Raw genomic sequence first — 51005 nt, forward strand, 5'->3', positions numbered from 1 at the left:
GTTCCTTGAAGGCGTTGCCCACGCCGGCGTACTTGACGCCTTCGGTGGGGGTGTAGCCCTTCTGCGCCAGCGTGGAGGCCAGGGTCAGCGCGTCGATGCCGGCCTTCACCGGGGCCTCGATCGGGTGGTTGGTGCCGGTGAAGAGCTTCTGGATCGCCTCGACGGTCGGCGCCTTGTATTTGCCGTCGCCGTTGACGTTCAGAGAGGCGACGTTGTTGAGCGCGAGCGCGCCGCCGCCACCGACGAGGGAGCGGGGCAGGGTCGAGCCGATGCCGATGGCGCGGAAGGCGGTGCCGGGTCCGAGCTTGTCGGCCAGGTTGGTGAGCCAGCCCATGCCGCCGGTCTCGGCGGGGAGGCCGCCGAGCTGGCAGATGTCGGTCGCGGCGAAGTGGCTGCGGTCGAGGCGCCGGTCGCTGACGGCCGGGATGAAGGCCAGCTGGCCCGCGTCCAGGTACTTCTTCAGCGGCGTGAACGACTGGTTGAGGCCGAAGCCGCGCTCGAGGGGGATCGAGCCGTTCTCCGGCAGCGTGAAGCTGGGCCGGACCCGGTTCAGGACCGCGTCGTTCATGGGGGCGAACAGCGACAGTCCGTCGGCACCGCCGTACAGGAACACGTGGATGAGCGTGCCCGTCGGGGTGGCCGCGAACGAGGCCTGCGTGGTCAGGAACTGGCTGGTGGCGAGCGCGGTCGTGGTGGCCGCCGCGCCGACGAAGAACCGCCGGCGGGTGACGCCCTTGCCCTCGTCCTGCTCGTCCTCCTGGCGGGCGAGCTCGAGGTACTGGTCGCGGGTCGCCTTCTGCTCCTCCTGGACCGCCACGGCTTCGGCGCGCAGCGCGGCCTCGAAGGGGTTCGGGCCGAGCTTGAGCAGGTCGGGGCATTCAGGGTGAAGTGAGCGCACTGTCTTCTCCATAGGTATGCCTCGACTTACCGGAGGTGGTGGTGGGGAGTGGCGAAGATGGCCCGGACCACCGATGCGATGGCGCCGTTGAACGTGGCGTCGACCGGCGTGCTCGCCGTCATCGTGGGGCTGACGATGTGGAGGATCGCCAGGCGGCGGTCGTTGTCGAGCGTGACGTTGATCAGCTTCTTGGTCAGCGCGTCGAGGTAGGCGCCCGCGGTCGCCGGGGGGCTGGCGATGATCGCTTCGGGCTTCTGCCAGGTGAACTGGCGCCGGCCGCCGGTGATCGCGGTGTACGCGTCGTTCCACTGGTTGACCATGGTGCCGGCGGAGGTCCACGCCACGTACACGTCGGCGTAGCCGTTGGGGGTCGGCAGCTCCATCGGGGCGTGGCCGTACTCCTCCAGCTTGCGCTTGATGTCGCCGAGGCCCTGGACCATCGGGCTGAGGTTCGTGTTGTTCGACGTGAAGCCGGCCGGAGCGTCGGCGCCGATCTCCAGCGCACGGTACGTGGCGGTCAGGTACTCGCCGGGGCGGCGGACCTTCTGGCCGACGGACGCCCAGAACTCGGTGCGGCTCAGCATCGTCATGAGCACGGCCGGGATGTTGCTCTTCTTGTCGAGGTACGTCTTGGCCATCGCGTCGACCAGCGTCTTCGGCGGCACGTCGGAGACGAACCGGGTCGCGAGGTTCTGCGCCATGTACCGCGCGGTGTTCGGGTGCAGCGCCAGGTAGCGGTAGTACGCCTCCTGGACGGCCTCGCCACCCTCGGCGGTCGGGTTCGCGTGCGAGAAGCCCATGATCTTGACCGGGCCGACGTAGTGCTGCTCCGGGCGGTACACGTACTGGTTGTCCCGGACGCTGCGGCCGGTCTGCAGCATGGCCGCCTGGCGGACGTCGGCCTCGGTGTAGCCGTTGAAGGCGCCGACCGTGTAGAGCTCGAGGTTCTCGCGGGCGAGGTTCTCGTTGATCTGGTCTTTCGTCGACTCGTCCTGGTCGAGGTACTTCAGCAGCGCTGCGTGCCGGTTGCCGGCCACGAACATGTCCACGTAGTTGCCGAGGGCGTGCTTGCGGATGACGTCCCGCTCGAACGACGCCCGGGTCAGCTCGTTGCCCTCGTGGAAGGCCGCGACGTGGAAGTAGTCGCCGAAGAAGTCGACCATCATCTCGAAGAGCTGACGGTCGGAGAAGAGCTGCTTGGCGATCGCGTACCGGACGTTCTGCTCGTCCGCCTGGATGCCCTTCTTGTCCAGGTCCTCGCGCTGCGCCTTGAGCTGCTCGTAGGACATGGACCAGGTGACCAGCTCGGCGTCGGCCTTCTGCTCGCCCCGGGTCAGCGGGATCGTCTCGGGCTTGAGCTGCTTGGCGATCCAGCCGTTGATGCCGAGCTTGTTGATGTCGGCGATCGTCTTGCTGTTGGGCCCGAAGGTGAGGCGGCCGGCGAGGTGCCGGACCGGGTCCTTGGTCGGCAGCACGGTCTTGGCGGTGACCTTGGCGTTCTTGGCCGCGTCGGCGGGCGTGCCGAACGAGTTGCCCGTCGTCGGCGTGTTCTTGCGGATGCCGAGGCCGGCCTGGCCGTTCATCAGGCTCTGGTTCTGGTCGACGTACGCGGGGGCGGCGGTGTCGACGGGCACCTCGGCGCCGGTGTTGGCCGGGTCGGTGCCTTCACCGAAGAACTGGGTGACGGCGTAGGCGCCACCACCGATGAGGGCGGCCGCGCCACCGCCGATGGCGATCATCGCCGTACGGCGGCGCCAGTTCGACGGCTCCTCGTCATCGAAGTCCTCGTCCTCGATGTCGGGCAGGCCGGCACCGCGGCTGCGGGCGGCGGTGCTCGGGTCGTAGAAGTGAGGGCCGGAGCCGCCACGGTCGGCGGGAATGGCGCCCTGCCGGTCATAGCCGCGGGGGGCCTGCGCGCGCCGACCGCTGCCGGTCTGGTCCTCGTAGCCGGACTCGTAGTACGAGTCGGCGTACGGGTCGTAGTTGCCGTCGGGGCCCTGTCCCGGGCGCCGTCTCGGCACGTCTCGCTCGTTCATCTACAAATCCCGATTCCGACGATGTGGGGGCTCACGTGCGTCGATCCGGAAGTTAGTGGGTGCCAAGAGCAGGGACAAGCCGCGTATGAAGCGCTCTGACCAGGACTTAAGGAGCCTTGCCACGACCCGGCGTGAAGGTCAACCCAGCCGTGCTGGACTTAACCGCGCTGAGCTGCGGAAACGACCACTTCGAAGGGTCCGTCGCACGGCCGTGGAAGCGTGATCAGCACAGACACATTTAAGGTGGTCCTGCACCGCCGCCGCCGAGGCGAGATCAGGCGAAAAGTCCGGTAAGCCGGACCTCGTGATACGTATCTGCCTGGCACGGCGGACCGGCGGCGATGGACATCCGGCGCTCGTCGAGGTCGAGCACGACGGCGTACAGCGACTCCGAGCGGTCCTCTTCGGTCAGCGCGTCGGCGTCGTGCCGGCAGATGGCCTGCGGGTAGCCGCCGTGGTCGGCGAGCACGCCCTGGATGTCCTTCTCCGCGATCGGGAGCGAGCCGAGCAGGCGGCGCGCCCGGGCGCTGCGGAAGAGCGACGAACTGCCGATGTCACGCAGGGTGTCGTGCACTGTCGGCAGCGCCTCGAAGTGGTTGGCGTGTGTGATGACACCGTCGATCGGGTTCAGCACGCCCACGTCACTGGGAGCGACCTCCAAATCGATGATCTCGCCCGGCACGCCGACCGAATCCGGTACCCCTGCGGAAAACGACTGGCCGAGCAACAGGTTGATGCTCGCGCTGCGGGGTGTGGAGCACGCGACTCGAAGTGCGGAGCCGAGCACGCGCTGCTCGAGCACGGCCCGGAGCAGGACGTGATACGGCACACCGCCCGGCCGGCCGTCCCGGTCGCTGGTGAGCATGTTGACGCAGACGCCCAGGCCGGCATCGTTGAACCCGGCCTTGGCCAGCATTCCGGCCTCGGTCAGCGTGAGGACCGTCGATCCGCGCTCGTCCCGGGTCGCCAGCAGCAGCGTGTACGGCCGCTGCGCCGGGTGCCAGTCCCAGTTCTGCGCCAGGACGGTGTGACCCGATGCCGTCCGCGAGTCCAGGACGCCGATCGAGGTGCACTCGGTGGCGCGGTTGCCGTAGAGCAGCTCGGTCCGCGCGTTGAGCGCGTAGATCTCCTCGACCGGCACGCCGGAGCCCTCCGCGACGCCATCGAGCAGCTGCGCCACGCGCGGGGCGTGCTGCCGGGAGGCCGCGCGGAACAGGCTCCCCGCGCGCCGGACCGCCGGCCGGTCCAGTCCCGTCGCCGCGAACCGGTCCAGGTAGTTCGCGGTGTTCGCGGCAATCATGGCTCGAGCAGCGGCACCGTAAGCGACGCCACACTCACTCGGTGTACCCTCGACTTTGATCAGCGGCAACGGCAGGTCCATGCGCTGAACGCTAAGCGTGACCGCCCTTGTGGAGAACCCTCACGCGACCCTCGGCGTCACGGATCACAGCCGGTCGCCTGGCAGAGATCTTGGCCGCGGGGCCCTACGCTGAGCAACATGAACCCCTCGGTTGACGACACGTGCGTCATGATCGACGGGCCGTGGTCGCACCGCTTCGTCAGTGCCAACGGCACAAGGTTCCACGTCGTTGAAGCGGGCACCGGCCCGCTGGTGTTGTTCCTGCACGGCTTTCCCGAGTTCTGGTACGCGTGGCACAACCAGCTCACCGCGATCGCCGACGCGGGCTTCCGGGCCGTCGCGGTCGACCTGCGCGGCTACGGGGCCAGCGACAAGCCACCGCGCGGTTACGACGGGTACACGATGGCGGGCGACGTCGCCGGCCTGATCCGCGCACTCGGCGAGCGCACCGCGTACCTCGTCGGCGCCGGCTATGGCGGCATGATCGGCTGGGCGACGGCGGCCTTCCACCCCAAGCTGGTCCGCCGCCTGGTCGTGCTCGGCGCGGCCCACCCGCTGCGGCTGCGCGCCGCGCTCGCCACCGACCCCCGCGGCCAGCTCGCCGCCGCCCGGCCGGTGCTGAAGTTTCAGCTGCCGCGGTTCGAGCACGTCCTGACCAGGAACAACGCCGCGCTGATCGGCGAATACCTGGCGATGTGGGGCGGCCCGGACTGGGTCGGCACCGACGAATACCGCGACTACGAGCGCTGCTGCCGCGAGGCCATGCGCATCCCGCAGGCCGCGTTCTGCGCGCTGGAGACCTACCGGTGGGCCGCTCGTTCGGCGCTGCGGTTGCAGGGGTACCGCTTCATCAAGCAGCTCCAGACGCCGATCATGGCGCCCACGTTGCAGTTGCACGGCGCTGCGGACACGGCTGTCCTTCCCCGCACCGCACAGGGTTCGGGCCGCTACGCGCTGGCTGAGTACGAGTGGCGCCTGCTGCCCCGAGTCGGACATTTTCCGCATTTGGAGCAGCCGGAGCTCATCACGGGCGAGATCCTGCGGTGGATCAAGACGGGCTAAACCCGGTATTCCCGGAGTTCGCTGACATCGGCGCGGGGCGCCCAGCCCTGATACACGCCGTAGTCGAACTCCTCCAGGCCGAGTTCGGCGGCGACGGTCGCCTTGCCGCCGGTGTATTCGACCCGCAACCATCCGTCATGCTCGCCGAGCACGATGAACGGCTCGTCCCGCCAGAAGCACGTGGTGCGGACGTAGGCGAAGTCGACCTCGCTCAGCGGCACGACCCGCCGGAACCGGCCGGCCCGCACCTCTTCGAAGCCCTCGCTCGGGTCGGGCCGGTACAGGCGGACGTTGTCGCCGTCGGGGCTGGCCTCGTACTCCGCGCCCTGCCAGCGGGCCGCGTAGCCGTCGCGGATCACAGGTCCTTGCCCCTCCGCCACGCCGGACCGTCCGCATCGAGGCGGGCGATCAGCTCCTGCTGACCGTCGCGCCGCAGCCGCCACAGCTCCGCGTGGTGCGGCAGCCGCGCACTGTCCACCTTGAACTCGGCGATCACGTCGTTGTTGTCACTCGGCGCGAACCCGTTGCCACGGAACGGCGGCCGCTCGATGACCCACCCCTCCATCGCCCGCATCGCCGCCTCGTGCGGTCCGCCGTACGGGATCCGGTACAGGTCGCCGCGGTACGCCTTCCAGCGCAACACGTACGCCTCCTCGGCATCCGGCTTGAACGACGATCCCGCGTACCCGAGACCCAGCGCCTGATAGAGCTGCTCGGGCGTCTGCAGGTGCGCCACCTCGCCGGCCCGGTGCACGAACCCGGACACCCGGTCGTAGCCGCGCTCCAGGTAGTAGGACAACTGCTCGGGCGAGATCGGCTTCTGCATCAGCAGCGGCCCGCTGGACACCTGCGGCTCGAACGCCGGCCGCGGCTGCTGCGCCGGCTTCACGACCGCCGCCGGCGCCTCGGGCTCGTCGACGCCGAGCCCCAGCTCAGCGGCCCACGTCGCGAGCTGCACGACCTCCGTGCCGGGCAGCACCGCCCCGATTGGCGAGTCCGGGTTGACCGCGAACGCCAGCTGGTCCCCCGGCGGCCAGTTCCGGATCAGCCGCGTGAACTTGATCCAGCTGCCCTGCGTGTCGGCCAGCCGGTCCGCCAGCCGCTCCACCGACGTGAACACCACCAGGTGCGGCAGCCCGTTCATGTGCTCGGTCCGCCACGACGCCGGGTCGATCGGCCCCTCGCCGGACCATCCCGGCACGAGGATCTTGGCCAGCAGCAGCGTCGACAGGAACCGGTCGGTGCTGTTGGCCTGCACCGCCTCGAACAGGTCCTGCTCCACGGTGTTCACCGGCCGGAAGTCCCGCGCCTGCGCCGCCGCCGACTTCACCGGCACCGTCGCGGGCGGCGTGACCACCTCCGCGTCGACGATCTCCGCGTGCAGCCGAACCGGCGGCTCATCGACGACCTCGGGCTCGTAAACCGTCTCGAAGAACGACCTGACGTCCTGCGACGGCGCCGCTTGGGTCGCGTTTTCCGCCGGTGTACCGGCAGAGCCTTCCGCCCCGCCAAAGAACGACACGGGAGCACCCCGGTCGGCTGCCGACTGGCCGATCGCCTGCGTGGATTCGGTGTCGTCCCGCCCGGCCGTCGACCGCCCGCTCGGCGTCGTGCCCCATGGCTCCGCCCGGCTGCCGGCCGCGCCGTTCTCGGCGGACCATGCGCCGTTCTCGGTGGACCACGCGCCGGCTTCGTCGGTGGGCCGGGTGCTGGTCTGTCCGGTGGCGCTGGATCGGGCGACGCGCTCCTCGATGGCCCGAAGCTGCTCGGCCAGCTCGCGGGCGGCAAGCTCCTCGGCCGCCTTCGCCTGCGCGGCCCGCTCCTCGATCGCGCGCAGCTCCGCCGCCAGGTCGAGCCCGGCCGAGCCTTCCGACGGCCGCCAGGGCTCGAACGCGCCCTGCCCGCTGCCAGGTCCGGCATCCTGGTCCTGCGCCAGCCAGCTCAGCGCCGCCCGCTGCTCCGCGGCCCGATCGAACGCCGCCCGGTCCCGCTCGACCTCGGCCCGATCGGCAGCGGCCCGCTCCGCGTCGGCCTGCTGAGCCGCAAGGTCACGAGCCTGCTGGTCGGCCAGGTCGCGGGCCGCCTGCGCGGCCAGGTCGCGGTCCCGCTGCTCGGCGAGTGCCTGCGCTTCTTGCGCCGCCAGTTCCCGAGCGGCCTGCCGTGCGGCAAGCTCCTGGTCGGCGAGTTCCTGAGCGGCCTGCCGTGCGGCAAGGTCTCGAGCGGCGTCCTGCTCGGCGAGTTCGCGCGCCGCGTCCTGCGCAGCAAGCGCACGGGCCGCGTCCTGCGCAGCAAGTTCGCGTGCGGTCTCCTGCGCGGCCAGCTCACGGGCGGCCTGCTCGCGGGCTTCCTGTTCACGGGTGGCCAGCTCGCGCGCTGCCTGCTGGGCGGCGATGTCCCGGGCTGCCTGGTCGCGGCCTCCCTGGTCGCGGTCGCCTTGGTCACGGCCGCCTTGGTCACGGCCGGCGCCCTGCTCACGGCTGGCGGCCTGGTCGCGGCCGCCCTGCTCGAACGCACTCGGTCCCCACGGCGCCGGCTCAAGCGGGGGCTGCTCGCGCTCAGGCGCCCCGAACGAGCGGCTCGGCGCGTCGAACTCCGAAGGCTCGGTGTCGGCGAAGAACGGATGTTCGTCCAGGTCGGGCAGCCGCCCGAACCCGGCGGCCTTGGCCCGACCCTTGACCGGACCGAACAGCGACCCGGGCTCGTTGACCGGCGCCTCGACCGAAGCGGCCGGCGGCTCGTCAACCTCGGGCGCCTCGATGTCCAGCCGACTGAACCCGGGCCGGTCGAATACCGGCCGGTCGAACGGCAACGGCGGCTCGGCCTGCGCCCGCCACGACGGCTCCTCGCCCCGGGTCCCGCCCAGCACCTCGCCACTGAGCGCAGCCTCGCCACGTCCCACGACCTCGCCACGGGACCCGGCCACGCCCCAGGACGCGATGTCGCCACGAGCTGCGACGTCGCCACGAGCTGCGGCTTCACCAGGCGCCGCGAGATCGCCACGGGACGCGAGGTCACCGCGGGACGGGAAGTCGCCACGGGACGCGAAGTCGCCACGGGACGGGAGGTCGCCACGGGATGCGGCTTCACCAGGCGCCGCGAGGTCGCCGCGGGACGGGAAGTCACCGCGGGGCCCGGGATCGCCCGGGGCGGACAGGAAGCCGCCCTGGTCGCCGGGGCGTGGGGCGGGTTCGCCGGCGCTGGGCCGGGGGTCGTCGCCACGGAACACGGCGGGGTCGTCGCCACGGAACATGGCGGGATCGTCGGCCTTGGCCCGGCCGGTCGCCAGGAACCCACCGGGCGGCTGCAGGAACCCGCCCTCGCGGGCCGCCGTGCCACCCTCGCCAGCACCGAACGCGCCAGGATCGACCAGCCCGGGACGCATCGGCAGCACGCCGGCGTCGGCCTGCTCGCCGCGCGGCGGCAACGGATCGGAGGGCCGCGGCCGCGCAGGCAAGCTACTCGGCCGACCCGGCAGGGCACCAAGACCGCCGGCACCAGGACGGGGTGGCAGCGAACCCTGATCACCGCTACCGGGCCGCGACGGCAGGTACCCCTGATCGCCACCACCCGGCCGCGACGGCAAGGAACCCTGATCGCCTGCACCAGGTCGGGAAGGCAGCGCGCCGCCCTCGCCGGGACGGAAGGCGGTGTCGGGGCGGTCGCCCGGTTGGCGGGTCGGCAGCGGTGGAGCGGTCGACTGCGGCAGGTCGGGCGGTGGTTGCCACGCGGCCGGGATCACCGGGTCGGCGTGTTCGGTGAAGATCTCGCCGAGGCTGCGGGCGGGTTCGCGGCGCGGCCAGTATCGCCGCGGGTCGCCGTCGCGGTCGTCCTGATCCGGTCCGTCGCCGCCGCGCGACGGTAGCCCGCCGCCGAGGCCGCCGGTCGTCAAAGGCCGGCCGGGCAGACCGCCAGAGCCCGGCGCGGGCGACGTCGGCCGCATCGGCAACCCACCGGAACCCGGCGCCGGCGAGGTCGGCCGCATCGGCAACCCGCCAGAGCCCGGAGCAGGCGACGTCGGCCGCATCGGCAACCCGGACGAACCGGGCTCAGCCGCACCAGGTCGGGTCGGCAGACCGCTGGAGCCCGGAGCAGGCGACGTCGGCCGCATCGGCAACCCGGACGAACCGGGCTCAGCCGCACCAGGTCGAGTCGGCAGCCCGGACTCCCCAAGGCCAGGGCGGCTGGGCAGCCCCGACGCCCCGGGTCGGCTGGGCAGGCCCGCGGAACCCGGAGCTGGTGACGTGGGTCGCATCGGCAGGCCGGCACCGCCAGACGCGGGTCGGGTGTCCGCGCCCGGTGACCATCCCGGCGAGCGGCCCGGCACGTCGGGCTTCAGGTCCCCGAACAGCTCCCGCTCGCCCGGAACGTCCAGCGAGGAGCGGTCGGACTCGTCGAACAGCCCGGACCGGCCCGGCGCGGCCGGAGGCACGGGCGGCGCGGCGGCGGCAGGTGCGACCGGCGGGCGGGGGCGGCGGAAGTCGGCGGGCCGTTCATACCCCGCGGCGCCCGTCGTGCGCTCATAGTTGATCGGGCGGTCCGCCCGCGTCGGCAGGAACGCCCCGGGCGGCGCCACGTCGGGCGGCGGCACGTCCCGCTTGGGCGGCGGCCCGGACGGCGAGCGTCCGGCGGCGAACGCGGCCGCTGCGGCACCCGGCCGAGACCCGGGCTGGCCGAGCGGCGGCGCGGACGAGGGTGCGGGCGGTGCGGACGTCGGCGAGGGCGGCGCGGACGTCGGTGCTTGCGGAGCGGACTGCGGCGCCGCCTCGGCCTTCATCCGGTGGCGCTCGATCGGCGTCGGCGCGGGCTGGTTGGGCACGCTGCGGACCGGCACTTGCGCCGTCGCGCGGGCACGCGAACCGGCGGCCTGCTCGATCCTGGCCCGGGCGCCGAGAGTGCGGCCCGGCAGCCGAACGTCGCCGCGAGTGATCTGTGTCACGAACCACGACGGCAGGTAGCCCTCGATCGGCAGGCCGGGGTTGACCGCGAGCCACCACTCGACATTGGGCCAGATGGTGGACAGGTCGCGGAACGGCACCCGCCGGTGCGTGCCGGGGTGCCCGGCGAGGCACTCGCGGAGCGCCTCGGGCGACGTGAACGCCAGCACGTGGGTGCGGCCCTCGGTCGTCCACGTGCCCCAGCCTGAGTCGCCGCTCTGCGCGCCCTCGGGTGCGACGGGCAGCATGATGTCAGTGCGGGCCAGGATGCGGAAATACTGCTCCTGGTCGTTGGCGCGCAAGGCGTCACGCATGGCGCCTTCGGCCTCGGTGGCCGGCTCCCACTCGCTCACGGCCACCCCCTCTGTCGGGCTCGGAACCGCCGCGCTCGCGAAACTAACCTATACGGCCACGGCAATCCGAGGGGTGCGACCCAACAAGCGCTCCGGCCAGCATAGCGATCGAACCGCCTCCGAACCCAGGCCTGTCTCACGAGCGTCACCGTCCGAGGGTCGAACAATTACCATCTGCGCATGCCGCGTCCCATCAGACTGGCTGTTTTGACTATTTCATGCTGCCTTGTCGGCTTCGGTGTCGCACCCCCGACGGCCGAGGCGCAGGCTCCGCCGTCGTGCCCCGGGCCGATCCGCCCGCCCGCACCGGCACCAACCGGTGTGCCGTGGCCATCCCAGGTGTACGACCAGCGCAAGCTCTCCCCTCTCGCCGACGGCTCTGGCGTGACGGTCGCTGTCGTCGATTCTGGTGTCGACGCCAGGCACCCGCAGCTCCGGGGCGCGGTGCGGGCGGGGCCCGACCAACTCGACGGCGGAGGATCACTGGTCGACTGTGTCGGGCACGGCACCGGGGTGGCGGGGATCATCGCCGCCCGGCCGGCCGCCGGCTCGCCACTGCAGGGACTCGCGCCAGGCGCCACGATCCTGGCGCTGCGGGTCAGCGAACTGGTCGAGCTGGAGGACGGCACGACCGCCGGCCGGCGGGGCAGCCCGGCAGGGGTCGCGGCGGCGATCCGGGCGGCCGTCGAGCGGGGCGCCGGGGTGATCAACCTGTCGCTGGTGTCGTACCAGGACAGCGCCGACGTGCGCGAAGCGGTCCGGTTCGCGGTGTCACGGGACGTGGTGCTGGTCGCCGCCGCCGGCAACCGCTTCGCGGAGGGCAACCGGACACCGTTCCCCGCGGCGTACGAGGGGGTCATCGGCGTCGGCGCCATCGGCCCGGACGGGCAGCGGGTGGCGGGCTCGCAGACCGGCCCGTTCGTGGATCTCGTCGCGCCGGGCGCCCAGATCGTGACGACCGCCACACCGCAGGGGCTGATGACGGTGGAGGGCACGAGCTTCGCGGCACCGTACGTCGCGGCGACGGCTGCTTTGCTCCGCCAGTACCAACCGGGCATGACGGCACCACAGATCGCGGCGCGACTGGTGGCGACCGCCGACGGTGGCGTGGCCGGTCCGGGTTTCGGCGCCGGCGTCCTCAACCCCTACCGGGCGCTGACGGAGGAGACCGGGGCGGCACCGGAGCCGGGAGGGCAGGCGCTTGCTCCGGTCGCGCAGGACCCACGGGCCGCGGCGAGGGCCGAGGCGCAGAGTCGCACGCTGGCGCTGTCCGGGCTGGGCGTGGGACTTGCCGCGCTGATGCTGCTGATCGCGGTCGTGGGGCCGCGTGGGAGGCGCCGAGGCTGGCGCCCAGGCGTCCAGCGACAGCCCGAACCGCCGGATGCGACCTCCGGCGACCGGGCCGCACCTGCATTCGGCAGCCGCCACTGACGGCACCGTGCCGCTCCACGCCGCGCCGCCCCCCGTGCCGCCCCGTGCCGTGCCGCCCCGTGCCGTGCCGTGCCGCGCCGCGCCGCGCCGCGCCGGAGCGTCCGACCGCCGGACCGGGACCGGCTCGCGGCAGGCTGAAGGCCCGGCCCGCGGACTCGTCGCGGGCCGGGCCGTCGCGCCAGCTCAGCGTTGCGGGAACAGGTGCCTGTTGCGCTGCTCCGTCTCCAGGTAGCGCCGCATCGACTCGTCCAGCGCGACCTTGATCTCCCGTAGCGTCGCGGCCAGATCACCGCCCGCCCGCTCCCAGTTGGCCTGGCGGGCCGCATACGCCTCCCGCGCCTCGCCCTGCCATCCCGTGGTCAGTCGCCGGCCGAGCTGCGTGACCTCCTCGAGCCGGGCGTTGAGCGTGTTGAGCGCGCTCTGGATGGACTGCCCGGCGTGATCCATGGCGGCGAAGTTGACCACCAGTGTGTCGTCCATGAATGTCTCCCGTCCGGCTCAGAGCGGCAGGTGCTGGGTGCCGATGCCCCTGAAGCGGGCTCCGGCGTCGGCGTCGGTGACCTGGTAGTTGCGCCCGGCGGACCTGAGGCCCTCGGCGGTCTCCAGCAGGTTCTTGTTGAGCGTCTCCTGGTCCCGGTTCCACGCGTGCTTGACCGTGTCGAACGACCGGCCGCCCGCGCCCTGCCAACCGGTCCTTGTCGTCTCCAGCTCGCGCATCAGCGTGCTGAGCATGCTCTGCAGCTCGCCGTTGACCTGCTCGAACCGTTGCGCGGCGGAATGCAGCTCGGCCTGCTGCGCCTGTGTCGTCTGTGCCACGGTGATCTCCCCGTCTCTCGTGTCGCGGACCCGCCGACGGTATCGGCAGTCACCGATCGACAACCAGACGTAATTCCTCCCTGTGGATAACTTCCGGCATTTCGCCCGTCCTTTACGATGTACCGCGTGGCGGATGGCCGGTCGTTCATCAAGTGGGCCGGCGGGAAGACCCGCTATGCGGCGCAGCTGGTCGCCGCGGCGCCGCCGTTCACCGGCCGCTATTGGGAGCCCTTCATGGGCAGCGCCGCCGTGTTCTTCGAGTTGCGGCCGGCCAAGGCCGTGTTGTCCGACGCCAATCCCGAGCTCGTCGCCTGTTTCCGCGCCGTGGCCGCGTGGCCCGAGGCGGTGATGGAGCGGCTCGACGCGCTGCCCAACACGGCGGAGCGGTTCGCCGAGGTGCGTGCGCAGGATTCCGCCGGCCTGAGCGACGTCGAGCGGGCCGCCCGCGTCATCTACCTGAACAAGACCGCGTTCCGTGGGCTGTGGCGGGTCAACCGGCGGGGTGGGTTCAACGCACCGTACGGCGCGTATGACCGGCCGTACTATCGCCGGGAGACGCTGCTTGCGGCCTCGGCGGCGCTCGCGGGGGTGGATATCCGGCGCTGCGACTTCGAGGAGCCGCTGCGTGAGGCGGCGGCCGGCGACTGGGTGTTTCTCGACCCGCCGTACCTGCCGGAGGGCGGATTCGCGGACTTCAAGCGGTACACCGCAGGCCAGTTCCGCGACGCGGACCATGAGCGACTCGCCGCCGCGATGCGCGACGCCACGGGCCGCGGGGTCCTGATCACGATGACCAACAGCGACACGGACGCGACCCGCCGCATCTACGGCGACTTCACCGCGACCACGATGGCGACCCGCCGCGACATCAACCTGCGATCCGATGCCAGAGCCAGCTCGGACCTGGTGCTCACGAACTATTGAGCGCGTGCTGCCTGCTCGGGGTCGAGGGCCGGCCCGACCGGGAGGAGTCCGACGAACCCGCCCGGCACCGTGACCGGCTCCACGCCCTGGTAGCCGAGGGCGGACAGGACGCCGGCGACCGGTAGCGCGTGCCGCCGGCCGAGATCCGTGACCAGTGTGAGGTTGCCGGTGTCGGTACGCACCAGCGCGCCGCCGCCCGGTGCCACCACGATGCGGTCGGCCAGGACGGTGCCCGTCGCCGACACCGAGGACGTCTTGAGGTCGCGGGCCGCATCGGGCAGCGTGTTGCCGGTTGTGATGGTGGCGGCGCTGGTCGTACACATGGCGCCGGAGACATCGTCGAGAAGCTGTGGCACCGCGGTGGGCAGGTCGGCGCCGGCCGCGAACGGGCGGACCTGGCGGTCCTGGACCAGCGTGGCGAGCTCGCCGGGGGTGAGCGGCAGCAGCTCGCCGCGGCCCTGCACGGCGGCGGTCTCCGGCGCGGCGAGCAGCAGCGCGGCCTGCAGTGGTGTCACCGAGGCGAGCCCGTCGCCGGTCATCATGAACGCGTCCACCCTGTCCCCGCTCCGGACGCCGAACAGCTGTCCGGTGACCTTGCCGGCGACCTTGCGCCCGCGGTCGGTGACAGCTGGTGTGACCAGGTCGGCGCCGGACGGCACCGCGTGCAGGAACGCCTGCGCGACCGCTGTCTGTGGCCGGCCGGACCACACCAGCGCGGGTAGCACGGCGCCGGGCTGGCGGATGAGGTGCCTGCGTCCGTGAAACAGCAGGTACAGGGCGTCCGTGGGGCCGGTGACCAGCAGCCCGTGGTCGCCGAGCCCGGTGCCGCCACTGGGTCCGTGGTCGGTGATGAACAGCACCGATTCCTCGTTGTTCGCTCTGCTGCTGGAACAGACTGTCCACGGGTCGCGGCGCAGGTTCGCCGCGGCGGGCAGGGAGGCGGGCGCGCCGGGGATGCCCAGCGTCGCGCCGCGCGGCGCCTCGGCGAGGGACTTGGCGGAGACCGCGACCGTCTTCGCCCCGGGCTGGTTGAGGATGAGCAACGCGGACGCCTGATTGAGGACCGGATGGAGGCGTTCGTCGCGGTACACGAAAAGCGCGCCGGACTCCTTCTCCACGATGATTGCCCGGTCGTTGCGCCATTTGCCAGAAGTGCCCGGCACGACCAGCGCATACGCCGCCGCTCCGCCAACTCCCAGCGCCGCAAGCAGTATTCCGACGAGCGTTGCCCCTGCTACTCGTCGAAACGGCGATCTCGGCGGGTCCGTCTCGCGCATGACCAATGCGGCCACGACCCGCTGGACCATGAACTGGTACGAATGCAGCTGGTCCTGCCGCGACGCCATGCGTTCCTCCCAAAACTGTCGTACCGGCGCCCTACGATATTCCTCAGATCGCATAGGCGGGGGGCGATATGAGCAAGGCTGTGCGCATCGTGCTCGCGCAGGTCGCGCTGGCATTGTTGGTCTTGGCGTGGACGGTCCATCCAGCGTGGGCGCTGGCCGCCGCCGTGCCGTTGGGGCTGCAGGTCCGGCCGCCCAGGCGGCGTGGGTCGTCACCGGCGGATGCCGGGCTGCTGGCGACGGGCGCCGGGCTGCTCGCGGTGATTCGACCTGGCGCCGTCATGACGCCGGTCGACATCGACGGCGTGGACGTCGGCGTGCTCGAGGACGCCGACGGGCTGGCCGCGACGATCCGGGTCGGCGACCTGACCGACCTGCTCGGCGACGCCCTGCCACCGATCCCGCCGCTCAGCGCGCTGCTCCCCCCGCCCGCCCCGGACCTGCCGGAGGCGCGGATCCAGCTGCTGGTCAGCGCGACCGCCGCCCCCGACCCGGGCGCCGGCGCGACGCCCTGCGCCACCTCCTATCGGCAACTCACCGACGGCCGCGGGCTCGCGCACCTCCAGGTCCTGCTCAGCCTGCGGATCCGCCGCGCCGGCGGCTATCAGCGCGAGGACCTGGAGCGCAGCCTCATCGCCGCGATCCGCCGCGCCTGCCGCCTGCTCGGCAAGGCCGGCCTGCCGGCCCGCCCGCTGTCGCCGCCGTCGGCCCTCGCCGCGCTGGCCGACGCGGCCGGGCACCGCCCCGACCGGCCGGTCCGCGAGACCCGGCGCGGCCTGGAGGTCGGCGGGCTGCCGCAGGCGGTGTTCCGGTTGCGCCGCTGGCCACAGGACGGTCCGCTCGCCGACCGGCTGCTGACCCTGCCCTGCTCGGCGGTGACCGTCGCGCTCACCGCCACCGGCGGCGAGGACACCTGCCGCGCCGAGCTGACCATCCGCCTGGCCGCGCCCACCCCGACCGCGCTCGACCACGCCACCGCAGCGCTGCACCAGCTCGCCGCCGGGCTCGGCGCCGAGGTCGCCCGCCTCGACGGCGCCCCGCTCGACGCTCTCGCCGCCACGCTCCCCCTCGGTGGTGGCGCACCGGCCGGCGCCGCCGCCCTCGCCGGCCTCCTCGCCGGCCGCGACGACCTCACCCTCGACGGCACGGACGCCCCGCACGTCACCACCGCCCACCTCGCCGCGCTCGAGCCCACGGCCGGCGGCGACGGCCTGATGCTCGGCGTCAACCGGCACGGCACCCCGGTGGTGATCCGCCCGTTCCGCGCCGAGCCGACCCGCGCCGTGCTGATCGGCGGCCTGCGCTGCGCGGAGATGCTGACCCTGCGCGCCCTCGCCCTCGGCGCCCACGTCACCGTCCAGTCGACCCGCCCCGACGCCTGGTCCTCGTTCCTGCGCGGCCTCGGCGATGAGCCGGTCACCCTGCTCCCAGCCGGCCGGCCCGCCGACCCACCGCCTGCGACGGCGCTCGACCCTCAGCTGCTGGTCATCGACACCGGCCCCGTCGACGGCGGCCCCACCCCTACCGTCGCCGAGTCAGCCTGGCGCGCCATTCTGGTCGTCCGCGACGACCTCACCACCGCGGACGCCGACCTGCTGACCCGCGCTGACCTCGTCCTGCTGCAACCCCTGACACCGGCCGAGGCCGTGATCGCCACGGAGGTGCTCGGCCTGACGGAGTCGGCTTCCTGGCTCACCCGCATCGCCCCCGAGATGCTCGGCATTGTTGTGAGCCGCCGGACCGTCCGCTGGGCCCACCTGTCCCCGACTCCGGTCGAACTCCAGCTGACCGGCGGCCCCGCCCGCTGACCCACTCTTCGCCTCTCCACCTGGAACCCATCGCAAGGAGGCTGCGCGACACTTCCCCACCGGCCTGCCCCCACCCACGTACTGACGCACGCCCACCATCCACAGGGTGCGGATTACGACGCCGCCCGCGCTGATGCAGCCGAGGTCCGGTTGACGACGGATCCGTCCTCACGCGGGCTGGCACATCCGCAACACTTTGACCGGGGGTCCGGGGTCGCCGACGTCGCCTCAGGCCATTGCCAGACCTCATCCGTAACGACCTGCTCAGCCGGCGTGCCAGGCTGCGGGCGCAGGAGAACGGCCGCCCGCCGCGCCTTCAACGGCCTGGCCGTCCAGCGTGGCATTCAGCACGGGCGGCAACCACGGCAGGCGGCCCGCATGCAGTCGGCCACCTGCTCGAACACCCGTCGTTCGGGCGGCGGCCACGCTGCCGAGAGCTCGCTCGTGGCGCGGCGGGGTGATCGCCATCTCGAACGCTTTCGGTCCGGTCGACGGGGGCATGCGTGCCGTGAACGCGGGAGCCACAGCGCGAACGGCAAGGTCGACGACCGGCTGGTCGTGATCGAAGTTGTCCTATGGCGATGCAGACAGCCGTGAGGTGGCCGGCCCGCGGCAGGTCATCAGGGGGTGATGCGGGACCAGCACGGGTGAGGGCGGGCGGGGGAGGTGGTGTGCTGGTCGGGGTGGGCGGCGGGGTATCCGCGGTTGGAGGGGCGTGGCACGATCACCCGCATGGGAATCCTCATCCGGCTCGGCGTGAGTGCGTTCACGGTGTGGCTGGCCACGCTGGTGATCCCGGGCATCACTGTTGAGGGGACGACCGGGCGCAAGGTGCTGACCGTGCTCGTCGTCGCCGCGATCTTCGGGATCGTGAACGCGGTGTTGCGCCCGATCATCAAGACCATTGGTTGCTGGGCGTATCTGTTGACGCTTGGGCTGATCTCGCTGGTCGTCAACGGGTTGTTGTTGATGCTGACGAGTTGGATCGCTGAGAAGCTCGATCTGGCGTTCCACGTCGACGACTTCTGGCCGGCGGCGGTGCTCGGGGCGTTGTTCATCGGCATCGTCAGCTGGGTCATCAACCTTGTCATCCCCGACGGTGGCGACAAGGACCGGAACCGCCGCCGTCAGCCTCCGCCTCCGCCGCCCCGCCAGCAGTACTACCCGCAGAACTACCGGTAGCAGAGAACACACCAGAACGACCCGGTGAGGGGCGGTTGGCCGACCGCCCCTTACGGTGAGCAGTGTGGAACCGCTGCGCCGTGGGTACTTGTCCGCATTGGCCGCCAACATCATGTGGGGCGTGTTCCCGCTGTACTTCCGGGCGTTGCGGCCGGCGGGGGCGGTCGAGGTGCTCGCGCACCGGATCGTGTGGTCGCTGATCTCGGTCGCGGTGCTGCTGACCGTGCTGGTGCGATGGCAGGTCCTCAGGGCGCTGGTGAAGGACACGAAGCGGCTTGCCGGGATCTCCGTGGCGGCGGTGTTCATCGCGGTCAACTGGGGTGTCTACATCTTCGCCGTGGACACGGACCGGGTGGTCGAGGCGTCGCTGGGATACTTCATCAACCCGTTGTTCGTGATCCTGCTCGGGGTACTGGTGCTGCGGGAGCGTTTGCGACGGTTGCAGTGGGTGGCGCTCGGGGTCGGCACCGTGGCCGTGGTGGTGCTGAGCGTGGACTACGGGCGGTTGCCGTGGATCGCGTTGACGCTCGCGGGGTCATTCGGCACCTACAGCCTGATCAAGAAGCGGCTCGGGTTGCCGGCCGGTGAGGGGCTGTTCCTGGAGTCGGCGGTGCTGACGCTGCCCGCGATCGGGTATCTGGTGTGGCTTGCCTCGCGGCATCAGGAGACGTTCGGCACGGTGTCGGCCTGGCACACCGTGCTGCTGGCGGGCAGTGGCCTGTTGACCGCGGTGCCGCTGCTGCTGTTCGCGGAGGCGGCGAACCGGGTGCCGCTGTCCGGGCTGGGGATCCTGCAGTACCTGACGCCGACGCTGCAGCTGGTCCTGGGTGTGCTGGTGTTCCACGAGCCGATGCCGCCGGCGCGGCTGGCCGGGTTCGTCATCGTCTGGTGCGCCCTGGCGATCTTCACCTGGGACGCGATCCGGCACAGCCGGCAGCGCAGAGCCGAGAAGGCGGCCGCCGTCGAGAAGACGGCGACCGCCCAGCCGGGTCTAGCGGTGTGAGTGAGACGAGCGGGCTTCAGGCGTTGAGGACGAGCAACGGCGTGCCGTCGCCCTTGCGGATCTCGATCTTCTGGATGTCGCCGCGCTGGATGCGGCTGTGGGCCTTGAGGTCGTACTCGTCGCCGACGCCCGCGGTCCACGAGTCGAGTTCCTCGGGCTCGCCGGTCTTCGGCACGACGTAGAGCTTGTAGGTCCACTTGCCGTGGCCCGCGGCGGCGACCGGCTTGTACGCGCACTGCATCCGCACGACGGTCCCGCCGGGCTCGTTTTCGAGGGCCAGGCTGGCGGTCACCGGTACCGTGGCGGCCACCTCCTGCATAGCGACGAAGTCCGGCTGTCCAACCCCCGCGGAACGCACCCCGATGACGGCGAGCACGCCGAGGCAGGCGGCGACGAGCGCAGTCCCCACACTCTGCCAGCGACGGCGCCGCCGGTCGGTGCGCCGGCTGCGCTGCGCCCGGTCGAGCACCCTGGGCAGCAACGGATCGGCGGGAGAGGCCGCCGAGGCCGCCGAGACCGCTGACGGTCCGGCCCAGGACGCCTCCGAAGGAACGGCGGACGGTCCGGCCCAGGAGGCGGTCGCGGGAGCGGCCGACGGCCCGGCCCAGCCGGGCGGTACGTCGTCCGCGGCGAGTGCCTGGGCGACGTCCGGGTCCAGCTTGCCGAGCAGCGTCGGCAGTTCGCCGAACTCGGCCACTTCCGCACGGCACTGCGCGCAGTCCGCGAGGTGCCGCTCATATGTCTCGCGCTCGGGCGGCGACAATGCTCCCAAAACGTATACGGCCGAGTCATGGAGGTGTTCACACCTCATTGCTCACCCCCAACTCCTCAAGGACGACCTTCAGCGAACGCAGTGCGTAGTAGGTCCGCGACTTGACGGTGCCCGGGGGCACGCCCAGCCGTTCGGCCGCCTCGGCGACCGAGCGTCCCTGGTAGAAACACTCCACCAGGACCTCGCGGTGCGGTCGGGAAAGTCGGGTCAGCGCCTCCGCCAGGACCCAGGACTCCACCGCGCGCTCGGTCTCGTCGACCACGACCGGGGATTCCGGCATCTGGTCGGTGAAGACCTCGCCCACCCGCGCGGAGCGTCGCCGCCACGCGTCGATGGCGAGGTTCCGTGCGGTGGTGAAGAGCCAGGCCCGAACCGAGCCGCGGGCCGGGTCGAGCGCCTCCGGGTGTTGCCAGGCCCGTAGCAGGGTTTCCTGCACGAGGTCCTCGGCCCGTTGGCGGTCTCCGCCGGTCAGTCGCAGCGCATGGGCGAACAGCGCATCTCCGTGCTCCTTGTGGAGCGCCTTCAGCAGCAGGTCAGCATCGTCTGTACTCACGCCTTGGCACTATCCGCATCCCTTCCACTGGCTTCTACGCACTAATACGCACAGTGGTTCAAGGGGGCGTCACATGTCATTGACCCGACACCCTGGGGTGCCGAAAAGGTGCCGAAAAGGTGCCGAGAAGCGGAGAAGGGCGCTCCCACGCGGTGGGGGCGCCCTTCTTCACGTGCTCCTTCAGCCGCTCATTCGGCCCATTCGGCCCATTCAGCTCATTCCGCCAGGACGGTTGCCAGGTGGTGCGCGGTGGCGAGCAGCCGGGTCCGCACCACCTTGGCCGAGGACATCAGCTCCGCCGGCGGCAACGCGCAGGCCAGCACGACCCGGCGGTCCGGGTCGCGGTCGGTGACCACCATGACCGCGGCACACGCCAGACCCTGGCGGAACTGCCCGATCTCGATCTGCATGCCGCGACGTTCGCCGGCAGCCAGGTCGGAGTCGAGGGCCTCCGGCGACGTCAGTGTCGCCGAGGTGTACGCGCGCATCCCGTACTCCTTCAGGAAGCGCCATCGTTGGTCCGCGCTCATCGTGGCGAGCAGCGCCTTGCCAAGTGCCGTGGCGTGTGCGGCGTCGTCGTAGCCCGGCACCAGCTCGTCGTACGGCGGGGTCCGTGGACCCTCCGCTGACGCGGTGACGGCGATCCTGCCGCCGATGAAGCGCCCCAGGTAGTGGCTGTACCCCGTCTCGGCCGCGGCTCGGCGCAGCCGGTCTGTGACGGCGCTGGGCCCCCGGAACGCGAGGACCAGCTCCCGGTAGCGGTCGGCAATCTCCAAGCCGACCACGTAGGTGCCGTTCTCACGCCGTATTACGTAGCCCTCGTATGCCAGGGTGCGCACGAGGTGGTAGGTCGTCGCGACCGTGAAGTCACATCGCCGGGCGATCTGCTTCACGGTGAGGCCGCGTGGTGATTGACCCACGGCCTCCAAGACTCGTAGTGCCCTCGACACGCTCCGGATGAGGTCCGAGGGTTCGGCCTGTGGATCACGCACCGCCGCCCTCCCCAGCCGCAGCAGTAACTGGATTCACACCATATGAAACTGGAGAGGGTCCAGGGAACAGTTTGATCATTTGTGGCGCGAGGTGAGGGAATCCGAGCGCTCTGCACATGGCGATGAATGGCTCATTCCGGACATGGGTTGTGTGCAGTCATGTCTTCGACACGCCGCGTGATGTGAGTACCGTTCGATCACGACCCATGAAGTCTGTGTAAGTAGAGCGCTGTTGCTTGAGTAAGCACAAGGCGAGTGCTGCAGAGCCACTCCTGGCTGTTATCACGTCGTCGCGAGTTGTTGTGAGGGCAGGTATCAGTGCCACAGAGCATTGAGCAATGTGGCACCCAGCCGTCAGCGCCGGCGAAGGGCCAGTGGAGCGCCGTCCCGGAGCGGGGAAACGCGGTAAGGATCAGTTGGTGCGGTCGGCGATGAAGTCGCACAGCGACTCCAGGGCGGCCCGCGCCGGCACGTGCGGCAGCGGGGCCAGGCACGCCCGGGCACGGTCCGCATAGCCCCGGACGGTCTCGCGGGCCTGCTTCAGCGCCGCGGACTCCCGCAGCAGCGTCAGCGCCTCCGCGTGCAGGGCGTCGTCGGTAACCGGCCCCGCGGACAGGATCTCGCGCAGGCGGATCGAGGTGGCGTCGCCGTCGCCGGAGGCCAGCGCATAGAGCACCGGCAGGGTCGGCACGCCTTCACGGAGGTCGGTGCCGGGGGTCTTGCCCGACTGGGTGCTCTCGCTGGCGATGTCGATCAGGTCGTCGGAGAGCTGGAACGCGATGCCGAACGTCTCGGCGAACGTTGCGAGCGCCTCGATCTCCTCGTCGCTGCAGCCGCCGAACATGCCGCCGAAGCGGGCGCTGGTCGAGATCAGCGAGCCGGTCTTCTGCGAGATGACCCGCAGGTAGTGCGAGATCGCGTCCTCGCCCTGCAGCGGGCCGGCGGTCTCGGCGACCTGGCCGTGCACGAGGCGGGAGAACGTGCTCGCCTGGATCTTGACCGCGTCGAGCCCGAGCTCGGTGGCGACGGCGGCGGCGCGGGCGAACAGATAGTCGCCGATGAGGATGGCCAGGGAGTTGCCCCAGCGGGAGTTGGCGCTGGGCGCGCCACGACGCACGGCGGCCTCGTCCATGACGTCGTCGTGGTAGAGCGTGGCGAGGTGGGTCAGCTCAACCACCGCGCCGGCCAGCACGACCTCACGCGCGCTCGGGTCGCCGAAGTGCGCCGCGAGTGCCACCAGCATCGGCCGGAACCGCTTGCCACCCGCGTTGAGCAGGTGGCGGGCCGCCTCGGTCACCAGCGGGTTGGCACTGTCGACGGAGTCGACCAGCACCGTCTCGACGTCCCGGAGGATCGCCATGACGCTGCTTTCCAACGCCGGATCGGCGAAGGTCAAGCCGACAGACGCACCCGATTGCACGGTTCCCGTACTCACCACAGCTCCAACGATGCCATAGCCTGTCCGATCAGCTTGCGGCGCCCTCATACAGCGACGCCCCCACGTGGTTCACCACGGGGGACGTCACGGCACGCAAGCCCTTATTTACCGACGAATATCCCCGCGTGCTCGGTCGCCTCGATCAACACGCTCGGGGCAACACCCAGCACCAACGTCGCGACGGTCCCGATGACCAGCGCCGCTGCCGTCATCGCGCCCGGGATCGACACCGCAGGGGTCGTCTCGCCCGGCTCCGACAGCCACATCATGACGACCACCCGCAGATAGGGGAAGGCCAGAATGGCGCTGCTCACCACGCCGGCGATCACCAGCCAGGTCTGGCCGGCGTCGATCGCCGCCGCGAAGATGCCGAACTTCGCGGTGAAACCGCTGGTCAGCGGCAGACCGGCGAAGGCCAGCAGGATGAACGTGAACAGCGACGCGTACAGCGGCGAGCGGCGCCCGAGCCCGGCCCAGCGCGACAGGTGCGTCGCCTCGCCGTCGGCGTCGCGGACAAGGGTCACCACGGCGAACGCGGCGAGGACCGTGAAGCCGTAGGCGACCAGGTAGAACATCGAGCTGGACAGGCCCCGCTCCGAGATCGACAGCACGCCCAGGAGCAGGTAGCCGGCGTTGGCGATCGAGGAGTAGGCCAGCAGCCGCTTGATGTCGGTCTGCGTCACGGCCAGGATCGCGCCGACGAGCATTGTGATGACCGCCACCGTGCCGAGCACCTGCTGCAACTCCCACTCAGTGCGGGAGAAGCCCACGTAGACCAGCCGCAGCAGGCCACCGAACGCGGCGACCTTGGTGCAGGCCGCCATGAGCGCGGTGACCGGCGTCGGCGCGCCCTGGTAGACGTCAGGGGTCCACACGTGGAACGGCACCGCCGCGGCCTTGAACAGCAGGCCGATGGAGAGCATCGCCAGGCCGACGTAGAGCAGGATGTCGTCGTTGGCCGAACTCTGGATCGCGGTGTCGATCGCCTTGAAGTCGACCTGGCCGGCGTAGCCGTAGATGAGCGCGATGCCGAACACGAAGAACGCCGAGGCGAACGAGCCGAGCAGGAAGTACTTGAGCGCGGCCTCCTGCGACAGCAGCCGGCGGCGGCGGGCGAGCGCGCACAGCAGGTACAGCGGCAGCGAGAAGACCTCCAGCGCCACGAACATGACCAGCAGGTCGTTCGCGGTGCAGAAGAGCAGCATGCCGGCGAGCGCGAACATCGTGAGCGGGAAGACCTCGGTCGCCCCGCTCGTGCGCGCGGCCTGGTCGCGGTCGGCGTCGGTGTTGGCGGTGACGGCGGCCTGCGCGACGAACGCGCCGCCGGTCTCCAGGCTCCGCTCACCGATCAGCAGCAGGGACACGATGCCCAGCACGATGATCGCGGCCGACAGGAACATGCCGGGGCCGTCGATGGCGACCGCGGTCTGCGCCGTGAGCTCATCGGTGCTGCCCTCGCGGATCACCATCACCAGCGCGGCGACAAGGCCGAGCAGCGACAGGGACAGCTGCACGGTGTGCCGCACACGCCGCGGCACGAAGCCTTCGACGAGCACCCCGATGCACGCGACCCCGAACAGGATCAGCATCGGCGAGAGCGCCGCGTAATCCAGGTTCGGCAGTTGGAGTTTGTCGTTCACTTGCCGGCCTCCACGGTGCCTGCGGTGGCTTTCGGGTCGGTGACGTGCATGTCCGTCATCGTCGCCTTGATCGCCGGGTTGATCACGTCGATGACCGGCTTCGGGTAGAAGCCGAGCACGATGATCAGCAGGATCAGCGGCGTGACGACGGCGGCCTCACGCACCGACAGGTCCCGGCTCATCGCCTTGATCTCGAGCAGCTTCGGGTTCGTGGTGCCCTGCGTGGTGCGCTGGATCATCCAGAGCACATAGCCGGCGGCCAGGATGATGCCGGCGGTGGCGATGACGGCCACCGTCTTGTTCACCGTGAACGTGCCGATCAGTACCAGGAACTCGGAGACGAACGGCGAGGTGCCGGGCAGCGCGAGCGAGGCGAGACCGGCGATGAAGAACACCCCGGCGAGGATCGGCACGAGCTTGCCGGCACCGCCGAAGTCACTCACCAGCGCGCTGCCGCGGCGGCTCACCAGCATGCCGACGACCAGGAAGAGCAGGCCGGTCGCGAGGCCGTGGTTGACCATGTACAGGACCGCGCCGGTGCCCGCCTGGGTGGTGAAGGCGAAGATGCCGATGCCGATGAAGCCGAAGTGGGCGATCGACGTGTAGGACACCAGCCGCTTCAGGTCCTGCTGGCCGATGGCCACCAGCGCGCCGTACACGATGCCGACCACCGCGAGCGTCAGCCCGAGCCAGGCGAAGTGCTTCGAGGCGTTGGGGAACAGCGGCAGGCAGTAGCGCAGGATGCCGAACGTGCCGACCTTGTCCATGACGCCGACGAGCAGCGCTGCCGAGCCGGCCTGCGCCGCGCCACCGGCGTCGGGCAGCCAGGTGTGGAACGGGAAGAACGGCGCCTTGATCGCGAAGGCGAGGAAGAAGCCGAGGAACAGCCAGCGCTCGGCGTTGACCCCGAAGTCCGCGGACAGCAGCGTCGGCCAGTCGAAGGTGTGACCGCCGAGCACCCACAGCCCGACCACCGCGGCGAGCATGAAGAGCCCGCCGACGAGGGAGTACAGGAAGAACTTGACTGCCGCGTACTGCTTCTGGTGACCGCCGTAGGAGCCGATGAGGAAGTACATCGGCACGAGCATGACCTCGAAGAACACGTAGAACAGGAACACGTCCTGTGCGGCGAAGACGCCGATCATCGTGGCTTCCAGGGCCAGCAGCAGCGCGAAGTACGCCGGCACCGAGCGCTTGCTCTTGTCCGCGTCGTGCCAGGACGCGAGCACGACCAGGGGCACCAGCAGCGCAATCAACGCGATCATCACCAGGGCGATGCCGTCGACCGCGAAGGTGAACTTGGCACCCCACTGCGGGATCCAGGTGTAGGACTCGCGGAACTGGAACCGCTCGCCGGTCGGCTTGAACTGCAGCCACAGCCCGACGGTCAGCGCCAGGATCAGCAGCGACCAGCCGAAGGCGGCGCGTTTGGCCAGCTCCGGTTTGTCCTTGGGCAGGAACGCGATCCCGGCCGCGCCGACGAGCGGCGCCACCGTGAGCACGGTCAGATATGGAAAGGAGCTCATCCGAACGTCACCGCCAGCATGGCGGCCACCACGAGCACCGCGCCTCCAAGGATGGACAGGGCATAGGAGCGCACGAAACCGGTCTGCGCCCGGCGGAGCCGCCCGGAGCCGCCGCCGACCCCCGCGGCGAGGCCGTTGACCAGGCCGTCGATGCCGCGGTTGTCGATGTAGACCAGGGCCCGGGTCAGGTAGCGACCCGGCGCCTCGAAGACCGCCTCGTTGAACGAGTCGGTGTAGAGGTTCTTGCGGGCCGCGGTGACCAGCGCGCCGGCCGGCTCCTCCGCCAGGGCGGTGCCTTTGTTGAACAGCGCGATGGCAAGGCCCGCGCCGAGCACCGTGACGAGCAGCGAGAGCCAGGTGACGGCGTCATGGCCGAGAGCGCCGTGGACCTTCTCCGCCTCCTCCGTCCCATAGACGGGGGTCAGCCACTCGGGCACCGAGGTCTTCAGCAGATACCCGGCGCCGACCGAGCCGGCCGCCAGCAGGATCAGCGGGATCGTCATGATGGCCGGCGACTCGTGCGGGTGGTGAATGTCCTCGGTCCAGCGCTCCGGGCCGTGGAACGTCAGCCAGAACAGCCGGGTCATGTAGAAGGCGGTCAGGCCGGCACCGAGCATCGCCGCACCGCCGAAGACCCAACCCTGCCAGCCTTCACGCTCGAAGGCCGCCGCGATGATCGGCTCCTTCGAGAAGTAGCCGGACAGGAGCGGGAAGCCGATGATCGCCAGCCAGCCCAGGCCGAACGTGACCCAGGTGATCTTCATGTATTTCCACAGCCCGCCGAAGCGGCGGATGTCGACCTGGTCGTGCATGCCGTGCATGACCGAACCGGCGCCGAGGAACATGCCGGCCTTGAAGAAGCCGTGCGCCAGCAGGTGGACCAGGGCCAGGGCGTATGCCGCGCCGCCGAGACCGACGGCGAGGAACATGTAGCCGATCTGACTGACGGTCGACCAGGCGAGGACCCGCTTGATGTCGTCCTTCGCAGTGCCGATGATGCAGCCGATGAGCAGCGTCAGGGCACCGACGGAGACCACGACCAACTGGGCCGTCTCGTTCGCGTCGAAGATCGCGTGCGACCGGGCGATCAGATACACGCCGGCGGTGACCATTGTCGCGGCGTGGATGAGCGCCGACACCGGGGTCGGGCCCTCCATGGCGTCCGGGAGCCAGGCCTGCAGCGGGAACTGGCCGGACTTGCCGGCCGCGCCGAGCAGCAGCAGGAGCGCCATGGTCAGGACCACGCCGCTGCTGAGCTTGTTGACGTTGTTGAACACCTCGGCGTAGTCGACCGTGCCGAGGTAGGCGAACATCATGAAGATGGCGATCGCGAAACCGGCGTCACCGACGCGGTTCATCAGGAACGCCTTCTTGCCGGCGGTCGCCGCGCTGGGCTTCAGATACCAGAAGGAGATCAGCAGATAGGACGCGAGGCCGACGCCCTCCCAGCCGAAGTACAGCATCACGTAGTTGTTGCCCAGGACCAGCAACAGCATCGCCGCGACGAACAGGTTGAAGTAGCCGAAGAACTTCCGGCGGCCCGGGTCGTGGTCCATGTAACCCACCGCGTAGAGGTGGATCAGTGACCCGACACCGGTGATCAGCAGGACGAACATCGCCGACAGCGGGTCGAACAGCAGACCCAGGTCGACCTTGAAGTCCCCGACGCCGATGTAGTCCCACAGCTTCAGCTCGACGCCGCTGCGGTTCTCGAGCCCGCGAAGCGTGAAGAAGTAGGTCAGCCCCAGCACGAAGGACGTGGCGACGCTGAGCACGCCGAGCCAGTGTCCCCAGCGGTCGGCGCGCTTGCCGAGCAACAGCAGCACTGCCGCGCTGGCCAGCGGGATCGCGGGCAGCAGCCAGAACGTGCCCAGCCACCCGTTCGCCGCCGTGTAGGCGATTGGTTCCACAACCCGCTCCCTAGTACTTCAGCAGGTTCGCGTCGTCGACGCTTGCGGAGCGTCGAGTCCGGAAGATCGACATGATGATCGCCAAGCCGACGACGACCTCGGCCGCCGCGACGACCATGACGAAGAACGCCATGATCTGCCCGTCGAGCGTGCCGTTGATCCGGCTGAACGTGACCAGCGCGAGGTTGGCCGCATTGAGCATGAGCTCGATGCACATGAACAGCACGATCGCGTTGCGCCGGATGAGTACACCCACCGCACCGATCGTGAACAGGATCGACGCCAGGACGATGTAGTACGTCGGTGTCACTTCTCGGTCCCCTTCGGTGCGACGTCTGCCGACGTCAACTCCCGGGTCGGGAGGATCTTGGAGATGCTGCGGTCCGACGGCGTGCCGTCGGGCAGCCGCGCGGGCGTCGCCACCGAGTCGGAGGTGGAGAACACGCCCGGGCCGGGCTTCGGCGCGGGGTAGTTCCCCGGCTGGAACCGGGCGAGCATCCGCTCCGGCTGGCTGATCTTGTCTTCCTTGCGCTTCTCGATGTGCGCCAGGATCATCGCGCCCACCGCCGCCGTGATCAGCAGCGCCGAGGTCACCTCGAACACGTACACGTACTTGGTGAAGATCAGCTTGGCAAGGCCGGTCACGTTGCCGGCGGCGTTCGCCTCGGTCAGGCCCTTCGGGCCGCTGTCGCCGAGCGCGCGGTACAGGGCGATGCCCAGCAGCAGCGACAGCCCGACGCCGAGCAGGATCGCCACCATCCGCTGGCCGCGCAGCGTCTCGATCAGCGAGTCCGAGGAGTCCCGGCCGACCAGCATCAGCACGAACAGGAACAGCATCATGATGGCGCCGGTGTAGACGATGATCTGCACCATGCCGATGAACGGGCCGGCCTGCAGAACGTAGAACACGCCCAGGCACAGCATCGTGATCACCAGGAACAGCGCGGAGTGCACCGCGTTACGCGCCCAGACCATGCCGATGGCGCCGATGACCGCGATCGGGGCGAGGATCCAGAAGGTGACGGCCTCGCCTCCTTTCACGTCGCCAGCGGCGGCCAGCAGTTCCAGGGAGAGGTTCACGACTGACCCCCCTTGTAGTGCTCGGCACCCGCGGACGTGCCGGGGTTCTCGAGCGCGCCGACGTAGTAGTCCTTCTCGGTGTCGCCGAGACGCATGTCGTGCGGCGGGCGCTCCATGCCCGGCAGCAGCGGCGCGAGCAGCATCTCCTTGGTGAAGATCAGGTCGCGCCGGTTGTCGCGGGCCAGCTCGTACTCGTTGCTCATGGTCAGCGAGCGCGTCGGGCAGGCCTCGATGCACAGGCCGCAGAAGATGCAGCGGGCGTAGTTGATCTGGTACGTCTGGGCATACCGCTCACCGGGCGAGAAGCGCTCGTCCTCGGTGTTGTCGGCGCCCTCGACGAAGATCGCGTCCGCGGGGCAGGCCCACGCGCACAGCTCGCAGCCGATGCACTTCTCCAGACCGTCCGGCCACCGGTTCAGGATGTGCCGTCCGTGGTACCGCGGGGCCGGAGGCTTGCGCTGCTCCGGGTACTCCTCGGTGACCACCTTCTTGAACATGTGCGAGAAGGTGACCCCGAAACCCTTGAGAGTTCCGCCGATGCTCATGCGTTCTCCTTGCCGGTCGAGACGGGCTCCCGCTCGGCGATCACGAGTTTGGCCCGCGGGCTCGGCGGCACCTCGAGGTTCATCGGCGGCAACGGGAAGCCCTTGCCGCCACCGACCCGACCGCCCGGATGTGCCTTCGGCATCTCGACGGCCGTGACATTGCGGCGCGACAGGGCCACCGCGACGAAGCCGAGCGCCAGCGCGGCGACGACGATCGCAGCGGACACGCCGAACTTGCCCGGGCCGCTGAGGCTGTCGCTGTCGATCGTCAGCAGGATGCCGGCGAGCGTCAGGATCCAGATCAGGTTGGCCGGGATCAGGACCTTCCAGCCGAACCGCATGAACTGGTCGTACCGCAGGCGGGGCAGCGTGCCGCGCAGCCACACGAAGACGAACAGCAGCAGCAGGACCTTGATGGTGAACCACAGGACCGGCCACCAGCCCTGGTTGGCGCCGTCCCACAGCGAGATCGGCCACGGCGCCCGCCAGCCGCCGAGGAACAGCGTCGTGCACAGGCCGGAGACGGTGACCATGTTGACGTACTCGGCGAGGAAGAACAGCGCGAACTTCAGCGAGGAGTACTCGGTGTGGAAGCCACCGACCAGCTCCGACTCGGCCTCGGGAAGGTCGAACGGGGCCCGGTTGGTCTCGCCGACCGCGGCGGTGAAGTAGATCAGGAAGCTCGGGATGAGCAGGATCGCGTACCAGGCGGGCAGGTCCGCGTGCCAGCCGCCGATGTTGACGGTGCCGTTGCCGGCCTGCTGCTCCACGATCTGCGAGGTCGACATCGTGCCCGACACCAGGAAGACCGAGACGATCGACAGGCCCATCGCGACCTCGTAGGAGATCATCTGGGCGCTGGAGCGCAGGCCGCCGAGCAGCGGGTAGGTCGAGCCGGAGGCCCAGCCGCCGAGCACGACGCCGTAGATGCCCATCGACGAGCAGGCCAGCACCAGCAGCACCGCCACCGGGATGTCGGTGAGCTGCAGCGGGCTGTGCGTACCGAAGATCGACACGGTCGGCCCGAACGGGATCACCGAGAACGCGGTGAACGCGCAGATCGTCGAGATCACCGGCGCGAAGAAGAAGACGACCTTGTCCGCGAGCCGCGGCATGATGTCTTCCTTGAACGCCAGCTTCAGGCCGTCGGCGAGGGACTGCAGCAGGCCGAACGGGCCGTTGCGGTTCGGGCCGGGCCGGACCTGCATCCGGGCGACGACCTTGCGCTCGTACCAGATGGCGAAGAGCGTCATGACGACCAGGAACGCGAAGATCACGACGACCTTGGCGAGCACCAGCCACCAGGGGTCTTTGCCGAACTGCTCAAGATTCTCGGCGAGGATCATGATTTGGTACCCCCAGTGCTGATCTCGACCAGCGCACCTTCGGCGACACCGAGCGTGCGGCGCAGGGTCGAGCCGGGTGAGTTCGTCGGGACCCAGACGACCCGATCGACCATGTCGGTGACCAGCGCCGGCAGGGTGATCGCGCCCCGCCCGGTGCCGACCGTCACCGCGTCACCGTCGGCGACCCCGAGGTCGGCTGCGGTGCTCTTGGAGATCCGCACGACCGGCGTGCGGGCGGTGCCGGCCAGGTGGCCGTCGCCGTCCTGCAGCGATCCGTTGTCGAGCAGGTGGTGCCAGGACGCGAGGACCGCCTGGCCGCTGGTGGGCTCGGCGACCGCGCCGGCGGCCACCGTCGGCACCGCGACCCGCACGCTGGAGCGCAGGGCGGTGCCGGTCTCGGCGGTGCCGGGCAGCGGCAGCTCCGCGAGCGCGGCGAGCTGCGCCCGCGCCGAGGCGACGTCGCCGACCCCCAGCTCGAGGCCGAGCTCGCGACCGAGCGCGTCCAGGACGCGGGCGTCGCTCATCGCGGCGGTCTTGAGCACCGTGCCGAACGGCCGGACCCGGCCCTCCCAGTTGACATACGAGCCGGTCTTCTCGACCGCCGGGGCGATCGGCAGGACCACGTCGGCACGCTTCGCGACGGCGCTGAGCCGCAGCTCCAGGCTGACCACGAAGCCGACCGCCGCAAGGGCCTCCTCGGCGGCGATCGGGTCGGACAGGTCGGCCGGGTCGACGCCGCCGACGAGCAGCGCGCCGAGCTGACCGGCCTTGGCGGCGGCGATGATCGCGTCGGTGTCGCGGCCCGAGGCGCTGGGCAGGACGCCCGCGTCGAGCTGCCACGCGGCGGCTACCTCGCTGCGCGCGGCCGGGTCGTAGACCGGGCGGCCACCGGGCAGCAGGGTCGGCAGCGCGCCGGCCTCGATCGCGCCGCGGTCACCTGCGCGACGCGGCACCCAGGCGAGCTTGGCGCCGGTCTCCTCGGCGATCTGCGCCGCGGCGGACAGGCCGCCCTCGACGCTCGCCAGCCGCTCGCCGACGAACAGGATCGCGCCGTCGGCCGACAGCGCCTCGCGCAGCTGCTCGGACGCGCCGAGCACCTCCGCCTCGGCGCCGGGCGCGGTGAGGATGACGGTCGCGCCGAGCTTCTCGAACCCGCGGGTGACGAACGGGGCGACCGCGTAGCTGGCCAGTCCCCGCTTCAGGTAGGTCTTGCGGGCCCGCAGGAAGATGATCGGGCACTCCTCCTCGGGCTCGAGCCCGACGAAGACGACCGCGCCGGCCCGCTCGATGTCGGCGTACGTGACGTCGACCCGGCCCGCGACGGACGAGCCGAGGAACTCGGTCTCCTCAGCCGACAGCGGGCGGGCCCGGAAGTCGATGTCGTTGGTGCCGAGCGCGACCCGGGCGAACTTCGAGTACGCGAACGCGTCCTCGACCGTCAGCCGGCCACCGGTCAGGACGCCGACACCGCCATTGTCCTTCGCGGCGGCGAGCCCGGCGGCCGCGACCGTGAGGGCCTCGGGCCAGCTGGCCTCGCGCAGCTCACCGGTCTTGGCGTCGCGCACCAGCGGCGTGGTCAGCCGGTCGGTGGCGTTGGTGTACTGGAACGCGAAGCGGCCCTTGTCGCAGTTCCACTCCTCGTTGACCGCCGGGTCGTCGCCCGCCAGGCGGCGCATGACCTTGCCGCGGCGGTGGTCGGCCCGCTGGTCACAGCCGGCGGCGCAGTGCTCGCACGCGTTCGGCGTGGAGACCAGGTCGAACGGCCGGGCCCGGAAGCGGTACTGCGAGCTGGTCAGCGCGCCGACCGGGCAGATCTGGATCGTGTTGCCGGAGAAGTACGAGTTGAACGGCGCGTCGTCCTCGGGCGACTCCGGGTTGCCCCGGAAGACGCCGATCTGCTCGTTGGACGAGCGCTCCATGAGGTCGATGAACTTGTCGCCGGCGATCTCGTCGGAGAACCGGGTGCAGCGCTGACACAGCACGCACCGCTCGCGGTCGAGCAGCACCTGGGTGCTGATCGGCAGCGGCTTCGGGAACTCCCGCTTTTGCTCGACGAACCGGCTCTCGGACTGGCCGTTGCTCATCGCCTGGTTCTGCAGGGGACACTCGCCGCCCTTGTCGCAGACCGGGCAGTCGAGCGGGTGGTTGATCAGGAGGAACTCCATGATGCCCTCTTGGGCCTTCTTGGCCACGTCAGAGGTCATCTGGGTGCGGACCACCATGCCCTCGGCGACCGGCTGCGTGCAGGAGGCCACCGGCTTGCGCTGGCCCTCCACGTCGACCAGGCACTGACGGCACGCGCCGGCCGGGGCCAGCAGCGGGTGGTCGCAGAAGCGCGGGATGGAGATGCCGATCTGCTCGGCGGCCCGGATGACGAGGGCGCCCTTGGGTGCCTCGACCTCGATGCCGTCGATGGTCAGCTTGACCGTGTCGACCTTCGGAACGACGTCCGTCATCAGTGGGCTCCTACCAGTTCGCCCTTGAACAGCGGGGTCTTGCGACCCTCGATGTAGTCCAGGTAGTCCTGCTTGAAGTACTTGATCGAGGACGTCACCGGGCTGGTCGCACCGTCACCGAGCGCGCAGAACGAGCGCCCGAGGAGGTTGTCGCAGGCGTCCAGCAGGGTGTCCAGGTCCAGGACGGTGCCCTGGCCGGCGAGGATGCGGTGCAGGATCCGCACCATCCAGTAGTTGCCCTCGCGGCACGGGGTGCACTTGCCGCAGGACTCGTGGTGGTAGAAGGCGATCCACCGGTACGTGGCGTAGACGATGTCGTCCTGGTTGGAAAACACCTGGACGGCGGTCGTGCCGAGCATCGTGCCGACGCCCGCCATGCCTTCGAAGTCCATCGGCACGTCGAGGTGCTCGTCGGTGAGCATCGGCGTCGAGGAGCCACCCGGCGTCCAGAACTTCAGCTCGTGGCCGGCCTGCATGCCGCCGGCCAGGTCGATGAGCTGCCGCAGCGTGACGCCGAGACCGCACTCGAACTGGCCGGGGTTGTTGACCCGCCCCGAGATCGAGTAGATCTTCGGCCCGGGCGACTTCTCGGTGCCCATGCTGCGGAACCAGGCCGAGCCACCGAGCACGATGTACGGGACGCTGGCGATCGTCTCGACGTTGTTGACGACCGTGGGCGACGCGTAGAGCCCGTGCGTGGCCGGGAACGGCGGGCGCAGCCGGGGCTGGCCGCGGTAGCCCTCCAGCGAGTCCAGCAGCGCCGTCTCCTCGCCGCAGATGTAGGCGCCGGCTCCGCTGTGGACGACCAGGTCGAGGTCGAAGCCGGTGCCGAGGATGTTCTTGCCGAGGTACCCCTTGGCGTACGCCTGCTCGACCGCGGCCCGCAGGCGCCGGGCGGAGTGGACGGCCTCACCGCGGATGTAGATCGCGGCGAAGTTGGCCCGGATCGCGTAGGAGGCGATGATGACGCCCTCCACCAGCGAGTGCGGGTCGGCCATCATGAGCGGCAGGTCCTTGCAGGTGCCCGGCTCGCCCTCGTCGGCGTTGACCACGAGGTAGTGCGGCTTGCCGTCGTTCTGCGGGATGAAGCCCCACTTCATGCCGGTGGGGAAGCCGGCGCCGCCGCGGCCGCGCAGGCCCGAGTCCTTGACCAGCTGGATCAGCTCGTCAGGGTGCGCCTTGAACGCCTTGCGCAGCGCGGTGTAGCCGTCGAGCCGCTCGTAGACGTCGATCTTCCACGCGTCGGGTGACAGCCAGCGCTTGGTGAGCACCGGCGTCAGCTTCGACAGCGATTCCTGGGAAGGCTGGTAGTCGAGGGTCACGGCTTCGCCTCCTCCTTCTTCTGAGGCTGCGGGCCGTCACCGGCCGGCTTTCCGTCCGAGGCGGCCTTGGGCATGGTCTCGGTCGGCTTCGGCGCTTCGTCGGCCTTTTTGGTGATCGGCGTTTCGGGGTCAAAACCGGGGACCGCGATGCCGAACCGCTCCGCGAGCCGGTTGCCGGCGAGGGTCGGCTCGCCCGCGGGGCCGTCAGCGATGACGTCGTCGCCCCGGTCGTCGGCGAAGCCGGCCAGCTGGACCGCCATCTCCTTGAGCGTGCACAGCCGCGTGCCGCGGGTCGGCTGCGGGCGCTCGCCGTTCTGCAGCTGCTTGACCAGGTTGAGCGCGCTGTCCTCGGTGATCTGGTCGAAGAACTCGTAGTTGACCGTCATCACCGGCGCGTAGTCGCAGGCGGCGAGACACTCGGCGTGCTCGAGCGTGATCTTGCCGTCGGCGGTCGTCTCGTCGTGCCCGACGCCGAGGTACTCGTGCAGCGCCTCATACGCCTTGTCGCCGCCGAGCACGCCGCACATGGTGTTGGTGCAGACGCTGACGAGCCAGTCGCCGGTCGGCTTGCGCTTGTACATGGTGTAGAACGTCGCCACCGCGCCGACCTGCGCCTTGGTGATGTTCAGGATCTCGGCGCAGAAAGCGATGCCCTCCGGCGAGACGTACCCCTGCTCCGACTGCACCAGGTGCAGCAGCGGCAGCAGTGCCGAGCGCGACCGGCCCTCGGGATACCGCGCGATGATCTGCCTCGCACGGTCGTGCGTGGCCTCACTGAACGCCATTAACGATCACACCCACCCATGACGGGGTCGAGCGAGGCGCCGCCCACGATGACGTCGGCGAGCAGCCCGCCCTCTGCCATCGCCGGAATCGCCTGCAGGTTGACGAAGCTGGGCTCCCGGTAGTGCACCCGATAGGGCCGGGTGCCGCCGTCGGAGACCGCGTGCACGCCGAGCTCGCCGCGGGGAGCCTCGAGCGGGACGTACACCTGGCCGGGCGGAACCCGGAAGCCCTCGGTGACCAACTTGAAGTGGTGGATCAGAGCCTCCATCGACTGGCCCATGATCTTCGCGACGTGGTCGAGGGAGTTGCCGAGACCGTCGCCACCGATGGCCAGCTGCGCCGGCCACGCGATCTTCTTGTCGGCGACCATGATCGGTCCGGGCTCGAGGCGGTCCATGGCCTGCTGGACGATCCGCACCGACTGGCGCATCTCGTTGAGCCGGACCTGGTAGCGACCCCACGCGTCGGCGGTCGTCTCGGTCGGCACCTCGAAGTCGTAGGTCTCGTAGCCGGCATACGGCTGCTGCTTGCGGATGTCCCACCCGAGGCCGGCGGAGCGCAGCACCGGACCGGTGATGCCCAGCGCCAGGCAGCCGGTCACGTCCAGGACGGCGACGCCCTTGGTGCGCTCCTGCCAGATGGTGTTCCCGGAGAGCAGGTCCTCGTACATGTCGATGCGCTCAGGCATCCAACCCAGGAACTCCCGGATCTTGACGAGCGCCTCGTCGGGCACGTCCTGCGCGACGCCGCCCGGGCGCACGTAGGCCATGTTCATCCGCAGGCCGGAGATCATCTCGAAGATGTCGAGGATGTACTCCCGCTCGCGGAACCCGTAGATCATCATCGACAGCGCGCCGAGCTCCATGCCGGTCGTCGCGAGCCACACGAGGTGGGACGCGACCCGGTTGAGCTCCATCATCAGGATGCGAATGGTCTTGGCACGGTCGGTGATCTGGTCCTCGATGCCGAGGAGCTTCTCCACCGCCAGGCAGTAGCCGGTCTCGTTGAAGATCGGCGCCAGGTAGTCCATGCGCGTGACGAACGTGGTGCCCTGGGTCCAGTTGCGGAACTCGAGGTTCTTCTCGATGCCGGTGTGCAGGTAGCCGACGACGGTGCGGGCCTCGATGACCGTCTCGCCCTCGAGCTCCAGGACCAGGCGGAGCACGCCGTGGGTCGACGGGTGCTGCGGGCCCATGTTGACGACGATGCGCTCTTCGGTGCCCGCCTCGTTGACGACCGTGTCCCAGTCGCCGCCGGTGACGGTGAAGACCTTGCCTTCCGTGGTCTCCCGAGCGCTGGCGTAATCGGTGCTCACTGGTAACTCCTCCGCTGGTCCGGCGGTGGGATCTCGGCGCCCTTGTACTCGACCGGCACGCCGCCGAGCGGGTAGTCCTTCCGCTGCGGGAAGCCCTCCCAGTCGTCGGGCATGAGGATGCGGGTCAAGTTGGGGTGGCCGTCGAAGACGATGCCGAACATGTCGTACGTCTCCCGCTCCTGCCAGTCGGCGGTCGGGTAGATCTGCGTGACGCTCGGCAGGTGCGGGTCCTCGGCGGTGATCGCCGCCTCCAGCCGGATGCGGCGGCGGAACGTCATCGAGGTCAGGTGGTAGACGGCGTGCAGCCGCCTGCCGTCGGAGCCCAGGTAGTCCACACCGGACACCGACGAGAGCAGCTCGAAGCGCAGTGCCGGGTCGTCCCGCATGATCTGCGCGACCTCGGCGATGCGCTCGGGCACCACGTGCAGGGTCAGCTCGCCACGGTCGACCACAACCCGCTCGATCGCGTCGTTGAAGCCTGGGTACGCCTCCTCGAGGCCGTCGACGACCTCGTCGAAATACCCGCCGAACGGGCGCGGCGAGTCCAGCTCGACCTCCCGGCGCCGGCGAAGACCGCCGAAGCCGGAGGTGTCGCCCGTGCCCTGCACGCCGAACATGCCCCGCCCGGCGCCACTGGACGGCGGAAGCTGCGCCGGTGCGCCGAGCTCGGCGCCGACCGGTTCTACGTCAGTCACTTCGCTCCTCCGGACAGGTTCGCCCGCTCTTCCATCCACTTCTGGATGCGCAGCTGCTCCTCGCGGCCCTGAGCGACGGCCTTGGTCCACTCGGCGTTCTTGGCCTTGTCGAACCGGTAGCTCGACGGCATCGCGCCAGGTGCCACGATCGGCGGACCGTCGCGCTCGACCCGCGCCTCGATCATGCGGCGGCGACGGTCACCGAGCGGCTCGGCCATCACCTTGTCGTGCAGCCGCAGGATCGCGTCGATCAGCATCTCGGGCCGCGGCGGGCAGCCCGGCAGGTACATGTCGACGGGCACGATGTGATCGACGCCCTGCACGATCGCGTAGTTGTTGAACATGCCGCCGCTGGAGGCGCAGACACCCATCGAGAGCACCCAGCGGGGCTCGGGCATCTGGTCGTAGATCTGGCGCAGGACCGGGGCCATCTTCTGGCTGACCCGGCCGGCCACGATCATCAGGTCGGCCTGGCGGGGGCTGGCCCGGAAGACCTCCATGCCGAAGCGCGCCAGGTCGTAGCGGGCGGCGCCGGTCGCCATCATCTCGATGGCACAGCAGGCCAGACCGAACGTGGCAGGCCAGAAGCTCGCCTTGCGCGACCAGTTGACCAGCTTCTCGACGCTGGTCAGCAGAATGCCGGTCGGTACCTTTTCCTCGATGCCCATGGCTCAGTCCCAATCCAGCCCGCCGCGACGCCACACGTAGGCGAACGCGACGAACACCGTGACGATGAACAGGACCATCTCCACGAACCCGAACACCCCGAGCATGCCGAAGTTCACAGCCCACGGGTACAGGAAGATGATCTCGATGTCGAAGACGATGAAGAGCATCGCGGTCAGATAGAACTTGACCGGGAAGCGACCACCGCCGACGGGCTGCGGAGTGGGCTCGATGCCGCACTCGTAGGCGTCGAGCTTCGCCTTGTTGAAGCGGCGCGGCCCGACGAACGGGGCCGCCGCCACCGAGAACAGCGCGAAGGCTGCGGCCAGGGCGAAGAGTCCGAGGATAGGTACGTACGGCGCGAGCGACACTGTGCTGCTCCGTCCTTTCGGCGAGCCCGGCGGGGCTGCCGCCCCAGGGGACCACTCAAGCTGTATGCGGTTTAACACTATTCGGTGATGTCCGGACTGCTTCGTCCGGGGCACCCCAAATGCGGCTTTGGGCTGTGCTTTTGTCTGGCGCTCAGGCTGCGGGCGCCATGCGGGTCATCGCGTTGATCACGCGGTCCATGGCGTCGCCGCCTCGCGGGTCCGTGAGGTTGGCGAGGAGCTTCAGCACGAACCGCATGAGCATGGGATGTGGCATGCCGTGCTTGGTGGCCATCCGCATCACCTGCGGTTGGCCGATGAGCTTCACGAAGATGTTGCCGAGCCGGTAGTAACCGCCGTAGCGCGCCTTGAGCTCAGCGGGGTAATTGGCGAGCACCCGCTCACGCGAGGTGCCCTGCGGGCGGGCCAGGGCCTGGATGGCGATCTCCGCCGCCAGCTCGCCGGACTCCATGGCATACGCGATGCCCTCACCGTTGAACGGGTTGACCATGCCGCCGGTGTCGCCCACCAGCAGCACGCCCCGCGTGTAGTGCGGCACCCGGTTGAAGCCCATCGGCAGCGCGGCACCCTGCGGCTTGCCGTCGGCGTTGGCCGGATCCGACAGGCCCCACTCGGCCGGCGTGTTGTCCAGCCAGTCGGCGAGCAGCGTCTTGTAGTTGGTCTTGCCATAGGCCACGCTGCTGTTGAGCACGCCGAGGCCGACGTTGACCCGGCCGTCGCCGAGCCCGAAGATCCAGCCATAGCCGGGCAGCAGCTTGTCGCCGGACTCCCGGCTGCGCAGCTCCAGCCACGACTCCAGGTAGTCGTCGTCGTGGCGGAACTCGCTGCGGAAGTATTGCCGGACCGCGACGCCCATCGGCCGGTCCTCGCGCTTGGCGATGCCCAGCGCGAGCGCGAACCGGCCGGAGACCCCGTCGGCCGCGATGACCAGCGGCGCCCGGAACTCCAGCGGCTCCTTGTCGGGCCCGGTCGCGGTCACGCCGACCACCCGGCCCGTGCGGTCGAGGATCGGCCCGCTGACCGGCGTGCCCGTGCGCAGGATCGCGCCGGCATCGGTCGCCGCGGTCGCCAGCATGTCGTCGAAGTCCATGCGGGTGCGGGTCAGGCCATAGTCCGGGTAGCTCGCAAGGTCGGGCCAGTCGAGCTCGAGCCGGATGCCGCCGCCGATGACGCGCAGGCCACGGTTGTGCAGCCAGCCCTTGTCCTCGGTGGTGTCGATGCCCATCTTGATCAGCTGCTTGACCGCACGGGGGGTCAGACCGTCGCCGCAGACCTTCTCCCGGGGGAACTCGGTCTTCTCCAGCAACAGCACCCGCAGCCCGTGCCGGGCAAGGTGGAACGCGGCGGACGACCCGCCGGGCCCCGCGCCGACGACGATGACATCCGCGTCTTTTTGAGTGTCGGTCACGGCCGTCACCTCCTGCCCTTCGTCATGCTGACCGGTCGTTTCCGGCTCGTGAAAGTCTTCACAAAGTCCTTCTGGTGGGAGTCTAGAACCGTGAAGAGGCCCGCTGTCGGTTAGGCGACCCTAAGTTTTCACCCGAGCGGTCACCTAGATCCGCAAATGGGACGACAGGGCAGCGGACGGTCCGGTTCGCCAGTTGGCGGATAGCGATCATGAGGCTGAGTTATCCACAGAAAATTCTTGTCCGTCGACAGGCGGTGAGTGCATGACGATCCTCGGACATCATGAACCCCGGGCAGCCGGACCGTGACCGGCTCGACGCATACGCCGCTGAACAACGCGGACTCTTTACTCGTACACAGGCTTTGAGCTGCGGATTTACGAACCCGCGGATCAGGACCAAACTGCAGGCGGGCGACTGGACGGCGATCCTCCGGGACGTCTTCGCCGACCGCGGCCTGCCGGTCACCCCACGCCTGCGCGACGTCGCCGCTCAGCTCGCTCTTCCCGGCGCCGTGCTCGCCGGTCCGTCCGCCGCCCGCTGGCATGGCTGGGACGTGCCGAGCGCCGAGACGTTCGTGGCGTTCCAGGCGCGCCGCCCCCGGCTCAGGCACGTGCACGTGCTGCTGCAGGAGGTGCCGGCGACGGACGTCTGCGGCATCGACGGCGTCCGCGTCACCAGCACCGAGCGCACGGTCTTCGACTGCGCCCGCCTCCTGCCCGACGGGGCGGCCTCGGCGCTGCTCACCACCGCCCTGCAGGAGTGCTGGACGACCATGCCCGACCTGGCGACCCGCATCCGTGACGCGACCGGCCGGCACGGCACCCCGCGGCTGGTCCGCCTGATCCGGGTCGTCGCGCTCGGCAACCGCACCTCGGCGCAGAAGCTGGCCGGCAAACTGCTGCAGCGGGCCGGGATCTGGGGCTGGACCCCGCACGAGCCGATCAGCGACCGGTGGGGCCTCATCGGCCTGGGCGATCTGGTGTTCCCCGAGGCGAAGCTGGTCATCGAGCTCGGCATCGACGAGCTGGAGGTGGCCGCGCCGCCGCAGGAGCGGCACACCCGGCTCGCCGCGGCCGGCTGGACGGTCGTCAACTATTCCTGGAACGACCTGACGACCCGCCCGTCGGAACTGGTGGCGGAGCTGCGGCAGCACCTGGACCGCCTGACCCCGGTCCGGTGGTGACCAGGATGATGCGACCACGCTGGACTGGACGCGGCACGGCCAGGCGGGGCCGGGGGCGTTCAGGCCCGCACCGCTGGAAACCACGCCCGGTGGCCCGTCCGCCGCCCGCCTGGGCCCGGCTCCGGCCGGCCCGCCGCCCGCCGGCCGGGCTCCCGTCGTGATCCCGAGTGGATCCGATGGCGCTGGAGCCTGTCGCGAATCGGCGACTCATAGGTCACCGGTCACGGCGGCGAGCCCGCCTCCTGCGCAGTGGTGCGTATAGGCGGTGTGCGGTCTCCGGATTGAGGGCTATCGCACAATGCCTATGGCGCAGATCGGGCATATGTGGGCATTGGCCGGCGCCTGACCGGATCGGCGAGAGGTGTGCAGTGGCGGAGGCGACAGGCGAGCGCCCCCGAGACCGCGCACGCGCCCGAGCCCGCCGCACACGCGCCGAGACTGCCGCGCACACGCGCCCGCCGCACGCACGCGCCCGCCGCACGCACGCGCCCGAGCCCGCCGCACGCCCGAGACCGCCGCGCACACGCGCCGAGACCGACGCGCACGCGCCCGAGACCGCCGCACGCGCAGGCAGTGCGAGCGCAGCGAGCATTGGGGGTCTGGGGTGAGCATCCCCAGGAGTCCGCGGGAAAAAGCGCAGGTCAGACGCGGAAGCCGCGGTGCAGGGCGACGACGCCGCCCGTCAGGTTGCGCCAGGCGACCTTGCGCCAGCCGTTGGCGGTGACGCGGGCGGCCAGGCCCTCCTGGTCGGGCCACGCACGGATGGACTCGGCGAGGTACACATAGGCGTCCGGGTTGCTGGAGACGCGCTTTGCGACCTGAGGGATGGCCTTGACCAGGTAGCCGAGGTAAGCGCCGCGGAACGGGCGCCAGGTCGGGTGGCTGAACTCACAGATGACGAGGCGGCCGCCGGGCTTTGTGACGCGGGCCATCTCCAGCAGGGCAGCGTCGGTGTCGACGATGTTGCGCAGGGCGAAGGAGATGGTGATCGCGTCGAAGGTCTGGTCGGCGAAGGGCAGGGCGAGGGCGTCGCCGGCGATCAGGGGGACCGCGGGGCGCTTCGCGTGGCCGGCCTGGAGCATGCCGATCGAGATGTCGACGCCGACGGCCTGGGCCCCGGACTTGGCGAGTTCCTCGGTGGAGACGCCCGTGCCGGCGCCGAGGTCGAGGACGCGCTCGCCGGGCTTGAGGCCGAGGGCGAGCCTGGTCTCGCGGCGCCAGATGCGGTCCTGGCCGCCCGAAATAACCGTATTGGTGAGGTCATACCGGCGCGCGACGCCGTCGAACATCGCGGCGACCTCGTGCGGCTGCTTGTCCAGGGAGGCGCGGCTCATGACGACACCGGGGTGAGCGGGATGGAGCGGCCGGTGCCGCCTCCGGGGATGGCGATCGAGGAGAAGTGCGACTGCACGCGGTCGTCCGTCGGGTCGTCGGCGGGGGTCCAGTGGACCCGCAGGTGCCGGTACTGGGTGTCGCGCTGCGCCGGGGTGCGGTCCGAGTCGCGGATCATCTGGACCAGCTCGGTGAGGCGGGAGCGGTGGCGGGCGCCGGCGGAGGAGATGACGTTCTCCTCCAGCATGATCGAGCCGAGGTCGTCGACGCCGAGGTGCAGCGACACCTGGCCGACGTCCTTGCCCGTGGTGAGCCACGAGGACTGCAGGTGGGCGATGTTGTCGAAGAACAGCCGGGCGACGGCGACCAGGCGCAGGTATTCCAGGCTGGTCGCCTGGGTGCGGCCCTTCAGGTGGTTGTTCTCCGGCTGGTAGGTCCACGGGATGAACGACCGGAAGCCGCCGACGGTGCCGGCCAGGTCGGCGTCGACCGAGTAGCCGTTGGCGACGGCCTTGTCCTGCACGTCGCGGATCATGCGCAGGTGCTCGATCCGCTCGGCGTTGGTCTCGCCGGTGCCCATCATCATCGTGGCGGTCGAGGAGACGCCGAGGCGGTGGGCCTGGGTCATGACCTCCAGCCAGCGCTCGCCTGACTCCTTGAGCGGGGCGATCGCCTTGCGAGGGCGCTCGGGCAGCATCTCGGCGCCGGCGCCGGCGATGGAGGCGAGACCGGCGGCCTTGATCCGGACGATGGACTCCTCGATGGAGACGCCGGAGACCTTGGCCATGTGCAGGACCTCGGACGGGCCGATCGAGTGGATGACCAGCGCGGGGAAGGCCTGCTTGACCGCGGAGAACAGCTCCTCGTAATACTCGACGCCATACTCCGGGTGATGGCCGCCCTGCAGCATCACCTGGGTCGCGCCGAGGTCGACGGCCTCCTGGCAGCGGTGCAGGATCTCCTCGGTGTTGTGGGTCCAGCCCTCGGCGTGCTTCGGCGCCCGGTAGAAGGCGCAGAACTTGCACGCCGTCACGCAGACGTTCGTGTAGTTGATGTTGCGGTCGATGATGTACGTGACGATGTTGTCCGGGTAGCGCCGGCGGCGCACGGTGTCGGCCGCCTCGCCCAGCGGGTGGAACGGGGCGTCGGTGTAGAGCAGCAGCGCCTCTTCCGGGCTGATCCGCCCGCCGTCGGCCGCGCGCTGCAGGATGTCGCTGATCACCGGAGTCTCCGTCACGCCTCCGAGACTACGTGGGATCACTCGACGCGCGGCAGGGCCCCGCGATCTGTCGTGCCTAGGATCACCAAGTGACTGACATGCGCTATCGACGCCTCGGCTCCTCCGGCCTCTCCGTCTCCGTCGTTGGCATCGGCTGCAACAACTTCGGCGGCCGTATCGACGCGGACCGCGCGGCGGAGGTCGTGCACGCCGCGATCGACCTCGGCGTGACCCTGTTCGACACCGCCGACGTCTACGGCCTGACCCCCGGTGCCTCGGAGGAGGCGCTCGGCGCGGCCCTGGGCAAGCGGCGCGACGAGGTCGTCATCGCGACCAAGTTCGGCGCGGACCCGCGCGGCGCCAACGGTCCCGACTGGGGCGCGCGGGGCGGCCGCCGGTACATCGCCAAGGCCGTCGAGGCGTCGTTGCGGCGGCTCGGGACCGACTACATCGACCTGTACCAGCTGCACACCCCGGACCCGCAGACGCCGATCGAGGAGACGCTCGACGCGCTCGACGCGCTGGTGCAGGCCGGCAAAGTCCGATACATCGGGCACTCGAACTTCACCGGCTGGCAGACCGCGGACGCGGCGTGGACCGCGCGGGACCGGCGCCTGACGCCGTTCGTCAGCGCACAGAACTACTACTCGCTGCTGGAGCGGTCCGTGGAGAAGGACCTGGTGCCGGCGCTGGAGCACTACGGGGTGGGGCTGCTGCCGTTCTTCCCGCTCGCGCACGGGCTGCTGACCGGCAAGTACCGGCGCGGCGAGGCCGCACCTCAGGGCACCCGCCTGGCCCGTGACGTCTTCGAGAAGGTCCTCGCCACGGCGCCCTGGGACACGATCGAGCGGCTCGAGAACGTCGGCAAGGAGCGCGGCGTCGACCTGCTCGCGGTGGCGATCGGGGGCCTGGCCGCCCGGCCGGCGGTCACCAGCGTGATCGCCGGTGCCACCAGTGCCGAGCAGGTCAGGGCCAACGTCACCGCCGGATCCTGGATCCCCACCGAAGAGGACCAGGCCGCGATCGAGGCCGCGCTTACAGGTTGATCCGACCCACGACGTCCGAGGATGGGGTATTCGAGCCGCCGGCAGGCTCCTTCGTAATGGCGAAGGCAGGTGCAACGCGGTCGATGTACTGCCGCCCGGACCCGCCCGGGACAACACCAACCGACACCGGGCCAGCACCGATCATCCACAACTGGTAGTCCTTGTCAGCCCCCGGATCGGCCAGGCCGTCCAGGACCGCCACCGCGGCATTCCGTGACGGCGACACGATCAGCGTTACCCGGCCGCCCGCCATCTCGGAGGAGACCAGGCGGGCGTCCGGCGCGGCGAGCACCGCGTCGATCCGGGCGTTCTCCTGCTGGATCCCGTCCTGCGCGATCGTCCACGTCCCGACGCCCACCCCGGCCGCCAGCACGGCCGCGGCCACGGCGCCGACGGTCCATCGCAGCAGCCGGGAACGCTGGGATCGCCCGGCACCGGCAGAACTGCGGCGAGGCCGTTCCTGGGCGGTCCGGCCGATCTCCGCCAGCACCGCCTCACGCAGCCGAGGCGGCGGCGGCGAAGCGACCGCGTGGGTCAGCCAGGACGCGGTCTCGCGCAGCTCGGCGACCTCGACCGTGCACGCCCCGCACTCGCGCAGGTGCCGGTCGAACGCGGCCCGTTCCAGATCGTCGACCGCGTCGAGCGCGTAGGCGCCCGCCAACGCGTGGATGTCCACCGTCTCGGTCATCAGAACGCCACCCCCAAGCAGTCCCGCATCCGGATCAGCCCGTCACGCATGCGTGTCTTGATGGTCGGCAGGGCGGCGCCGAGCAGGTCGGCGACTTCGCGGTAGCTGTTGCCGTTGTAGTAGGCGAGGGTGATCGCCTCGCGTTGCAGGTCGGTGAGACCGTCGAGACAGCGGCGGACCTGCTGCTGCTCGATGCGGGCGGTGGCGGTCTCGACCACGTCGTCGTACGGCGTGTCGACGCTGCTCGCGGCCACCCGCTGGGCCCGGTCGTTGCTGGCCTGCTCGGCCCGGACACGGTCGACGGCCCGGCGGTGCGCGATCGTGAAGACCCACGCCGTCGCGGTGCCGCGGGTGCCGTCGAAGCGGCCGGCGTTGCGCCACACCTCGACCATGACCTCCTGCGCCACCTCCTCCGACTGGGCGGGGTCGCGCAGGACGCGGCGGATCAGCCCGTACACGCGCGGCGACAGCAGGTCGTAGAGCTCGGCGAAGGCCCGCTCGTCACCACGGGCAACCCGGCTCAGCAGTTCACCGGCGTCGACGCGCCGCTGCGGGGCGGGCACGGCGACGAGCCGCTGGGTGGGCAGCTCCTCGTGTTCGGGTCTCATATCGTTCATTCGGAGCAGCTGCCGCGCCGGATTGGACCAGACCCACGCCTCATGCGTCGTAGTCCACCACGACCTTGTCCGTGATCGGCAGGGCCTGGCAGGTAAGGACGTAACCGGCGGCGACCTCGTCGGGCTCCAGGGCAAAGTTGCGGGCCATCGAGACTTCACCGAAGACGACCTTCGCGCGGCAGGTGGAGCAGACGCCGCCCTTGCACGCATACGGCAGCTCGGGTCGCTGCCGCAGCGCCGCGTCGAGGATCCGCTCGTCGGGAGCCATCGCCACGCGGGACGTGCGGCCGTCGAGGACGATATCGACCGTCACACCTGCAATGTCCGAAGAAGGCGCGCGCGCCACCGGTACCTCGGCGACATGGAACAACTCCGTGTGCACAACGTCGTCCGTGACGCCCCGGAGGCTCAACGCGACCCGAGCGTCCAGGACCATGCCGTGCGGGCCGCACAGGAACCACTCGTCGACGGTGCCCGCCGGCAGCAGCGTGTCGAGGATCGCGCCGACCCGCTGCTCGTCGAGGCGGCCGGACAGCAGCGCCGACTCCTGCGCCTCCCGGGACAGCACGTGCACGATGTGCAGCCGCTCCCGGTAAAGGTCCTTGAGGTCGGCGAGCTCCTCACCGAACATGACGGTGCCGGCGGCCCGGTTGCCGTAGACGACGGTGAATCGGCTCGACGGCTCCACCTCGAGGGCCGTCGCGACGAGCGACAGGACCGGCGTGATCCCGGAGCCGGCCACCAGCGCGGCGTAGTGCCGGGTCCGCGACGGGTCGAACGCGCTGGTGAAGTGGCCCAGCGGGGGCATGACGTCGATCTCGTCGCCCGGGCAGAGGTCGGCGACCGCGTAGGACGAGAACGCCCCGCCGGGCACCGCCCTGATCCCGACCCGCAGGACGCCCTCGGCGGCCAGCCGCGACGGGGTCGAGCAGATTGAATACGAGCGGCGGATCTCCGTGTCGCCGTCCCAGCGCCGGACGGTGAGGTGCTGCCCGGCCTGGAACGCGAACGCCGCCCGCTGCCCGGCCGGCACGTCGAAGGTCACCACGACCGAGTCGTCGGTCAGCGGCTCGACGTCCACGACCGGCAGGCGCTGAAACGTGGGGCGGCGCAGCTTGAGCGGGGTCGTCATATCGCCTTCACCGCGTCGAAGGGCTCGAGGCAGGACGTGCAGCGCCACAGCGACTTGCACGCGGTCGAGCCGAACCGGGACAGCTGCTCGGTCGCCGGCGACCCGCAGCGGGGACAGCGCAGGGACAGCTGGACGGTCACCTTGGTTGAAGAAGGAGGTGCGATCCCGGCCGCGGCCAGCTTCGACCGGCCTTCGGGAGTGATCATGTCGGTGGTCCACGGCGGGTCGAGGACGGTCTTGACGGATATTTCGGACACGCCCGCGTCGTGCAGCGCGGACTCGATGTCGGCGCGGATCAGGTCCATCGCGGGGCAGCCCGAATACGTCGGGGTGATCGTCACCGTGACGGCGTCGCCGTCGACCGTGACGTCGCGCAGGATGCCGAGCTCGGCGACGTTGAGGACCCGCAGCTCCGGGTCCTTGACGGCGGCGACCACGTCGAACAGCGTCACCAGCGGGCCCCCGGATGTGCGCGGTGCAGCACCTGCATGTCGGCGAGCAGCTTCGCCAGCGCCTCGGTGTGCACGCCGCGGCCGCCTTGAGCCTCTTCAGTGACCGGAGGCTTCGTCAGCGTCGCCTCGGTGAGGACCGCATCGATCGCCTCCAGCCACGCCGGGCGCAGCGTCGACGGGTCGACCACGACGCCGGCGACGTCCAGCGCGCGGACGTCCGGGTCCAGCGCGAACAGCTGGTGCGTATACGGCCACACCAGGTCGACCGCGGCCTGCATGCGGCGGTGCGACTCCTCGGTGCCGTCGCCGAGCCGCACGACCCACCGGGAGCTGTGATCGACGTGATACGCCGACTCCTTGCGCGCCTTCGCGGCCACCGCGGCGAGCCGCTCGTCGCCGACGCCGATCGACCAGTCGTAGAGCAGCCGCTGGTACACCGACAGGAACAGCAGCTTGGCCATGGTGACCGCGAAGTCGCCGTTGTCCAGCTCGACCATCCGGACGTTGCGGAAGTCCTGCTCCGAGCGCAGATACGCCAGGTCGTCCTCGGTGCGGCCCTTGCCTTCGAGCTCGCCGGCGTAGGTCAGCAGCATCCTGGCCACGCCGAGCTGGTCGAGGGCGATGTTGGCCAGGGCGATGTCCTCTTCCATCTCCGGCGCACGCGAGCACCACTCGCCGAGCCGCTGCGCGGTGATCAGCGCGTCGTCGGCGAGGCCGAGCACATACCCTGCGTGGCTCATATGTGTGCCGCACCTTCGGGCACGTCGTAGAACGTCGGGTGCCGGTACACCTTGTCGGCGGCGGGCGCGAAGAACGCGTCCTTCTCGTCCGGGCTGCTCGCCGTGATCTCCGTGGCCGGGACGACCCAGATCGACACGCCCTCCTGGCGGCGGGTATAGACGTCACGGGCGTTGCGCAGCGCCATCTCCGCGTCGGGCGCGTGCAGGCTGCCCACGTGGGCGTGCGAGAGGCCGCGCCTTGGTCGGACAAATACCTCAAACAGCACTTTTCTGCACCTTCTTCGAGGCGTATGTCGCGGCGGCTTCACGGACCCAGGCGCCGTCCTCGTGCGCGCGGCGGCGGTGGTCCATCCGCTCCTGGTTGCACGGCCCGTCGCCCTTGATCACCCGCATCAGCTCGGCATAGTCGGGCTGGGTGTAGTCGTGCTGCTGACGCGCCTCGTCCCAGCGCAGGTCAGGGTCGGGGATCCGCAGGTCGAGGATGCCGGCCTGCTGCACGCACATGTCGACGAACCGCTGCCGCAGCTCGTCGTTGGTGAACCGCTTGATCTTCCAGGCCATCGACCGCTCGGAGTGCGTCGAGTCGCCGTCGGGCGGCCCGAACATCGCCAGCGACGGATACCACCACCGGTCGACCGCGTCCTGCGCCATGGCCTTCTGCTCGGGCGTCCCGTGCGACAGCGTGTGCAGGATCTCGAACCCCTGCCGCTGGTGGAACGACTCCTCCTTGCACACCCGGATCATCGCCCGCGCATACGGCCCGTAGGAGCAGCGGCACAGCGGCACCTGGTTGACGATCGCGGCGCCGTCGACCAGCCACCCGATCGCGCCGACGTCGGCCCAGGTCAGCGTCGGGTAGTTGAAGATGGAGCTGTACTTCTGCCGGCCGTCGATCAGCATCTCGACCAGCTCGTCGCGGGAGATGCCGAGCGTCTCGGCCGCGGCATAGAGATACAGCCCGTGCCCGGCCTCGTCCTGGACTTTCGCCAGCAGGATCGCCTTGCGCTTCAGCGACGGCGCGCGGGAGATCCAGTTGCCCTCCGGCTGCATGCCGATGATCTCCGAGTGCGCGTGCTGCGCGATCTGCCGGATCAGCGTCTTGCGGTACGCCTCCGGCATCCAGTCACGTGGCTCGATCTTCTGATCCGCCGCGACGATCGTGTCGAAGTAGGCCTGAAGGTCGGATCCGGCCGCCACGTCACGGCCGGCGGCCTGCTGCAGGTCCCGCTCGGCGCTGTCCACCTGCTCGAGGAGCGGGGCGAAATCGTTGCCGTACACCCCCTCAGTGTTACAGCAACTGACCGACTCAGCAAGAAGGTGTCACAGTCGTCGAGCCAACTACCAGCGACTTTTGAGCGCGTCCGGGCTGCGGGTGAGGCGTTGGAGGGAGAGACTGTCCGGGTTCATCACGTCAGGTCACCCCCTGATCTCTTACGACGTGTTAACGCCGGCAATACCTGTTTATGACCAGCGGTCGATGCAATGGGTGCGACCGCCAGGGAGGGACCACCGACCCATGCGCAAGCGCGTCGGATTCACCGTGTTCATACTGCTCGCCGTCGCAGTGATGGTCGGCGTGCCGTTTGTGTGGGGCAGCGACATGCTGGACGATCTCGGCTCCAGCGCCGCCGCGCCCGCCGCCGTCGCCGAGACCTCGTCCGCGTCGCCGTCGGGCAACCCGACCCGGAAGGCCAACCCCGCCGCGCCCACCGCCCCGAACCTGCCGCCGGCGCTGCTGCACCCTGCCCCGGTCTCCGTCAACGCCACCGGCTTCTGGTCCTGGACCGTGCTCGACCGCCGCACCGGCGCGATGGCCGGCTCCGACAACGCCGCCACCACCCAGCGCACCGCCTCGATGATCAAGGCGTGGCTGGCCTCGGACTACCTGCGCCGCACCCCGAACCCCAGCACCTCGAACCTCCGCCAGCTCACGTCGATGATCCGCAACAGCGACAACACCGCCGCCTCGTACTTCTGGGGGCTCAACGGCCGCTCGGCGAGCATCACGCGCCTGGTGCAGATGTGCGGCCTGACCGACAGCAAGGCGTACATCGACTGGGCCAGCACCATGGTCTCCGCCCGCGACGCCGCCCGCATGGGAGCCTGCATCGGCGACGGCCGCGCCGCCGGCGCCAAGTGGACCGACTGGGTCCTCAACGAGATGCGCAACGTGAGCAGCAGCCAGGAGTTCGGCGTGGTGCCCGCGCTGCCGGCGGCGGAGAAGGCGTCGACGGCGGTCAAGAACGGCTGGATCGTGCGCAGCGACGGGAAGTGGCACGTCAACTGCATGGCGATCGGGACCGAGTGGGTGCTCAGCGTGCTGACCGTGTACCCGTCATCGAAGGGCATGAACTACGGCGCCGACATCTGCGCCAACGTGACCCGCCAGCTGCAGGCATAGATTTTCCTGCTCCGGTCCGTCGTGGGCGCGGCCCGCCGCTCCCGTCAGCCACCGGGCCGGGGCCCAGCTTCGCCGGCCCTGGCCCTGCCACCTCCGCGTGCGGTTGCGCGGACACGACCTGCGGTCGTGAACAGGCCCGCGGCCTCCGGCCGCGACCGGGGGGGGCGGGAGTGGGGCGGGGGGTGGGCGGCGGGGGAGTCAGCGT

General features: G+C 70.2%; 42 protein-coding genes and 3 pseudogenes (1 of these 45 only partly in view). 9 read left to right on the forward strand and 36 right to left on the reverse strand.

Annotation, left to right across the window (positions count from 1 at the left end):
- The 3 genes from AB0K00_RS01280 to AB0K00_RS01290 all read right to left on the reverse strand — a co-directional run.
- On the reverse strand, nt 1-898 hold the 5' portion of the coding sequence (locus tag AB0K00_RS01280) for a DUF1501 domain-containing protein (RefSeq protein ID WP_363513401.1). It extends 464 nt beyond the left edge of the window; only the first 898 of its 1362 coding nucleotides appear in the window; the start codon lies at nt 896-898; the stop codon falls past the left edge of the window.
- Nucleotides 899-924: 26 nt separating this feature from the next.
- Nucleotides 925-2919: a DUF1800 domain-containing protein gene (locus AB0K00_RS01285; RefSeq protein WP_363513404.1), complete on the reverse strand. Its 1995-nt coding sequence runs from the start codon at nt 2917-2919 to the stop codon at nt 925-927.
- A gap of 289 nt (nt 2920-3208) precedes the next feature.
- Nucleotides 3209-4315: a C45 family peptidase gene (locus AB0K00_RS01290; protein ID WP_363513407.1), complete on the reverse strand. Its 1107-nt coding sequence runs from the start codon at nt 4313-4315 to the stop codon at nt 3209-3211.
- Nucleotides 4316-4432: 117 nt separating this feature from the next.
- On the opposite strand from AB0K00_RS01290, the gene AB0K00_RS01295 reads away from it, so the two are divergent.
- Nucleotides 4433-5356 carry an alpha/beta hydrolase gene (locus AB0K00_RS01295; RefSeq protein WP_363513410.1) on the forward strand — a complete coding sequence of 308 codons (924 nt, stop codon included), beginning with the start codon at nt 4433-4435 and terminating at the stop codon, nt 5354-5356.
- Here AB0K00_RS01295 and AB0K00_RS01300 read toward each other — a convergent pair.
- Entirely contained in the window at nt 5353-5715 is a 363-nt protein-coding gene (locus AB0K00_RS01300) for a hypothetical protein (protein WP_363513413.1), read from the reverse strand. The genes AB0K00_RS01295 and AB0K00_RS01300 overlap by 4 nt on opposite strands.
- A gap of 4508 nt (nt 5716-10223) precedes the next feature.
- Nucleotides 10224-10643: pseudogene (locus AB0K00_RS01305) on the reverse strand (SseB family protein); the annotation flags it as partial.
- A 384-nt stretch (nt 10644-11027) separates the two neighbouring features.
- On the opposite strand from AB0K00_RS01305, the gene AB0K00_RS01310 reads away from it, so the two are divergent.
- Nucleotides 11028-12074 carry a S8 family serine peptidase gene (locus tag AB0K00_RS01310; RefSeq protein ID WP_363513416.1) on the forward strand — a complete coding sequence of 349 codons (1047 nt, stop codon included), beginning with the start codon at nt 11028-11030 and terminating at the stop codon, nt 12072-12074.
- A gap of 183 nt (nt 12075-12257) precedes the next feature.
- Here AB0K00_RS01310 and AB0K00_RS01315 read toward each other — a convergent pair whose 3' ends face one another.
- Together AB0K00_RS01315 and AB0K00_RS01320 are read right to left on the reverse strand one after the other, a co-directional pair.
- Nucleotides 12258-12554 carry a WXG100 family type VII secretion target gene (locus AB0K00_RS01315; RefSeq protein WP_363513419.1) on the reverse strand — a complete coding sequence of 99 codons (297 nt, stop codon included), beginning with the start codon at nt 12552-12554 and terminating at the stop codon, nt 12258-12260.
- Nucleotides 12555-12572: 18 nt separating this feature from the next.
- Entirely contained in the window at nt 12573-12890 is a 318-nt protein-coding gene (locus AB0K00_RS01320) for a WXG100 family type VII secretion target (protein ID WP_327007012.1), read from the reverse strand.
- A gap of 126 nt (nt 12891-13016) precedes the next feature.
- Here AB0K00_RS01320 and AB0K00_RS01325 point away from each other — a divergent pair, with 126 nt between their 5' ends.
- Nucleotides 13017-13814 (forward strand): Dam family site-specific DNA-(adenine-N6)-methyltransferase, encoded by a 798-nt coding sequence (locus tag AB0K00_RS01325; protein ID WP_363513422.1) that lies wholly within the window; start codon nt 13017-13019, stop codon nt 13812-13814.
- On the opposite strand, the gene eccB is transcribed toward AB0K00_RS01325, so the two are convergent.
- Nucleotides 13808-15160, reverse strand: coding sequence for a type VII secretion protein EccB (gene eccB / locus AB0K00_RS01330; protein WP_363513425.1), 1353 nt, complete (start codon nt 15158-15160; stop codon nt 13808-13810). The genes AB0K00_RS01325 and eccB overlap by 7 nt on opposite strands.
- Before the next feature lie 68 nt (nt 15161-15228).
- Here eccB and AB0K00_RS01335 point away from each other — a divergent pair, with 68 nt between their 5' ends.
- From AB0K00_RS01335 to rarD, 3 genes and pseudogenes are all read left to right on the forward strand, one after another.
- Nucleotides 15229-16965, forward strand: a complete 1737-nt coding sequence (locus tag AB0K00_RS01335) for a type VII secretion protein EccE (RefSeq protein WP_363513428.1) — start codon at nt 15229-15231, stop codon at nt 16963-16965.
- A gap of 732 nt (nt 16966-17697) precedes the next feature.
- Nucleotides 17698-18057, forward strand: a pseudogene (locus AB0K00_RS01340) (phage holin family protein); the annotation flags it as partial.
- Nucleotides 18058-18211: 154 nt separating this feature from the next.
- Complete coding sequence (gene rarD / locus AB0K00_RS01345; RefSeq protein WP_363513431.1) at nt 18212-19150, forward strand: EamA family transporter RarD; 939 nt, start codon at nt 18212-18214, stop codon at nt 19148-19150.
- A gap of 16 nt (nt 19151-19166) precedes the next feature.
- On the opposite strand, the gene AB0K00_RS01350 is transcribed toward rarD, so the two are convergent.
- From AB0K00_RS01350 to AB0K00_RS01440, 19 genes and pseudogenes are all read right to left on the reverse strand, one after another.
- Nucleotides 19167-19961 carry a zf-HC2 domain-containing protein gene (locus AB0K00_RS01350; protein ID WP_363513434.1) on the reverse strand — a complete coding sequence of 265 codons (795 nt, stop codon included), beginning with the start codon at nt 19959-19961 and terminating at the stop codon, nt 19167-19169.
- Nucleotides 19951-20475 (reverse strand): sigma-70 family RNA polymerase sigma factor, encoded by a 525-nt coding sequence (locus AB0K00_RS01355; RefSeq protein ID WP_363513437.1) that lies wholly within the window; start codon nt 20473-20475, stop codon nt 19951-19953. The genes AB0K00_RS01350 and AB0K00_RS01355 overlap by 11 nt, the downstream gene beginning before the upstream one ends.
- A 215-nt stretch (nt 20476-20690) precedes the next feature.
- A complete protein-coding gene (locus AB0K00_RS01360; RefSeq protein WP_363513440.1) occupies nt 20691-21467 on the reverse strand; it encodes an IclR family transcriptional regulator C-terminal domain-containing protein in 777 nt (258 codons plus the stop codon).
- A 412-nt stretch (nt 21468-21879) separates the two neighbouring features.
- On the reverse strand, nt 21880-22953 hold the full coding sequence (locus tag AB0K00_RS01365) for a polyprenyl synthetase family protein (protein WP_363513443.1): 1074 nt from the start codon (nt 22951-22953) through the stop codon (nt 21880-21882).
- A gap of 53 nt (nt 22954-23006) precedes the next feature.
- A complete protein-coding gene (gene nuoN / locus AB0K00_RS01370) occupies nt 23007-24545 on the reverse strand; it encodes an NADH-quinone oxidoreductase subunit NuoN (protein ID WP_363513446.1) in 1539 nt (512 codons plus the stop codon).
- On the reverse strand, nt 24542-26071 hold the full coding sequence (locus AB0K00_RS01375; RefSeq protein ID WP_363513449.1) for an NADH-quinone oxidoreductase subunit M: 1530 nt from the start codon (nt 26069-26071) through the stop codon (nt 24542-24544). Before AB0K00_RS01375 ends, nuoN begins: the two co-directional genes overlap by 4 nt.
- Complete coding sequence (gene nuoL, locus AB0K00_RS01380; protein ID WP_363513452.1) at nt 26068-27981, reverse strand: NADH-quinone oxidoreductase subunit L; 1914 nt, start codon at nt 27979-27981, stop codon at nt 26068-26070. The genes AB0K00_RS01375 and nuoL overlap by 4 nt, the downstream gene beginning before the upstream one ends.
- A gap of 10 nt (nt 27982-27991) precedes the next feature.
- A complete protein-coding gene (nuoK, locus tag AB0K00_RS01385) occupies nt 27992-28291 on the reverse strand; it encodes an NADH-quinone oxidoreductase subunit NuoK (RefSeq protein WP_033363255.1) in 300 nt (99 codons plus the stop codon).
- Nucleotides 28288-29061: an NADH-quinone oxidoreductase subunit J gene (locus tag AB0K00_RS01390; protein ID WP_363513455.1), complete on the reverse strand. Its 774-nt coding sequence runs from the start codon at nt 29059-29061 to the stop codon at nt 28288-28290. Before AB0K00_RS01390 ends, nuoK begins: the two co-directional genes overlap by 4 nt.
- Nucleotides 29058-29606, reverse strand: coding sequence for an NADH-quinone oxidoreductase subunit NuoI (nuoI, locus tag AB0K00_RS01395; protein WP_363513458.1), 549 nt, complete (start codon nt 29604-29606; stop codon nt 29058-29060). Before nuoI ends, AB0K00_RS01390 begins: the two co-directional genes overlap by 4 nt.
- Nucleotides 29603-30952, reverse strand: a complete 1350-nt coding sequence (nuoH, locus tag AB0K00_RS01400) for an NADH-quinone oxidoreductase subunit NuoH (protein ID WP_363513461.1) — start codon at nt 30950-30952, stop codon at nt 29603-29605. The genes nuoI and nuoH overlap by 4 nt, the downstream gene beginning before the upstream one ends.
- A complete protein-coding gene (locus tag AB0K00_RS01405) occupies nt 30949-33408 on the reverse strand; it encodes an NADH-quinone oxidoreductase subunit G (RefSeq protein WP_363513464.1) in 2460 nt (819 codons plus the stop codon). The genes nuoH and AB0K00_RS01405 overlap by 4 nt, the downstream gene beginning before the upstream one ends.
- Complete coding sequence (gene nuoF / locus AB0K00_RS01410) at nt 33408-34730, reverse strand: NADH-quinone oxidoreductase subunit NuoF (protein ID WP_363513467.1); 1323 nt, start codon at nt 34728-34730, stop codon at nt 33408-33410. Before nuoF ends, AB0K00_RS01405 begins: the two co-directional genes overlap by 1 nt.
- Before the next feature lie 5 nt (nt 34731-34735).
- Nucleotides 34736-35515 (reverse strand): annotated as a pseudogene (nuoE, locus tag AB0K00_RS01415) (NADH-quinone oxidoreductase subunit NuoE); the annotation flags it as partial.
- Complete coding sequence (locus tag AB0K00_RS01420) at nt 35515-36831, reverse strand: NADH-quinone oxidoreductase subunit D (RefSeq protein WP_363513470.1); 1317 nt, start codon at nt 36829-36831, stop codon at nt 35515-35517. The pseudogene nuoE and the gene AB0K00_RS01420, both read right to left, overlap by 1 nt.
- Complete coding sequence (locus AB0K00_RS01425) at nt 36828-37448, reverse strand: NADH-quinone oxidoreductase subunit C (RefSeq protein WP_363514975.1); 621 nt, start codon at nt 37446-37448, stop codon at nt 36828-36830. The genes AB0K00_RS01420 and AB0K00_RS01425 overlap by 4 nt, the downstream gene beginning before the upstream one ends.
- Nucleotides 37449-37522: 74 nt before the next feature.
- A complete protein-coding gene (locus AB0K00_RS01430; RefSeq protein WP_363513473.1) occupies nt 37523-38194 on the reverse strand; it encodes an NADH-quinone oxidoreductase subunit B family protein in 672 nt (223 codons plus the stop codon).
- Nucleotides 38195-38197: 3 nt separating this feature from the next.
- Nucleotides 38198-38563: an NADH-quinone oxidoreductase subunit A gene (locus tag AB0K00_RS01435; RefSeq protein WP_327007031.1), complete on the reverse strand. Its 366-nt coding sequence runs from the start codon at nt 38561-38563 to the stop codon at nt 38198-38200.
- A gap of 151 nt (nt 38564-38714) precedes the next feature.
- Nucleotides 38715-39989: a geranylgeranyl reductase family protein gene (locus AB0K00_RS01440; protein WP_363513477.1), complete on the reverse strand. Its 1275-nt coding sequence runs from the start codon at nt 39987-39989 to the stop codon at nt 38715-38717.
- A 362-nt stretch (nt 39990-40351) separates the two neighbouring features.
- Between AB0K00_RS01440 and AB0K00_RS01445 the strand changes: the two genes are divergently transcribed.
- Nucleotides 40352-41173 carry a hypothetical protein gene (locus AB0K00_RS01445; protein ID WP_363513480.1) on the forward strand — a complete coding sequence of 274 codons (822 nt, stop codon included), beginning with the start codon at nt 40352-40354 and terminating at the stop codon, nt 41171-41173.
- Nucleotides 41174-41814: 641 nt separating this feature from the next.
- Here AB0K00_RS01445 and AB0K00_RS01450 read toward each other — a convergent pair.
- Together AB0K00_RS01450 and mqnC are read right to left on the reverse strand one after the other, a co-directional pair.
- Nucleotides 41815-42507, reverse strand: a complete 693-nt coding sequence (locus tag AB0K00_RS01450) for a demethylmenaquinone methyltransferase (RefSeq protein ID WP_363513483.1) — start codon at nt 42505-42507, stop codon at nt 41815-41817.
- The gene (gene mqnC, locus AB0K00_RS01455) at nt 42504-43742 is read right to left on the reverse strand and encodes a cyclic dehypoxanthinyl futalosine synthase (protein WP_363513486.1); all 1239 of its coding nucleotides are present in this window, start codon (nt 43740-43742) and stop codon (nt 42504-42506) included. Before mqnC ends, AB0K00_RS01450 begins: the two co-directional genes overlap by 4 nt.
- Nucleotides 43743-43822: 80 nt before the next feature.
- Between mqnC and AB0K00_RS01460 the strand changes: the two genes are divergently transcribed.
- The gene (locus AB0K00_RS01460) at nt 43823-44770 is read left to right on the forward strand and encodes an aldo/keto reductase (RefSeq protein WP_363514978.1); all 948 of its coding nucleotides are present in this window, start codon (nt 43823-43825) and stop codon (nt 44768-44770) included.
- Here AB0K00_RS01460 and AB0K00_RS01465 read toward each other — a convergent pair.
- The 7 genes from AB0K00_RS01465 to paaA are packed head-to-tail and all read right to left on the reverse strand — an operon-like array spanning nt 44760 to nt 49677.
- A complete protein-coding gene (locus AB0K00_RS01465) occupies nt 44760-45458 on the reverse strand; it encodes an anti-sigma factor (RefSeq protein WP_363513489.1) in 699 nt (232 codons plus the stop codon). The two genes, AB0K00_RS01460 and AB0K00_RS01465, sit on opposite strands and share 11 nt — an antisense overlap.
- Nucleotides 45458-46066: an ECF RNA polymerase sigma factor SigK gene (gene sigK / locus AB0K00_RS01470; RefSeq protein WP_363513492.1), complete on the reverse strand. Its 609-nt coding sequence runs from the start codon at nt 46064-46066 to the stop codon at nt 45458-45460. Before sigK ends, AB0K00_RS01465 begins: the two co-directional genes overlap by 1 nt.
- A gap of 49 nt (nt 46067-46115) precedes the next feature.
- On the reverse strand, nt 46116-47207 hold the full coding sequence (paaE, locus tag AB0K00_RS01475; protein WP_363513495.1) for a 1,2-phenylacetyl-CoA epoxidase subunit PaaE: 1092 nt from the start codon (nt 47205-47207) through the stop codon (nt 46116-46118).
- A complete protein-coding gene (gene paaD, locus AB0K00_RS01480; protein WP_363514981.1) occupies nt 47204-47662 on the reverse strand; it encodes a 1,2-phenylacetyl-CoA epoxidase subunit PaaD in 459 nt (152 codons plus the stop codon). Before paaD ends, paaE begins: the two co-directional genes overlap by 4 nt.
- Nucleotides 47656-48399, reverse strand: a complete 744-nt coding sequence (gene paaC / locus AB0K00_RS01485; protein WP_363513498.1) for a 1,2-phenylacetyl-CoA epoxidase subunit PaaC — start codon at nt 48397-48399, stop codon at nt 47656-47658. The genes paaD and paaC overlap by 7 nt, the downstream gene beginning before the upstream one ends.
- Nucleotides 48396-48707: a 1,2-phenylacetyl-CoA epoxidase subunit PaaB gene (gene paaB / locus AB0K00_RS01490; RefSeq protein ID WP_363513501.1), complete on the reverse strand. Its 312-nt coding sequence runs from the start codon at nt 48705-48707 to the stop codon at nt 48396-48398. The genes paaC and paaB overlap by 4 nt, the downstream gene beginning before the upstream one ends.
- On the reverse strand, nt 48655-49677 hold the full coding sequence (gene paaA / locus AB0K00_RS01495) for a 1,2-phenylacetyl-CoA epoxidase subunit PaaA (RefSeq protein WP_363513504.1): 1023 nt from the start codon (nt 49675-49677) through the stop codon (nt 48655-48657). The genes paaB and paaA overlap by 53 nt, the downstream gene beginning before the upstream one ends.
- Nucleotides 49678-49915: 238 nt before the next feature.
- On the opposite strand from paaA, the gene AB0K00_RS01500 reads away from it, so the two are divergent.
- The gene (locus AB0K00_RS01500) at nt 49916-50800 is read left to right on the forward strand and encodes a hypothetical protein (protein ID WP_363513507.1); all 885 of its coding nucleotides are present in this window, start codon (nt 49916-49918) and stop codon (nt 50798-50800) included.
- Nucleotides 50801-51005 lie beyond the last annotated feature (205 nt).

The organism is Dactylosporangium sp. NPDC049525 (genome assembly GCF_040676755.1).
In the GTDB taxonomy this organism is placed as follows: domain Bacteria; phylum Actinomycetota; class Actinomycetes; order Mycobacteriales; family Micromonosporaceae; genus Dactylosporangium.

What these genes read in the sequence shown, in the direction of transcription:
- AB0K00_RS01430 (WP_363513473.1), bottom strand. Translation starts at nt 38,194, where the DNA reads ATGGGCATCGAGGAAAAGGTACCGACCGGCATTCTGCTGACCAGCGTC.
- AB0K00_RS01290 (WP_363513407.1), bottom strand. Translation starts at nt 4,315, where the DNA reads ATGGACCTGCCGTTGCCGCTGATCAAAGTCGAGGGTACACCGAGTGAG.
- eccB (WP_363513425.1), bottom strand. Translation starts at nt 15,160, where the DNA reads ATGGCGTCGCGGCAGGACCAGCTGCATTCGTACCAGTTCATGGTCCAG.
- nuoH (WP_363513461.1), bottom strand. Translation starts at nt 30,952, where the DNA reads ATGATCCTCGCCGAGAATCTTGAGCAGTTCGGCAAAGACCCCTGGTGG.
- AB0K00_RS01350 (WP_363513434.1), bottom strand. Translation starts at nt 19,961, where the DNA reads ATGAGGTGTGAACACCTCCATGACTCGGCCGTATACGTTTTGGGAGCA.
- AB0K00_RS01460 (WP_363514978.1), top strand. Translation starts at nt 43,823, where the DNA reads ATGCGCTATCGACGCCTCGGCTCCTCCGGCCTCTCCGTCTCCGTCGTT.
- AB0K00_RS01405 (WP_363513464.1), bottom strand. Translation starts at nt 33,408, where the DNA reads ATGACGGACGTCGTTCCGAAGGTCGACACGGTCAAGCTGACCATCGAC.
- sigK (WP_363513492.1), bottom strand. Translation starts at nt 46,066, where the DNA reads ATGAGACCCGAACACGAGGAGCTGCCCACCCAGCGGCTCGTCGCCGTG.
- AB0K00_RS01315 (WP_363513419.1), bottom strand. Translation starts at nt 12,554, where the DNA reads ATGGACGACACACTGGTGGTCAACTTCGCCGCCATGGATCACGCCGGG.
- AB0K00_RS01425 (WP_363514975.1), bottom strand. Translation starts at nt 37,448, where the DNA reads ATGTTCGGCGTGCAGGGCACGGGCGACACCTCCGGCTTCGGCGGTCTT.
- AB0K00_RS01295 (WP_363513410.1), top strand. Translation starts at nt 4,433, where the DNA reads ATGAACCCCTCGGTTGACGACACGTGCGTCATGATCGACGGGCCGTGG.
- nuoI (WP_363513458.1), bottom strand. Translation starts at nt 29,606, where the DNA reads ATGAGCATCGGCGGAACTCTCAAGGGTTTCGGGGTCACCTTCTCGCAC.
- AB0K00_RS01465 (WP_363513489.1), bottom strand. Translation starts at nt 45,458, where the DNA reads ATGACCGAGACGGTGGACATCCACGCGTTGGCGGGCGCCTACGCGCTC.
- AB0K00_RS01365 (WP_363513443.1), bottom strand. Translation starts at nt 22,953, where the DNA reads ATGAGGGCGCCGCAAGCTGATCGGACAGGCTATGGCATCGTTGGAGCT.
- paaC (WP_363513498.1), bottom strand. Translation starts at nt 48,399, where the DNA reads ATGAGCCACGCAGGGTATGTGCTCGGCCTCGCCGACGACGCGCTGATC.
- paaE (WP_363513495.1), bottom strand. Translation starts at nt 47,207, where the DNA reads ATGACGACCCCGCTCAAGCTGCGCCGCCCCACGTTTCAGCGCCTGCCG.
- AB0K00_RS01335 (WP_363513428.1), top strand. Translation starts at nt 15,229, where the DNA reads ATGAGCAAGGCTGTGCGCATCGTGCTCGCGCAGGTCGCGCTGGCATTG.
- AB0K00_RS01450 (WP_363513483.1), bottom strand. Translation starts at nt 42,507, where the DNA reads ATGAGCCGCGCCTCCCTGGACAAGCAGCCGCACGAGGTCGCCGCGATG.
- AB0K00_RS01375 (WP_363513449.1), bottom strand. Translation starts at nt 26,071, where the DNA reads ATGAGCTCCTTTCCATATCTGACCGTGCTCACGGTGGCGCCGCTCGTC.
- AB0K00_RS01500 (WP_363513507.1), top strand. Translation starts at nt 49,916, where the DNA reads ATGCGCAAGCGCGTCGGATTCACCGTGTTCATACTGCTCGCCGTCGCA.